General features: G+C 46.0%; 59 protein-coding genes, 2 tRNA genes, 1 rRNA gene, 1 other RNA gene and 1 other annotated feature. Of the genes, 45 read left to right on the forward strand and 18 right to left on the reverse strand.

The features are described 5' to 3' along the window. Positions 1-116 (forward strand): 23S ribosomal RNA (locus tag M3630_RS24885); the annotation flags it as partial. Between the two features lie 109 nt (positions 117-225). Here the strand turns inward: M3630_RS24885 and M3630_RS24890 are convergent. After that, positions 226-1,239 (reverse strand): YaaC family protein, encoded by a 1,014-nt coding sequence (locus M3630_RS24890; protein ID WP_251253891.1) that lies wholly within the window; start codon positions 1,237-1,239, stop codon positions 226-228. A 166-nt stretch (positions 1,240-1,405) separates the two neighbouring features. On the opposite strand from M3630_RS24890, the gene guaB reads away from it, so the two are divergent. The 20 genes from guaB (at position 1,406) to M3630_RS24990 (ending at position 22,844) form a co-directional block, all read left to right on the forward strand. Then, positions 1,406-2,866, forward strand: a complete 1,461-nt coding sequence (guaB, locus tag M3630_RS24895) for an IMP dehydrogenase (protein WP_173612165.1) — start codon at positions 1,406-1,408, stop codon at positions 2,864-2,866. 188 nt (positions 2,867-3,054) lie between these two features. Next, positions 3,055-4,371 (forward strand): D-alanyl-D-alanine carboxypeptidase family protein, encoded by a 1,317-nt coding sequence (locus M3630_RS24900; protein WP_173612164.1) that lies wholly within the window; start codon positions 3,055-3,057, stop codon positions 4,369-4,371. 106 nt (positions 4,372-4,477) lie between these two features. Then, entirely contained in the window at positions 4,478-5,362 is an 885-nt protein-coding gene (gene pdxS, locus M3630_RS24905; protein WP_012683798.1) for a pyridoxal 5'-phosphate synthase lyase subunit PdxS, read from the forward strand. Between the two features lie 10 nt (positions 5,363-5,372). After that, positions 5,373-5,948, forward strand: coding sequence for a pyridoxal 5'-phosphate synthase glutaminase subunit PdxT (pdxT, locus tag M3630_RS24910; protein ID WP_232774356.1), 576 nt, complete (start codon positions 5,373-5,375; stop codon positions 5,946-5,948). Positions 5,949-6,074: 126 nt separating this feature from the next. Then, positions 6,075-6,300, forward strand: a binding site (T-box leader). A gap of 53 nt (positions 6,301-6,353) precedes the next feature. Next, a complete protein-coding gene (gene serS / locus M3630_RS24915; protein WP_221868197.1) occupies positions 6,354-7,634 on the forward strand; it encodes a serine--tRNA ligase in 1,281 nt (426 codons plus the stop codon). A gap of 191 nt (positions 7,635-7,825) precedes the next feature. Further along, positions 7,826-7,993 carry a hypothetical protein gene (locus tag M3630_RS24920; protein WP_232774357.1) on the forward strand — a complete coding sequence of 56 codons (168 nt, stop codon included), beginning with the start codon at positions 7,826-7,828 and terminating at the stop codon, positions 7,991-7,993. Positions 7,994-8,053: 60 nt separating this feature from the next. Next, positions 8,054-9,661 (forward strand): malate synthase A, encoded by a 1,608-nt coding sequence (gene aceB / locus M3630_RS24925; protein WP_251253892.1) that lies wholly within the window; start codon positions 8,054-8,056, stop codon positions 9,659-9,661. A 27-nt stretch (positions 9,662-9,688) separates the two neighbouring features. Beyond that, positions 9,689-10,978, forward strand: a complete 1,290-nt coding sequence (gene aceA / locus M3630_RS24930) for an isocitrate lyase (protein ID WP_251253893.1) — start codon at positions 9,689-9,691, stop codon at positions 10,976-10,978. Positions 10,979-11,169: 191 nt separating this feature from the next. Further along, positions 11,170-12,267: an ABC transporter substrate-binding protein gene (locus tag M3630_RS24935; RefSeq protein WP_251253894.1), complete on the forward strand. Its 1,098-nt coding sequence runs from the start codon at positions 11,170-11,172 to the stop codon at positions 12,265-12,267. After that, positions 12,257-13,090, forward strand: coding sequence for an alkaline phosphatase family protein (locus M3630_RS24940; RefSeq protein WP_251253895.1), 834 nt, complete (start codon positions 12,257-12,259; stop codon positions 13,088-13,090). The genes M3630_RS24935 and M3630_RS24940 overlap by 11 nt, the downstream gene beginning before the upstream one ends. A 36-nt stretch (positions 13,091-13,126) precedes the next feature. Continuing rightward, entirely contained in the window at positions 13,127-13,972 is an 846-nt protein-coding gene (locus tag M3630_RS24945; protein WP_251253896.1) for an ABC transporter permease, read from the forward strand. Continuing rightward, positions 13,969-14,757 (forward strand): ABC transporter permease, encoded by a 789-nt coding sequence (locus M3630_RS24950; protein WP_251253897.1) that lies wholly within the window; start codon positions 13,969-13,971, stop codon positions 14,755-14,757. The genes M3630_RS24945 and M3630_RS24950 overlap by 4 nt, the downstream gene beginning before the upstream one ends. Continuing rightward, positions 14,757-15,776 (forward strand): ABC transporter ATP-binding protein, encoded by a 1,020-nt coding sequence (locus M3630_RS24955; RefSeq protein WP_251253898.1) that lies wholly within the window; start codon positions 14,757-14,759, stop codon positions 15,774-15,776. Before M3630_RS24950 ends, M3630_RS24955 begins: the two co-directional genes overlap by 1 nt. Next, complete coding sequence (locus M3630_RS24960) at positions 15,760-16,560, forward strand: DeoR/GlpR family DNA-binding transcription regulator (protein ID WP_251253899.1); 801 nt, start codon at positions 15,760-15,762, stop codon at positions 16,558-16,560. Before M3630_RS24955 ends, M3630_RS24960 begins: the two co-directional genes overlap by 17 nt. Beyond that, on the forward strand, positions 16,554-17,558 hold the full coding sequence (locus tag M3630_RS24965; protein ID WP_251253900.1) for a histidinol phosphate phosphatase domain-containing protein: 1,005 nt from the start codon (positions 16,554-16,556) through the stop codon (positions 17,556-17,558). The genes M3630_RS24960 and M3630_RS24965 overlap by 7 nt, the downstream gene beginning before the upstream one ends. 222 nt (positions 17,559-17,780) lie before the next feature. After that, positions 17,781-19,298 (forward strand): YcdB/YcdC domain-containing protein, encoded by a 1,518-nt coding sequence (locus M3630_RS24970; RefSeq protein WP_251253901.1) that lies wholly within the window; start codon positions 17,781-17,783, stop codon positions 19,296-19,298. A gap of 53 nt (positions 19,299-19,351) precedes the next feature. Next, a complete protein-coding gene (locus M3630_RS24975; protein WP_173612151.1) occupies positions 19,352-19,888 on the forward strand; it encodes an RNA polymerase sigma factor in 537 nt (178 codons plus the stop codon). Then, positions 19,875-21,545 carry a YcdB/YcdC domain-containing protein gene (locus M3630_RS24980; RefSeq protein WP_251253902.1) on the forward strand — a complete coding sequence of 557 codons (1,671 nt, stop codon included), beginning with the start codon at positions 19,875-19,877 and terminating at the stop codon, positions 21,543-21,545. The genes M3630_RS24975 and M3630_RS24980 overlap by 14 nt, the downstream gene beginning before the upstream one ends. A gap of 79 nt (positions 21,546-21,624) precedes the next feature. Further along, positions 21,625-21,701: transfer RNA gene (locus M3630_RS24985), tRNA-Arg, on the forward strand. Between the two features lie 441 nt (positions 21,702-22,142). After that, positions 22,143-22,844 (forward strand): hypothetical protein, encoded by a 702-nt coding sequence (locus tag M3630_RS24990; protein ID WP_251253903.1) that lies wholly within the window; start codon positions 22,143-22,145, stop codon positions 22,842-22,844. A 594-nt stretch (positions 22,845-23,438) separates the two neighbouring features. Here M3630_RS24990 and M3630_RS24995 read toward each other — a convergent pair. Beyond that, the gene (locus tag M3630_RS24995) at positions 23,439-24,716 is read right to left on the reverse strand and encodes a hypothetical protein (RefSeq protein WP_251253904.1); all 1,278 of its coding nucleotides are present in this window, start codon (positions 24,714-24,716) and stop codon (positions 23,439-23,441) included. A gap of 972 nt (positions 24,717-25,688) precedes the next feature. Here M3630_RS24995 and M3630_RS25000 point away from each other — a divergent pair. Next, positions 25,689-26,228 (forward strand): hypothetical protein, encoded by a 540-nt coding sequence (locus M3630_RS25000; protein ID WP_285862241.1) that lies wholly within the window; start codon positions 25,689-25,691, stop codon positions 26,226-26,228. Positions 26,229-26,266: 38 nt separating this feature from the next. Here the strand turns inward: M3630_RS25000 and M3630_RS25005 are convergent, their stop codons facing one another. Beyond that, the gene (locus M3630_RS25005; protein WP_173612147.1) at positions 26,267-26,692 is read right to left on the reverse strand and encodes a DUF7832 domain-containing protein; all 426 of its coding nucleotides are present in this window, start codon (positions 26,690-26,692) and stop codon (positions 26,267-26,269) included. Between the two features lie 187 nt (positions 26,693-26,879). Between M3630_RS25005 and M3630_RS25010 the strand changes: the two genes are divergently transcribed. The 3 genes from M3630_RS25010 to M3630_RS25020 all read left to right on the forward strand — a co-directional run bounded on the left by M3630_RS25010 (position 26,880) and on the right by M3630_RS25020 (position 30,268). Next, the gene (locus M3630_RS25010) at positions 26,880-28,517 is read left to right on the forward strand and encodes a hypothetical protein (RefSeq protein WP_251253905.1); all 1,638 of its coding nucleotides are present in this window, start codon (positions 26,880-26,882) and stop codon (positions 28,515-28,517) included. A 21-nt stretch (positions 28,518-28,538) separates the two neighbouring features. Beyond that, positions 28,539-28,946, forward strand: coding sequence for a RidA family protein (locus M3630_RS25015; RefSeq protein WP_251253906.1), 408 nt, complete (start codon positions 28,539-28,541; stop codon positions 28,944-28,946). 140 nt (positions 28,947-29,086) lie between these two features. Beyond that, positions 29,087-30,268 carry a NupC/NupG family nucleoside CNT transporter gene (locus tag M3630_RS25020; RefSeq protein WP_221868209.1) on the forward strand — a complete coding sequence of 394 codons (1,182 nt, stop codon included), beginning with the start codon at positions 29,087-29,089 and terminating at the stop codon, positions 30,266-30,268. Positions 30,269-30,339: 71 nt separating this feature from the next. On the opposite strand, the gene M3630_RS25025 is transcribed toward M3630_RS25020, so the two are convergent. After that, complete coding sequence (locus tag M3630_RS25025; protein ID WP_173612073.1) at positions 30,340-30,519, reverse strand: hypothetical protein; 180 nt, start codon at positions 30,517-30,519, stop codon at positions 30,340-30,342. Between the two features lie 90 nt (positions 30,520-30,609). Here M3630_RS25025 and M3630_RS25030 point away from each other — a divergent pair, with 90 nt between their 5' ends. After that, positions 30,610-31,218: a hypothetical protein gene (locus M3630_RS25030; protein ID WP_251253907.1), complete on the forward strand. Its 609-nt coding sequence runs from the start codon at positions 30,610-30,612 to the stop codon at positions 31,216-31,218. A 67-nt stretch (positions 31,219-31,285) separates the two neighbouring features. On the opposite strand, the gene M3630_RS25035 is transcribed toward M3630_RS25030, so the two are convergent. Continuing rightward, on the reverse strand, positions 31,286-31,696 hold the full coding sequence (locus tag M3630_RS25035) for a DoxX family protein (protein ID WP_173612143.1): 411 nt from the start codon (positions 31,694-31,696) through the stop codon (positions 31,286-31,288). Positions 31,697-31,892: 196 nt separating this feature from the next. Here M3630_RS25035 and M3630_RS25040 point away from each other — a divergent pair, with 196 nt between their 5' ends. Then, positions 31,893-32,240: a winged helix-turn-helix transcriptional regulator gene (locus M3630_RS25040; protein ID WP_106656985.1), complete on the forward strand. Its 348-nt coding sequence runs from the start codon at positions 31,893-31,895 to the stop codon at positions 32,238-32,240. 89 nt (positions 32,241-32,329) lie between these two features. Here M3630_RS25040 and M3630_RS25045 read toward each other — a convergent pair whose 3' ends face one another. Beyond that, positions 32,330-32,686: a helix-turn-helix domain-containing protein gene (locus tag M3630_RS25045; RefSeq protein ID WP_251253908.1), complete on the reverse strand. Its 357-nt coding sequence runs from the start codon at positions 32,684-32,686 to the stop codon at positions 32,330-32,332. A 166-nt stretch (positions 32,687-32,852) separates the two neighbouring features. Here M3630_RS25045 and M3630_RS25050 point away from each other — a divergent pair, with 166 nt between their 5' ends. Further along, entirely contained in the window at positions 32,853-33,065 is a 213-nt protein-coding gene (locus tag M3630_RS25050; protein WP_173612140.1) for a helix-turn-helix domain-containing protein, read from the forward strand. 24 nt (positions 33,066-33,089) lie between these two features. After that, positions 33,090-33,341, forward strand: a complete 252-nt coding sequence (locus M3630_RS25055) for a hypothetical protein (protein ID WP_251253909.1) — start codon at positions 33,090-33,092, stop codon at positions 33,339-33,341. 18 nt (positions 33,342-33,359) lie between these two features. Here the strand turns inward: M3630_RS25055 and nagE are convergent, their stop codons facing one another. The 6 genes from nagE to M3630_RS25085 all read right to left on the reverse strand — a co-directional run bounded on the left by nagE (position 33,360) and on the right by M3630_RS25085 (position 39,348). Further along, the gene (gene nagE / locus M3630_RS25060) at positions 33,360-34,799 is read right to left on the reverse strand and encodes an N-acetylglucosamine-specific PTS transporter subunit IIBC (protein WP_173612139.1); all 1,440 of its coding nucleotides are present in this window, start codon (positions 34,797-34,799) and stop codon (positions 33,360-33,362) included. 152 nt (positions 34,800-34,951) lie between these two features. Then, positions 34,952-36,664: a phosphoenolpyruvate--protein phosphotransferase gene (gene ptsP, locus M3630_RS25065; RefSeq protein WP_251253910.1), complete on the reverse strand. Its 1,713-nt coding sequence runs from the start codon at positions 36,662-36,664 to the stop codon at positions 34,952-34,954. A gap of 40 nt (positions 36,665-36,704) precedes the next feature. Beyond that, a complete protein-coding gene (locus M3630_RS25070; protein ID WP_251253911.1) occupies positions 36,705-36,962 on the reverse strand; it encodes an HPr family phosphocarrier protein in 258 nt (85 codons plus the stop codon). A gap of 36 nt (positions 36,963-36,998) precedes the next feature. Continuing rightward, a complete protein-coding gene (locus M3630_RS25075; RefSeq protein ID WP_237899753.1) occupies positions 36,999-37,496 on the reverse strand; it encodes a PTS sugar transporter subunit IIA in 498 nt (165 codons plus the stop codon). A gap of 129 nt (positions 37,497-37,625) precedes the next feature. Next, positions 37,626-38,483, reverse strand: coding sequence for a glucose PTS transporter transcription antiterminator GlcT (glcT, locus tag M3630_RS25080; protein WP_173612136.1), 858 nt, complete (start codon positions 38,481-38,483; stop codon positions 37,626-37,628). A 367-nt stretch (positions 38,484-38,850) separates the two neighbouring features. After that, positions 38,851-39,348, reverse strand: coding sequence for a ribonuclease H-like YkuK family protein (locus tag M3630_RS25085; protein ID WP_056496045.1), 498 nt, complete (start codon positions 39,346-39,348; stop codon positions 38,851-38,853). A 184-nt stretch (positions 39,349-39,532) separates the two neighbouring features. On the opposite strand from M3630_RS25085, the gene tadA reads away from it, so the two are divergent. After that, a complete protein-coding gene (tadA, locus tag M3630_RS25090; RefSeq protein WP_251253912.1) occupies positions 39,533-40,015 on the forward strand; it encodes a tRNA adenosine(34) deaminase TadA in 483 nt (160 codons plus the stop codon). Between the two features lie 39 nt (positions 40,016-40,054). On the opposite strand, the gene M3630_RS25095 is transcribed toward tadA, so the two are convergent. Continuing rightward, on the reverse strand, positions 40,055-40,774 hold the full coding sequence (locus M3630_RS25095; RefSeq protein ID WP_048035529.1) for a pseudouridine synthase: 720 nt from the start codon (positions 40,772-40,774) through the stop codon (positions 40,055-40,057). 159 nt (positions 40,775-40,933) lie between these two features. Between M3630_RS25095 and M3630_RS25100 the strand changes: the two genes are divergently transcribed. After that, positions 40,934-41,022 (forward strand) — tRNA-Ser (locus M3630_RS25100). 429 nt (positions 41,023-41,451) lie between these two features. Continuing rightward, a complete protein-coding gene (locus M3630_RS25105; RefSeq protein ID WP_251253913.1) occupies positions 41,452-43,200 on the forward strand; it encodes a methyl-accepting chemotaxis protein in 1,749 nt (582 codons plus the stop codon). A gap of 63 nt (positions 43,201-43,263) precedes the next feature. Here M3630_RS25105 and M3630_RS31255 read toward each other — a convergent pair whose 3' ends face one another. The 3 genes from M3630_RS31255 to M3630_RS25115 all read right to left on the reverse strand — a co-directional run bounded on the left by M3630_RS31255 (position 43,264) and on the right by M3630_RS25115 (position 44,436). Beyond that, a complete protein-coding gene (locus M3630_RS31255) occupies positions 43,264-43,551 on the reverse strand; it encodes a GNAT family N-acetyltransferase (protein ID WP_353057264.1) in 288 nt (95 codons plus the stop codon). Further along, positions 43,527-43,709: a hypothetical protein gene (locus M3630_RS31260; protein ID WP_353057265.1), complete on the reverse strand. Its 183-nt coding sequence runs from the start codon at positions 43,707-43,709 to the stop codon at positions 43,527-43,529. The genes M3630_RS31255 and M3630_RS31260 overlap by 25 nt, the downstream gene beginning before the upstream one ends. 298 nt (positions 43,710-44,007) lie before the next feature. Beyond that, the gene (locus M3630_RS25115) at positions 44,008-44,436 is read right to left on the reverse strand and encodes a DUF4275 family protein (protein WP_251253914.1); all 429 of its coding nucleotides are present in this window, start codon (positions 44,434-44,436) and stop codon (positions 44,008-44,010) included. Positions 44,437-44,612: 176 nt separating this feature from the next. Between M3630_RS25115 and M3630_RS25120 the strand changes: the two genes are divergently transcribed. From M3630_RS25120 to M3630_RS25155, 8 genes are all read left to right on the forward strand, one after another. Continuing rightward, entirely contained in the window at positions 44,613-45,194 is a 582-nt protein-coding gene (locus M3630_RS25120; protein WP_251253915.1) for a sulfurtransferase TusA family protein, read from the forward strand. Positions 45,195-45,207: 13 nt separating this feature from the next. Beyond that, positions 45,208-46,359 carry an MBL fold metallo-hydrolase gene (locus tag M3630_RS25125; RefSeq protein ID WP_251253916.1) on the forward strand — a complete coding sequence of 384 codons (1,152 nt, stop codon included), beginning with the start codon at positions 45,208-45,210 and terminating at the stop codon, positions 46,357-46,359. Positions 46,360-46,421: 62 nt separating this feature from the next. Then, positions 46,422-46,646, forward strand: a complete 225-nt coding sequence (locus tag M3630_RS25130) for a sulfurtransferase TusA family protein (protein WP_251253917.1) — start codon at positions 46,422-46,424, stop codon at positions 46,644-46,646. A 340-nt stretch (positions 46,647-46,986) separates the two neighbouring features. Next, on the forward strand, positions 46,987-47,775 hold the full coding sequence (locus M3630_RS25135) for a sulfite exporter TauE/SafE family protein (protein ID WP_251253918.1): 789 nt from the start codon (positions 46,987-46,989) through the stop codon (positions 47,773-47,775). Between the two features lie 84 nt (positions 47,776-47,859). Continuing rightward, on the forward strand, positions 47,860-48,342 hold the full coding sequence (locus tag M3630_RS25140) for a DsrE/DsrF/DrsH-like family protein (RefSeq protein WP_007719857.1): 483 nt from the start codon (positions 47,860-47,862) through the stop codon (positions 48,340-48,342). Positions 48,343-48,431: 89 nt separating this feature from the next. Next, positions 48,432-48,698: a metal-sensitive transcriptional regulator gene (locus M3630_RS25145; RefSeq protein WP_173612124.1), complete on the forward strand. Its 267-nt coding sequence runs from the start codon at positions 48,432-48,434 to the stop codon at positions 48,696-48,698. 23 nt (positions 48,699-48,721) lie between these two features. Continuing rightward, positions 48,722-49,111: a rhodanese-like domain-containing protein gene (locus tag M3630_RS25150; RefSeq protein ID WP_221868221.1), complete on the forward strand. Its 390-nt coding sequence runs from the start codon at positions 48,722-48,724 to the stop codon at positions 49,109-49,111. Between the two features lie 187 nt (positions 49,112-49,298). Further along, complete coding sequence (locus tag M3630_RS25155) at positions 49,299-49,931, forward strand: NAD(P)-dependent oxidoreductase (protein WP_251253919.1); 633 nt, start codon at positions 49,299-49,301, stop codon at positions 49,929-49,931. An 81-nt stretch (positions 49,932-50,012) separates the two neighbouring features. Here M3630_RS25155 and M3630_RS25160 read toward each other — a convergent pair whose 3' ends face one another. Then, positions 50,013-50,321: a DUF4870 domain-containing protein gene (locus M3630_RS25160; RefSeq protein WP_173612121.1), complete on the reverse strand. Its 309-nt coding sequence runs from the start codon at positions 50,319-50,321 to the stop codon at positions 50,013-50,015. Positions 50,322-50,558: 237 nt separating this feature from the next. Here M3630_RS25160 and M3630_RS25165 point away from each other — a divergent pair, with 237 nt between their 5' ends. Both M3630_RS25165 and M3630_RS25170 read left to right on the forward strand, forming a co-directional pair. Next, on the forward strand, positions 50,559-51,158 hold the full coding sequence (locus M3630_RS25165; protein WP_173612120.1) for a class I SAM-dependent methyltransferase: 600 nt from the start codon (positions 50,559-50,561) through the stop codon (positions 51,156-51,158). A 12-nt stretch (positions 51,159-51,170) separates the two neighbouring features. Continuing rightward, the gene (locus M3630_RS25170) at positions 51,171-51,830 is read left to right on the forward strand and encodes a DedA family protein (RefSeq protein WP_251253920.1); all 660 of its coding nucleotides are present in this window, start codon (positions 51,171-51,173) and stop codon (positions 51,828-51,830) included. A gap of 123 nt (positions 51,831-51,953) precedes the next feature. On the opposite strand, the gene M3630_RS25175 is transcribed toward M3630_RS25170, so the two are convergent. After that, positions 51,954-52,844 carry an EamA family transporter gene (locus M3630_RS25175; RefSeq protein WP_221868224.1) on the reverse strand — a complete coding sequence of 297 codons (891 nt, stop codon included), beginning with the start codon at positions 52,842-52,844 and terminating at the stop codon, positions 51,954-51,956. A gap of 213 nt (positions 52,845-53,057) precedes the next feature. Here M3630_RS25175 and M3630_RS25180 point away from each other — a divergent pair, with 213 nt between their 5' ends. The 3 genes from M3630_RS25180 (at position 53,058) to M3630_RS25190 (ending at position 56,813) form a co-directional block, all read left to right on the forward strand. Further along, a complete protein-coding gene (locus tag M3630_RS25180) occupies positions 53,058-54,821 on the forward strand; it encodes an HD-GYP domain-containing protein (protein WP_251253921.1) in 1,764 nt (587 codons plus the stop codon). 55 nt (positions 54,822-54,876) lie between these two features. Continuing rightward, positions 54,877-55,141: signal recognition particle sRNA large type (ffs, locus tag M3630_RS25185), an RNA gene on the forward strand. A gap of 238 nt (positions 55,142-55,379) precedes the next feature. After that, positions 55,380-56,813, forward strand: a complete 1,434-nt coding sequence (locus tag M3630_RS25190) for a PAS domain-containing sensor histidine kinase (protein ID WP_173612116.1) — start codon at positions 55,380-55,382, stop codon at positions 56,811-56,813. Positions 56,814-56,954 lie beyond the last annotated feature (141 nt).

Here is a 56,954-nt window from a genome sequence, read left to right on the forward strand (position 1 = left end):
CTTCCCACAGCGCAAGCTGGTAAGACCCCTCATAGACGATGAGGTTGATAGGTTCGGTGTGGAAGCGCGGTAACGCGTGGAGCTGACGAATACTAATCGGTCGAGGACTTATCCACACACTTAGCAACTGATCATGCAGATCCAGTTTTCAGGGAATAAAAGAGAACCTTCTTGCTGATGATGGCAGGAAGGTTTTTTGGTGTAGATAAAGCAGTGACATGAAATTTAATACGGATCGGAGGGAAAAGGGGGAAGGGGCATCCGGTGATTTCGGTAAAATTGCTTTCGAATAACCGAGGGAAAGGTATCCATATGATGTTCCAAAAAATGTTCCACCACATATCGCTCAACAAGTCCGTGAGACATCGTTAGCTCTCCCCACCACTCCGTTTCATAGCGGCAAAGCATGCCGAGTACATAAAGCAGCAAGTAATGAATCGCCCATTCAGGAAGAGGTAGAGAAGAAGCCGAACCATTCCAAAAGAACAGGACGTTCTGATGTAAACGAAATAACGGGTGTTGATCCAGTTCAGACAGGGCACACTGAGGAAGGGTCAGTTCCTTTCTGATTTTATTATTTCCCCAGGAGAGCTTTTCCAAGATGCATGAAGATGGAGCCAGCCTGTGAATGTACTGGGTGAAGGTCTCAGTTGAATAGGATAATGGCCCGTCGGTTTTTTCAGGAAAGGTAATGCGAATCAAATCATCCTGACTTATATGCTCAATCTTTGGCGTTATCCAGTTACGTGGTTGATCCGTAGCAATTCCGTAACTATCGCTCACGCTAGGGATGGATGAAAATAAATCATGGACTGAATAGCGCTCTTGTAACGGCGCAAGCTGGAACACGTGAGTTAATTGCGCAAAAAACCCCTCCTTTTGTGGACGAACCTCGTCCTCCATTAGGATATAGGCGTTTCTTTTAAGCTTTCTGGTCGTGACACCATGTTGCAGAACACGACTGTTTTGGGGATAATACGGATCACGAGTCAATAACATCGCCTTCAACAAGTGAGAGCAACCATAAAACAGCAGCAATGGCTGGATGGACAAGTCGGCAACAGCGGAAGTGGAATAAAAATGTCTGGCTTGTCTCCAGAGATAAAGGAAACGCGAGCTTTGTTGAAAGGCTAGTCGCTCGGCATGCTCAGTACCCATGTCATGATAGCAGGCAGCCAAATATTTACGTGCAGTTGGTTCGGTCTCAAAATAGCGTAATGTTTTCCAAGCGTTATCCATGTTACCCACCTTTGGTAATTTTCGTAATTTGGTTATGTTTCCCTAAATATTTTTTGATTTATCTGTCTAATCAATTCTATAACCGAACGATATACTCATTTCTTGACAGTAAATTAAGCGGTTTGTTAAACTGTCTTAAACAATTCGCCGAGAGGAGCTTTCAACTGTGCGGGAAGATAAATTTGTTAAAGAGGGCTTAACGTTTGATGATGTATTGCTCATTCCAGCAAAATCTGAAGTTTTGCCAAGGGATGTTGATCTGCGAGTACAATTGAGTGAGAATGTGAAGCTGAATATTCCTCTGATCAGTGCTGGGATGGACACCGTAACGGAGTCTGGACTTGCAATCGCCATGGCTCGCCAAGGTGGTATCGGGATTATCCATAAAAACATGTCCATCGAGCAACAAGCAAGCGAGGTAGATCGTGTAAAACGCTCTGAAAGTGGCGTTATTACCAATCCATTCTCTTTGACTCAAGAACATACCGTAGAAGAAGCGAATGCTCTCATGGGTAAATATCGTATCTCCGGTGTTCCGATTGTCGATGCGAATCAAAAACTGATCGGGATTCTTACCAACCGCGATTTGCGCTTTGTACATGACTTCTCCATCAAGATCAAAGACGTGATGACCAAAGAAAACCTGGTAACGGCTCCTGTCGGTACTACACTGCAACAGGCAGAATTGATTTTGCAACAACATAAAATCGAAAAGCTCCCGTTGGTGGATGAGAACAACATCCTGCGTGGACTCATTACGATTAAAGATATTGAAAAAGCAATCCAATACCCAAATGCAGCAAAAGATAACCAAGGCCGCTTGCTGTGTGGTGCTGCTGTTGGGGTATCGGCAGACACGTTTGAGCGTGCCGCAGCACTTGTACAAGCTGGCGTAGACGTTTTGGTAATCGATACGGCTCATGGGCATTCCAAAGGCGTAATTGAAACGGTAAAAGCAGTTCGCAAAGAATACCCAACGCTCACCATCGTCGCAGGAAACGTTGCAACTGGACAAGCTACTCGCGATCTGATCGAAGCTGGCGCATCTGTGGTGAAGGTTGGTATCGGTCCTGGATCCATTTGTACAACTCGTGTTGTAGCAGGTATCGGGGTTCCGCAAATTACAGCGATCCATGATTGTGCACAGGTAGCACGAGAGTACAATATTCCAATTATTGCCGACGGCGGCATTAAATACTCCGGTGATTTGCCAAAAGCAATTGGTGCAGGTGCTTCAGTGATCATGATCGGAAGCCTGTTCGCTGGTACAGAAGAAAGCCCGGGCGAATTCGAGATTTTCCAAGGGCGTCGTTTCAAGGTATATCGCGGAATGGGATCGATTGGCGCGATGAAAGCCGGCAGTAAGGACCGTTACTTCCAAGAGAACGCACAAAAGCTCGTTCCGGAAGGGATCGAAGGCCGTGTTCCTTACAAAGGCCCATTGGCGGATGTCACGTATCAGTTGATTGGTGGACTGCGTGCAGGTATGGGATACTGCGGAGCGAAGACTATCGAAGATTTGATTCAAAACTCCCAGTTCGTTCGCATTACCGGCGCTGGCTTGCGTGAGAGCCACCCACACGATGTACAAATTACAAAAGAATCACCTAACTACTCGATTTCTTAAGCGAAAAAGTGGTAAAGAAGACCTACGTCCCCTTTCTTTTATAAAGAGAGGGGATTTTTACTAGCCACTAACATGTGGAAATAGGAGGAATCTCGCTTCAAGCTACCCTGCAACCTATGGTACACTTACAATTGTGTGCTTGTTTCATGAAAAAAGAAATCGACAGAAATAGGAGAGTGAGAGATTACATGAAGCGAAAGACATGGACAAAGCGATTGACAGGTCTGTTCCTTTCTGTCGCTGTTTTTGCTACAGCAATGGGAGGATCGGTTTCAAAGGTGGAAGCTGCCCCTGTAGCATCTCAAGCGAATTTACAATTGGAAGCGAAGTCTGCCATTCTTGTTGAGGCATCGACGGGAAAGGTTCTCTATAGTAAAGATCCTGATGTAGCACTTCCGCCTGCGAGTATGAGTAAAATGATGAGCGAATATCTGGTTCATGATGCCATCAAGCAAAAGAAAATGAAATGGGATGATGTCGTCCCTGTAAGTGAATATGCGTTTTATATTGCTAAAATTTCTGATTCGTCTGGTGTGTATTTGAATTTAGGCGAATCCTTTACAGTTAAACAATTGTATGAAGCGATGGCAATCGTATCAGCCAATGACGCTACTGTACTTTTGGCTGAGAAGATCGCAGGCAGTGAGGCAGCCTTTGTTGAATTGATGAACAAAAAGGCAGCAGAGCTTGGTATGAAAAATACTTCGTTCGTCACTTCAACTGGATTACCAGCCAATGAGTTGGGTCCATACTCTGTTCAGACCGATCAAACAGAAAACCTGATGTCTGCTCGTGATGCAGCGATCCTTGCCCGTGCGCTGATTCACGATTTCCCGGATGCGTTGGAGACCTCCAAAAAACCAATCTTCACCTTCCGTACAGGTACACCAAAAGAGTGGAGCAAGAAAAACTATAACTGGATGCTGCCTAGCCTGATTAGCTATTACCCAGGTGTAGACGGATTAAAAACGGGGCATACAAATGCAGCAGGTTATTGTTTTACAGGTACGGCTGTTCGCGACAACATGCGTTTGATTAGCGTCGTGATGAAAACTAGCTCCGAGTCAAAGCGTTTTGCTGAGACGAGAAAACTGTTTGACTACGGTTTTGCCAATTTCAAGCTCACAAAACAAATGGACAAGAATGTACCAGTCAAAGGATTTGAAACAGCTCCTGTGAAAAACGGTGTAGAGGTAACTGTGCCAGTTGTTACAGGCAGTGAAGTAAACATGATCACCAAAACCGGTACGGAAGCAAAATACACGCCAACAGTTACCTTCCAGGAGCTAACCGCACCGATCCAGCAAGGACAAGTTGTCGGTAAGATTGTTTTGAAAGAAGAAGGTATGAAGGAATCGGATTACTTGCAGCCTGAAGACGCAGCAAAAGCAGGCGTGGATATCGTAGCAGGACAGGCAGTAGAGGAAGCCAGCTGGATTCGTCTGTTCTTCCGCAGCATCATTGAGTTTTTCAGCAATTTGTTTAGCAGTGGAACAGGAAATTAAATAACTATTGTTTTCCCCTACATCTATCGTTTACAATGACGGTAACAGGAACCATAACACCGCATAACAGTTTCGGTTCTGACTCATGATGTAGGGGGTATTTTTAATGGTACAAGTAGGAACATCCCGCGTTAAAAGAGGTATGGCTGAAATGCAAAAAGGCGGCGTCATTATGGACGTCGTGAATGCTGAACAAGCGAAAATTGCAGAAGCAGCGGGTGCTGTTGCTGTAATGGCTTTGGAGCGTGTACCGTCTGACATTCGTGCAGCAGGTGGAGTTGCTCGCATGGCGGACCTTAGCATTGTAGAGGAAGTACTGAATGCTGTTTCGATCCCTGTTATGGCAAAAGCTCGAATCGGTCATTTTGTTGAAGCGCGTGTTCTCGAGTCTCTGGGTGTAGATTATCTCGACGAGAGTGAAGTGCTCACTCCGGCAGATGACTTGTACCATATCAATAAAAAAGAGTTCACTGTACCGTTTGTATGTGGCGCCCGTGATCTGGGTGAAGCTCTCCGCCGTATCGGGGAAGGTGCATCCATGATCCGCACAAAAGGTGAGCCAGGAACCGGAAACATTGTAGAGGCTGTTCGTCACATGCGCACGATGATGTCCCAAATCCGCAAAGTGCAAGCTATGTCCTACGATGAACTGATGGCAGAAGCCAAAAACCTGGGTGCTCCATACGAACTGCTTGAAGAGGTACACAAAACAGGTAAGCTGCCAGTCGTAAACTTCGCAGCAGGCGGAGTAGCAACACCAGCGGATGCTGCCCTGATGATGCAACTCGGCTCGGATGGCGTGTTTGTTGGTTCTGGTATCTTTAAATCAGAGAATCCAGAGAAGTTTGCTCGCGCGATTGTAGAAGCGACCACCCACTACACAGATTACGAACTGATTGCTCGCGTATCCAAAGGCTTGGGAACAGCAATGCCAGGAATCGAAATCTCCAAAATTCGTGAAGCTGATCGCATGCAAGAGCGCGGCTGGTAAGGTGAGTAGCATGAAAATCGGCGTACTCGCTCTACAAGGAGCTGTAGCAGAACATCTGCGAATGCTAGAAGAGGTTGGTGCGACAGCTGTCCCGGTCAAAAAAGTAGAAGAACTGGATGACCTAGATGGACTGGTCATTCCCGGCGGAGAAAGCACCACGATTAGCAAGCTGATGCACAAGTACGGATTCATGGAGGCTGTTCAAGAATTCGGTAAGGCGAACAAGCCGATCTTCGGAACTTGTGCAGGAGCGATTCTTCTGGCGAAACGGATTCAAGGACAAGACGATTACCATTTAGGCTTGATGGATATCAAAGTTGAGCGGAATGCTTTTGGTCGCCAAAAGGAGAGCTTTGAAGTCTTGATGCCTGTTGCGGGTGTAGCGGCAGATTACCCGGCAGTGTTCATCCGGGCTCCGTATATTATGGAAGTGGGAGAGAACGGTCAAGTCTTGGCCAAGCATGAAGACAAGATTGTTGTCGCCCGAAGCGGTCATTATTTGGCAGCAGCCTTTCACCCAGAATTGACCGAAGATACAAGACTGCACAAATACTTCCTCGACATGGTCAAGGAATACAGAAGCTAGCTGTCATACCGGAAGATCGGCCGTAAAAAGGTGCCGGTCTTCTTTTTTCTGTACAGATCAGGATGGGCTGCTCTTTACATACGTATAGAACCTGTAGTACAGTTAACAATAATAGTATTCATGAATGAGAATGCGATGATGAGAACAAGTACTTCACAAGAGCCAGGCCTAGAGAGTCGGTGGTAGGTGCAAACCGATCCGGTTATGTGAGGGAATCCATCTCGGAGTGGCAAAGGAACAACAACTTTGCCCGGAACCGTCCCGTTATGACGGAAGAGTGGGCATATGCATGAAGGATTGCTGCATATGTCAACGAGGGTGGCAACGCGGGTATACAACACTCGTCCCTTACCAGGGGACGGGTGTTTTTTGTTTTTTTTCAATATGATTCGGAGGGATTTACACATGTTGGACGTAAAAGTATTACGCCAGGATTTAGAAGAAGTAAAACGCCGTTTGGCTCACCGCAATGAAGATATTTCTGCGTTGGATCAATTCGTAGAAGTAGATGAAAAGCGTCGCGAAGTCATCCAAGAGGCAGAAGCGCTGAAAAATAAGCGTAACACGGTATCCGAGCAAGTAGCTGTCATGAAACGCAATAAGGAAAATGCAGACCATCTAATCGCTGAAATGAAAGAAGTAAATGAGCGCATCAAGGGTTTGGATGAAGAACTGCGCCAACTGGATGAACAGCTCGAGTTCATTTTGCTGAGCCTGCCAAACCTTCCGCATGAGAGCACGCCGATCGGTACGACTGAAGACGATAACGTGATCGCCTGGACATGGGGAGAGCCACGTGCGTTTGACTTCGAGATTAAGCCTCACTGGGAGCTGGCTAGCCAAGCAGGCATTCTCGATTTTGAAACCGCGGCAAAAGTAACTGGAAGCCGCTTTGTTTTCTATAAAGGCTTGGGCGCACGTCTGGAGCGCGCACTGATGAACTTCATGATGGATTTGCATTCGAATGAACATGGCTATGAAGAAGTGATCCCACCGTATATCGTCAACCGTACGAGCATGACGGGAACGGGGCAATTACCTAAGTTTGAAGAGGATGCATTCAAAATCGAGGGACCAGATTACTTCCTGATTCCAACAGCAGAGGTGCCCGTCACCAATATGCATCGTGATGAGATCATGGATGGAGCGGATCTCCCTCGCTACTACACTGCTTTCAGCGCATGTTTCCGTTCGGAAGCGGGCTCTGCTGGCCGTGATACGCGTGGGTTGATTCGTCAGCATCAATTCAACAAAGTTGAGCTGGTGAAATTCGTGAAACCAGAAGAGTCTTATGACGAACTCGACAAACTGGTGAAAAACGCTGAAAAGGTGCTTCAACTGCTTGGATTGCCATACCGTGTCCTGAGCATGTGCACAGGCGATCTTGGTTTTACGGCTGCGAAGAAATTCGACCTGGAAGTTTGGATTCCAAGCGGCGGCACATACCGTGAAATCTCGTCTTGCTCGAACTTTGAAGATTTCCAAGCACGCCGTGCCAATATCCGTTTCCGTCGCGATACGAAATCGAAGCCAGAATTTGTGCATACATTGAATGGTTCCGGTTTGGCGATTGGACGTACAGTAGCAGCAATCTTGGAAAACTACCAAGAGGCAGACGGAACAATCGTAATTCCAGAAGCTCTTCGTCCGTACATGGGCGGAGTAGATAAGATCGCACCGAAGTAATAAGCGAGAGATTTGGAAAACAGCTCTTGATCCATAACGGGTCAAGGGCTGTTTTATATTGTGTACTAATACAGATATATTTTTTAAAAAACGTGTTGCACTGTACTAATCTCTGTTATATAATAAAAACAAATTTTAAGAATATTGTTTTAATACAGGAATGGAGGAATGGAGAATGGACTGCTATCGGTGTGAAGGTAACGGAGAACAAAATTGCCCAAGATGTGGAGGCGTTGGTCGTGATGCCAACGGAGCGGCTTGCCACAATTGCTTGGGAGACGGGCATGTATGTTGCAGCCATTGCAGTGGCAGCGGGTATCAGGAGTAAGGACATTTTTTTTGCTACCTCTGTTATATAATAAAAAACATTTTATCTAACTGTACCACAATAACTTTCGAGTGAGGGAGGAGGAGCTGTTTTGACTACTGTACCAACGAATCCATATCCGCTGGAGGTGCAGATTTCCGGTGAGATGCACCCTGGTTATCAAGATATCCTGACACCAGAAGCGATTCAATTCGTGATGAAGCTGGAGCAAAGGTTTGGCGACAGACGCCAACAATTATTGGCGAAACGCGTGGAGCGCCAATTGCAGATTGATGCAGGTCAACTACCCGATTTTTTAGAGGAAACAGCGGACATTCGCAAAGGAGATTGGACTGTTGCTCCATTGCCCAAAGATTTGCAGGACAGACGGGTGGAGATTACAGGACCTTCGGGTGACCGGAAAATGGTCATCAATGCACTGAACTCGGGTGCTCGGCTTTTCATGGCTGACTTCGAGGACGCGAACTCACCGACCTGGGAGAACACCATCCAAGGCCAAATCAACATGAAGGATGCGGTACGCCGCAATATCTCTTACATCAGTCCGGAGGGCAAATCATACACCCTCAATGAAAAAACAGCGGTTTTGATCGTGCGTCCTCGTGGCTGGCATCTTGAAGAAAAGCACATCCTCCTCGATCAAAAACCGATCTCCGGCAGCCTGCTTGACTTCGGACTTTACTTTTACCACAACGTAGATGCTCTTGTCGCGAATCAAACAGCACCGTATTTCTACTTACCGAAACTGGAGAGCCATTTGGAAGCTCGACTCTGGAACGACGTCTTCCTTTTCGCGCAGGATGAATTGAATATTCCACGCGGCACGATTCGCGCGACAGTATTGATCGAAACGATTCTCGCGGCTTTTGAGATGGATGAGATTTTGTATGAGCTGCGCGAGCATAGTGCAGGACTGAATTGCGGACGTTGGGATTACATTTTCAGCTATATCAAAAAGCTGCGGAATCAGCCTGATGTGATTACACCGGATCGTGCGCAAGTAACCATGACAGTTCCGTTCATGAAAGCATACACCACGCTGGCCGTGAAGACTTGCCATAAACGGATGGCACCCTGCATCGGCGGAATGGCTGCACAAATTCCGGTGAAAAATGACCCGGTACAAAACGCAGAAGCCATTGCCAAAGTGCGCGCTGACAAAGAGCGGGAAGCGTACGATGGACATGATGGGACTTGGGTTGCTCACCCGGGGCTAGTGCCGGTAGCTATGGAAGTGTTCGATCGCCTGATGAGAGAGCCGAACCAAATTTGGTACAAACGTGAAGACGTAGACGTATCTGCTAGTCACCTGCTGGCAGTCCCAGAGGGCACGATTACAGAAGCGGGTGTCCGTACGAACATAAGCGTAGGTTTGCAGTACATCGAGGCTTGGTTGCGAGGCTCTGGGGCTGTGCCGATCAACAATCTGATGGAGGATGCGGCTACAGCAGAAATTTCGCGGGCACAAGTCTGGCAATGGATGCGTCATCGTCACGGAGTCTTGCAGGATGGTAGAAAGGTGACGGAAGGCTTGGTGAAGCAGTGGCTGAGTGAGGAGCTGCAAGCGATCAAGCAAGCAATTGGCCAGGAGAGATACGACAAAAGCAAGTATCCGACTGCTGGAGATCTGTTCTTGCAATTGGTAACGACAGAAGATTTTGAAGACTTCCTAACGGTACCGGGTTATCGCTATTTGTAAAAATAAAAATGAGTGGGGGAAATGAAAATGAAAAAAGTAAACAAACAGGAAGCGATTCAACAGGTGGAGCAAAGCTGGCAGGGTGAGCGTTTTAAAGGAATTACACGTCCGTATACGGCAGAAGATGTCGTTCGTCTGCGCGGTTCCGTACAAATCGAACATACACTGGCTCGTCTGGGAGCAGAGCGTCTATGGGATCTGTTGCATACCGAGCACCATATTAAAGCGTTGGGGGCTTTGACCGGGAATCAAGCGATTCAGCAGGTAAAGGCAGGATTAAAAGCGATTTATTTGAGTGGCTGGCAGGTAGCGGCCGATGCTAATCTGTCTGGTCAGATGTATCCTGATCAAAGCCTCTACCCGGCAAACAGTGTTCCTCAAGTCGTAAAAAGAATTAATCAGGCATTGCAACGCGCTGACCAGATCGATCAATCAGAAGGTGGTACCGACACGAATTGGTTTGCTCCGATCGTGGCAGACGCAGAAGCGGGCTTTGGTGGGCCATTGAACGTCTTTGAATTGATGAAGGGCATGATTGAAGCGGGCGCAGCAGGTGTGCATTTTGAAGACCAGCTGGCTTCCGAGAAAAAATGCGGCCATATGGGCGGAAAAGTACTGATTCCGACGCAGGCGGCTGTACGTAATCTGATTTCCGCTCGATTTGCGGCAGATGTGATGGGAGTCCCAACAATTATCGTGGCACGTACCGATGCCAATGGCGCTTTCCTGATCACCAGCGACATCGACGAGCAGGATAAACCATTCCTGACGGGTGAACGAACAGCAGAAGGATTCTTCCGTCTACGCGGCGGATTGGATGCAGCGATTGCCCGGGGACTTGCGTACGCTCCTTATGCAGATTTGATCTGGTGCGAGACTTCTGAGCCGAATTTGGAGGAAGCACGCCGTTTTGCCGAAGCGATCCATGCCAAATACCCGGGCAAGCTGTTAGCGTACAATTGCTCTCCTTCTTTCAACTGGAAAAAGAAGCTGGATGAACAGACTATCGCTCGCTTCCAGGAAGAGATCGGCGAGATGGGCTACAAGTTCCAATTTGTCACGCTCGCTGGCTTCCACTCCCTGAATTACAGCATGTTTGAACTGGCGCGGGGATATCGTGACCGCGGAATGGCTGCCTATTCTGAATTGCAGCAGGCTGAGTTTGCTAGCGAAGTACATGGCTATACCGCCACTCGTCATCAGCGTGAAGTGGGTACCGGGTATTTCGATGAGGTTGCGCAAGTTATTTCTGGCGGCAATTCCTCTACGACTGCGCTCAGCGGATCGACGGAAGAGGAGCAATTCGCGCATAATTAAACAGGAAAAACGAAGGACTAGGTGGTTCTCTGGTATTCAGAGGACCACTTTTTGCGTTCACTTCTATTTTTCATAGAGTCTTAATAGCTTTTTAACAACGCATTTATATCAGTTTCATTTTGGTTGTTTACGATTGGGTTAGAAAAAAACAAAGAATCAAACACAAATAAAAACGAAAAGGGGCCTTAAAGATGAGAGGGAACCAGTTAAGTTGGAAACGAACCGTTGTTGTCATGACTTCCGTTTTTCTGCTTGCGGGATGTGCCACCGAGACGAAATCAGGCACTTCTCTGGATACGTCGCAATTGACCCTGGATCAAATCGTGGAAAAAGCAAAGCAAGAGGGAGAAGTCAACTCCGTGGGAATGCCGGACACGTGGGCAAACTGGGGGGAGACCTGGAGCAATCTTACAAAGGAATATGGCTTGAAGCATACGGACACGGACATGTCGAGTGCAGAAGAATTGGCTAAGTTTGAAGCAGAAAAAGAAGACGCAACAGCAGATATCGGCGACGTAGGCATCGCTTTTGGACCGTTAGCCAAGCAAAAAGGGCTGACACTGCCTTACAAAACCTCTTACTGGAACGACATTCCCGACTGGGCAAAAGATGATGAAGGACATTGGTTGCTGGGCTATACCGGAACGCTGGCTTTTATCACTGACAAGACAAAGGTGCAAAATCCTCCCAAGTCCTGGGCAGATTTGAAAAACGGAAGCTACAAGATCGCGATTGGCGATGTCATGAAAGCGAACCAGGCGCAGTTTGCCGTTTTGGCCGCTGCCTATGCTAATGGGGGAGATGAGAAAAATATTCAGCCCGGCATTGACTTTTTCGCTGAGTTGGCAAAAAACAAGCGGCTCAGTACGAGCGATCCGACTCTTGCCAATTTAGAAAAGGGTGAGGTCGAAGTTGCTATCTTGTGGGACTTCAACGCGCTCGGGTATCGGGACAAAATCGACAAAAACCGCTTTGATGTCCTCATCCCGGAAGAAGCATCAGTCAGCAGCGGATACGCTACGGTTATCAACAAGTACGCCAAGCACCCACACGCTGCCATGCTGGCTCGTGAATACATTCTCTCCGACGCTGGACAGTCCAATTTGGCTCGCGGCTATGCACGACCGATTCGCGCTAACGCCAAGCTGGATGAATCCGCTAAAGCCATGCTGCTCCCGGATGACATGTATAAAAACGCACGTCCTGTGGGCGATTTGACTGCTTGGGAAGAGACGGCTAAAAAGTTGCCGCAGTTATGGCAAGAGAAGGTGTTAATCCATGTGCGCTAGCAAGCTCGCGATGATTGTGCTCGACGGATTGAGATTTGATACAGCCGTCTCGCACATGGGGTACCTGCATCACCTGGTTGAGTACGGCATTGCGGCCCGCTTTCAGGTGCGATCGGAACTACCCAGTCTCTCTCGTCCTTTGTATGAGGTTCTTTTAACGGGAACCCCTGTGTGGAAGAACGGCATTTCCAGCAATCAGACGGTTCGGCTTTCGCAGCAGGAGAGTCTCTTTCACCTGACGCAGAAAAACGGACTGTCCAACGCTGCTGCCGCTTATTGCTGGGTAAGCGAACTTTATAACAAGGCTCCGTTCAATCCGTTTTACGACCGAATCCAATTGAACACCGACAAGCCGATACAAAACGGAATGTTCTACTGGGAAGATCACTATCCAGATACACACTTGTTTGCTGACGCCAACTTTTTGCTGAATGGATACAATCCGGATTTTCTATACGTCCACTCCATGAATATCGATGATGACGGACATAAGCATACGGCCGATTCCGCACGATATCGAAATCGCGTTCTGGCGGCAGATTCGATACTGGCAAATGTGCTTCCTGCGTGGATCGATGCGGGTTATCAAATCATTGTAACAGCCGATCACGGGATGACAGCCGATGGAAATCATGGGGGCACCTCTAGCGCTGACCGGGACGTTCCCTTGTTTGTCATCAGCGACCTGATATCTCCCGGTATTCGCGAGGAGGCAATTCCGCAATTGCAGGTGGCTCCGCTTGCCTGCCATTTGCTCGGCATCTCCCCCTCGAAAGAGATGCAGCCATTGAACGTAGGAGGGCTGAGTAAGACGTCTCCCTAAGGGGGCGTCTTTTCCTCTAAGAAAGGAGTTTTTGCGATGAAACGATTTGTCAGTATGCTTTGGGTCACGACGATTCCGTTCTTTGCAATGATCGCTCTGTTTCTCCTCGTCCCATTGCTTTCTATGATTGGAGGGAGCTTTCAGGCCGAGGGGGGCGGCGGTTTTACCGTTAGTCATTATCGTGAGATTTTTTCAAATCCGTATTACTTGCAGGCTTTTGAGAACAGCGTGCTCATCTCGTTCCTGTCTGCTCTCATTGGAATCGTCGTTGCTGTTTTCGCCACTTATGCGATTACCCGTTTCCCGCAATCTCTGCAACAGCGAGTGCTTGTTATTACCAATCTAACCTCCAATTTTGCGGGAATTCCGCTCGCATTTGCCTTCATTGTCCTGTTGGGAAACAGTGGATTGTTTGTTTTGCTCGCGAAGCAACTGGGGATTGATTTTGGTGAGTCCTTTACTCTGTATTCGTGGAGCGGCTTGACGCTTGTTTATATTTATTTTCAACTGCCCCTGGCGGTAATGCTTTTGTATCCCCTGTACAATGCCATTCAGAAACAATGGATGGAAGCGGCCGAGCTGCTTGGGGCAAGTCCATGGAAGTTTTGGCTGAGAATCGGTTTTCCGGTACTGCTTCCAGGCATCGTCGGCACATTCAGCATTCTGTTTGCCAATGCAATGGGTGCCTATGCTTCTGCCTATGCGCTCACCGGGAGCAACTACAATCTGGTACCCATTCGGATTGGCGCGCTAGTATCTGGCGACATTTTTGCCAGACCCGAGCTGGGTAGCGCTCTCGCTGTACTGCTCGGCCTTACGCTTGCAGGAGCCTTACTCGTGAACGAGTGGCTGACGCGGAAGATTCGGAGGGATTTGTCTTGAAGCGGATCAGTTTGCCATCCTTGTCGTTTGCGTTGGTCATGTTGTATTTGTTTTTGCCAGTAGCGGCTACCATCCTTTACTCACTGGCAACCGAGTGGAACAGTACGATTTTGCCGGAAGGACTCACAGGAAAATGGTTCGCAGAGCTGTATGCCGATCCTCGATTCTTGCAAGCATTCGGGCGTTCTTTTTTGCTCAGCTTTCTGACGACTGTCGTTGCCGTGGTCATTATTGTTCCTGCTGTATTCTCCATAATTGTCTATGCTCCCCGGATGGAGAGGCTGGTTCAGATTTTGGTGATGCTGACCTATGCCGTTCCGGGTGTCATTATGGCCGTCGGATTGATCCGTACTTATTCAGGAAACGGAATTCCCATGGTCATCATTACAGCAGGGGCGTATTTGGTCGGTTTGCTTCCGTATCTTTATCAGGGAACGCGCAATAGCCTGCTTGCGATGCAAGCACGTTCATTGATGGAGGCAGCCGAGCTATTGGGTGCGAGCCACTGGCAGGCGTTCGTACGGATTATCGTTCCGAATATCATGTCTGGAATTTTCGTGTCCTCGCTCTTGTCGTTCTCCATTTTGTTTGGTGAATTCGTTCTGATTAACATCCTGGTGGGAGGAAGATACGAAACTCTGCAGATGTATCTGTACGCCAAGCTATCGTCAAGCGGACATGTCGCCAGCGCGATTACTGTCACTTATTTTGTCCTGATGGCTATCATCACTGGCCTGGTTGTAAAATTCACGCGCCGAAGCTTCGCACGCAAGGAGGTCCCCTAATGAGCTACGTCAAAATCGAACACTTGTCCAAAACCTTTCACGGTCAACACGTGTTGCAGCAACTCGATCTTGCGATTGAAAAAGGCGAGCTAGTCACTTTACTTGGCCCTAGCGGGTGTGGAAAAAGTACGCTATTACGCATCCTCAGTGGTTTGACGGCTCCGGATACAGGCATGATCTACATCGACGGCAAAGACGTGACGGACGTGTCGCCGAAAAATAGGCAAATCGGCATGGTGTTCCAATCGTACGCACTCTTTCCCAATCTTACGGTCAGTCAAAACATTGCCTTCGGTCTGGAAATGAACAAAATCTCGAAAACGGAGATTCGGCTGCGTGTCCAAGAAATGATTGAGCTGGTGGGATTGGTGGGAAAGGAGCAGGCTTACCCGCGTGAATTGTCTGGCGGCCAGCAGCAGCGTGTGGCACTTGCCCGTTCTCTCGTTACTCGGCCAAAAGTGCTTCTGCTGGATGAGCCGCTTAGTGCACTCGATGCCCAGATTCGCAAAAATTTGCAAAAGCAGCTACGCACGATCCAACGTGAGTTAAACATGACGACTGTGCTGGTTACTCACGATCAGGAAGAAGCCATGGCTGTCAGTGACCGCATCTACATCATGAATGGTGGACGAATCGTTCAGCACGGCAGTCCCCAAGAGATTTACACGCAACCTCGCTCTGAATTTGTTGCTCGCTTCATCGGCAATTACAACGTGCTGACTGCCGAGCAGCTTAACCGAATCGCGCCTAATCTGTCTCATCCAGCAGTTGAACGATTCGCAATCCGTCCTGAGACGTTTCGCGAACAGCCTTTGGCTGGGGAGGACATCTGTTTGACCGGGAATATCGCTCAGGTAACCATGCTCGGCAACATTACCCGTTACGAGCTGAACATGCGGGATGTTCCTGTACTGGTGGACACACTTCACCTGTCCTTCGAGCAGGAGCAGATCGGCACAACAAAAACATTGTATGTAAGTCCCAAGGATGTGATTCCGCTTTATGACACTATTGCCTGAAGAACGACAGCAAGTGATTCTGGACGAATTGAACCGCCACGGTAAAATTCAGGTGATGAGTCTGGCAAAAAAACTGGCAGTAACACCGGAGACAATCCGACGTGATCTTGACCATTTGGAACAGCAACGTTTGTTAAAGCGAGTGTACGGAGGAGCAATCCCTTTTCATTTGGCGAAACGTGAGCCGCACTTTGAAAAGAAACAGGCGATCCAACAGACGGCAAAAACGAAAATCGGGCAAATCGCGGCAGAACTTTTGTCTGACGGGGATACTATCGCGCTCGATGTCGGGACGACAACACTGGAATTGGCACGTGCTATAAAGGGTCTCAACCAATTAACGATTGTCACGAATTCGCTCCCCGCCGCTTCTTTACTAAACGAGCTATTGGAAGCCAATCAATTCAACGGTCAGGTCATTATGCTGGGGGGGTTGACCCATCCGGCCCAAAAATCGGTTGCTGGGGCGTTTACCTGCGAGCTGCTCTCCCGCTTTCATTTTGATAAAGCTTTTATTTCCTGTGGAGGAATGACGGCTGATGGCTTCACCGATTATGACATGGAAGAAACGCTGTGTTCGACCATGATGGTACAGCGGTCGGAGCAAGTCTATGTATTAGGAGATACATCCAAGATTGATCAAACGCAATTTTTTCGTATTTGCGGCTGGCAGGATGTCAGCGCGGTTGTTTGTGACCAGCCGATGCCGGATGAATGGCTATCGTCTGGCATACAAACTACCTGGATAAGCGAACATCCGGGAAGGAGAGACTTCACATGCTGATCGACTATCATCTTCATCTGGAAGAAGGGCCTTTTTCATTGCGTTGGCTCGACCGTACCAATATAGCCCTCGACCACTTTTATCCGTTAACTGAACCTCGACATACCCGCGCCTGGCTGCTGGACAGTCTTGCGCGATTAAATAACCGGATGTCTTTGGGAGCATACGACCCGTCTTGGATCGATCTGTATTTACGTGAAGCGTTAAACAAAGGCTTGAAGGAAGTGGGGATTGTCGATCATTTATACCGCTTTCGTGAAGCCCGTCCCTACTTTGAACGGTATATGGACCTGGGTGACACCGATTTGGGTCGCTTGCAGCGAACGTGGCTTGATCAAGTATGCACTGAGAGCCTCAGTGACTTTTGTGTCGCCATTGAAGCAGCAAAGCAGCGTTGGTCCGCAAGCGGTGTGGAGTTGCGGCTGGGGATCGAAGCGGATTACTTTATCGGCGGGGAAGCAGAATTGGAAAGCTTGCTCGAAGGCGCTTCGTGGGATTATGTGATCGGTTCTGTTCATTTTTTACAAGGATGGGGCTTTGACAATCCCGAGACTCGCCATCTGTTTGAGCAGCACGACTTGAAACAGTTATACGGGGACTTTTTCCATACAGTTGAATCTATGATTAGGAGCAACTTGTTTGATTTTGTTGCTCATCTGGACAATCTGAAAGTGTTCTCCTATCGCCCAGAGGAATCGGAGCTTGTTCCCTATTACCATCGAATCGCAACTGCTTTGAAAGAAACGGATACAGCGACCGAAATCAATGCGGGCCTGTACTACCGCTATCCCGTTCAGGAAATGTGCCCCAGTCCTGCTTTCCTCGACGTTTTGGTGGCGCATGGCGTTCCACTGACACTCTCGTCCGACGCGCACTTTCCCGACGATATTGGGAGATACGTGGCGGAGAACCTGGAAGTCCTTCGTTCAAAAGAGGTAGCGGAGATTGCTACTTTTTCCGGTCGTCAACGGATCATGAAGCCAATCCGTTATGCTTGACTGTGAAAAACAGCATGTCTTGAGCAAAATATGATTTGAGATGCAAAAAACCTTGGAATGCCAAGGTTTTTTTAGTTCTGTCTGTTTGACAGGGGTAAGACCACCGCAGCAGGGTTTTTATGTTTTTTCTGGAAAGTGTAACCTTTTGTTCGTTTCTACGAATAAGTCAATGTACACAAATAGCAAGCAGCATCCAAGTAACCAATACAAAGGAGAGAACCTATGAGGAAAACAATATCGCAAGCTGTATGTCTGATGGGAGCCATGTGTGTCCTGGCCTCCACACCTGTAGCTTTAGCCACCCAAGGAGAGTATCAGCAAGCAACGTTATCAGCAGGAAATCAAGCAAGTGTAGCGGATGATGTCATGAAAACAGTAGACGAAGCTCTGGTCAAAGCGGGGAAACTATTGCCGTATCTCAAGGAGTTTACGTTCAAGACGGTAACGCTTGATAAAAAGAGACCGAACATTATCTTTGTTCAGCTGAGAAAAGAAAAAGACCAAAATGAGCCGAGAGTAGACATCGAATTTGAAGCGAAAACTGGGAAATTAATAAGTTTCAGGTTAGCGACAGAGGAAGTAGAAGATGAAAAGAAACCAACCTGGCAGGAGTCCAAAGAAAAGGCAACCGCTTTTCTAAAAGAGTGGTACGGTCGAGATATGGATGGTTATCAGCTTAATCAGCTCTTCACTGAAGAGGGTGGGCACGGTATTGTGTTTTCCAAATCCGTAAATGGTTTACTCTATCCGAATTTGAGTACACGCCTAGAGTTGAATGCCAAAGGTGAGGTTGTCTCCGGCGGACCAAATGGGGGCTTTCCCTATGAGATCCCTTCAATCGAAAAGACCTCTTTCCCCGATCCCAAAGAAGCATTGGCAAAGGAACAAATGACAAAAACAGTAGCATCCCACATGAAATTGTCCTATTGGGCCGATCGGGAGCTGCTTGCGTATGAGCCCATGTTTTCCGGATATTTGGATGCAACGACAGGGAAGTCCTTGTACGTGTCGGAACAGAAGTACTACCTGCCCGGAGAAATTGTGAAGGTTGCGCCGAAAACGAATAAACTGACAGCCAAAACGAAAGAGGAAGTTTCCTCATATGTGAAACAGGAATTTAACGTAGACATAAAAGCAGAGGAATGGAAGGAAGAGAGTTTTCCGAAAACGGGGATCAAGGTATTTACATGGAAAGAAGAAACTGACGATGAAACGGTAGTAACTGTTGTGGAGAAAACAGGAGAGATTCTGTCTTTTTCTAAAGAAGTGACAATCATAAAGAAAGATAGTAAGACGAGGGAAGAAGCACGCGCGCTAGCAATCAAGGAAATGGAAAAATACCTACCCATTGATACGAAAGAAATGATGGAAATCGGTAATTCAAAGCATATCAAAGGCGAAGAAGATGGGAGCTTCGAATTTGAGTTCGTCAAGGTGCATCAGGGGATACCCGTACGGGACAGAAGCTTCTATGTCTACATCGTTAACGGAAAGGTCATGAGAATAGACACGACTAGCAAAGCGAAATTCACCGAACAGTTACCTGATTTGAAGGCTGGGGTAACGGCAGAACAGGCTGCGCAGGAATTCCTCAAGCAATTTCAACTGGAGTATTTTTATCCTGAAAATAACGGGAATAAGGCACTTTTGGTATACAAACTGGCCACAGTTTATCAAACGGTAAATGAACAAATTGATGCGTTAACGGGAAAGATTGTTCAGGAGGATGAGGACCAATAAGCCGATTGATCCTGACCAAGGGATAGAAGACACACGGGGAAAGGAGGGCGCGCATGTATGACGACCTCAATGAGAAAATGGGGAGCATCTATGAACAGCACTACATGGCTGTTTACTGCTTCTTGCTGCATTTCACGGGCAATCAGAATGAAACCGAAGATTTGACACAAGAGGTGTTTACCCGTGTCGTGAAAGCATTGCCGACTTACGACGGACGAGTAGCAGTAAAGACTTGGCTATTCTCCATCGCAAAGCATATTGCTATCGACCATTATCGCAAGCAGAAGCTGTATGAGCTGGTTTCTGAAAACTGGCTAATGCGGCTAACAGCAAAGCAAGGGATACCAGAAGTAGAGCTGGATAACAAGGAAGAAATGCGGGAGATCAAGGATGCGTTGCAAAGACTGAAACCATCTTATCGTATGGTCGTCATCTTGCGCAGTGTGGAAGGGTACAGCATCAGGGAGACGGCGGAACTTCTGGCTATTTCGGAGGCCAAGGTCAAGGTGGTTTATCATCGGGCGCTGAAAAAGCTTCAGCACTTCCTGAAGGATTCGGTGAAAGGGGGGATTCCACATGAGCTGGCATGAAGAAGAGCTGGAAAAACAACTGAGACGGCTAAAGGAAACGGAATCGCCACCTCGCCCGGAATACGTCAGGGAGACTCAACGGCGTTTACAATTACGTACAAATCAACTGAAGCGTCGTTTGCATTTTCAACGTGTGGCAAATCGGGTGGCTGGCGTTGCAGCAATCGTTTTGTTGGGAGGATGGGCGTCCACAGAGAGTGGGCAGCAGAGTCTTCAAACTCTTTGGGAGCATACAATGAAGCACGAGCAACCATCTGCAACCATTGTTCCTGCCCCCACTCCAGAATCCATAAAGCCGCCGCCGCTTCCTCCTCCAGCAAACACGACCAAAGAGAATAAAGTCTTGAATCGTCCCCCCGAAACGAATCGGTCAGAGACGACTACTGTACGTACAGAGCACAAAAAACAGCCAGAAAAGGCTTTACCACCAGTAGCTACCTCCCCGCTCAAGCAGACTGATGCCGTGACCGATCCAATCCCAATCCCGCCCTTGGTGAAAAAAGCACAAACATACATGCTGGAGTTGTTGGGAGAACAGGGAAAGGATTACCGATATAATCCTGCCCAGTCTGATCTAAAACGAGGAACCATTGGGTTTAGTCGGGTTGTTCATGGCATACCTTTTTATGAAGTTAGCTACACTGTTAAAATGAATGACGATCAGGTATCCAATTTTCAAATCCTTCAGGACTCCGATCAACTTCAGTCTCTTGCGCAGATTCCCAAACCAACGGCCGTACTATCCAAAGAAAAGGCGGAAGAAGCGCTTGCTTCGACATTGCGGTTGGTTTACCGGGAAAAGGAAGGGGAAGTAGCTTCCTTACACTACGAGACTGACATTTCTGGGTTCATTGATGCCAATACAGGAGCTTTGGTCAATAGCAAAGGCGTTCCCATACAGAGAGATGAGGGAAAACGCATCGTACAAATATCGGCTGAGGGGAGAACGTTAAAAGCCGGTTCAAGTGAAGAGACGCTTTCCTTGCTCGCAAAGGAATTCGGTTTGCCAGTTGCTGTGGACAATTGGCAAGGGACGACATCTGTAGGGAGAGACGGGATACGGGAGTACCAGTGGGAAGAGAAAGAAAAAGAACTGACGGCTCGGGTACATGAAAATGGGCAATTGCTATCTTATCGGTTGAATAGCAAACAAGAGGCAAGGTCCTCTTTTAGCAAAAATCGGGAAACTTCGCCGGAAGCCTTGTTGCAGCCTGCGATTGAGCATTTGCAGCGTTACTTGGACAAGACAATCGAAGAGCTGGAGCTGACAGGCATCAGCAGAGAAGCAGCAGAGGTTCGCTTTCGATTTACCAAGCTGTATCAGGGCATTCCCGTAGTGGATCGCTCCTATGAAGTGATTGTGGATAGGAACACAGGAGAAGTTGTCGGCATGTCAGGTGCTTTTGGACAGGGGGCCACGAGCTTTCCCGATCCTGCAAAGGTGATTTCCAAGCAAGCTGCTGAGGCAACACTAAGGAGAAATCACCCTCTGGAGCTTACGTATATTTTGACGGGTAAAAAGGATACATTTGACAAGCAAGCGCTTCTTGTCTACCGTGTGTACAAAGAAAAAGGAATCGAAACATCCATTAATGCGATCACCGGAGCTGTACTGGAACGGACCAGGAAGAATCATGATCAAATGACAAATAAATAAAGGAGGACCGGGCATGGTCACCCTGGTCCTCAATTGCCAAAATCGAGCGATTTCACTATAATGGAAGTGAATGTAAAATGTCCCCGTAGCTCAGCAGGATAGAGCGTCAGTTTCCTAAACTGTAGGTCGGAGGTTCGAATCCTCTCGGGGACGCCATTGTAGGAAAAACCTTGGAGTATCAAGGTTTTTCACTTTTTTCATAGGCGCTTTAGGTAGACTATACGTGCAAGACTTCCACTTCATTGATTCAGTCTTACATCAATTACTTAGCCTCTGAGCTATTAGGACTCGTTCTTTATTCGTCTTCGAGTAGGGGAGGATAGATTCCCTACTCTTGTAGTTGAAACGGCATATATGGCAGTGAAATTGAACGTTTAATACTGCGTATCAAAATCAAGCAATAAGTGCAGTAAGTATATTAGCCACCCTTCCTAAAATTTCAGGATGGGTGCTTTTTTCATGCGATGTTCTGTCGTTACTTCTGTTAAGAACTGTATATGTGAACTAGAACCGATTAAGACCGTGTAAGTATTTACGTGGGAATATACGTTTGGTAAAGTGAACTCAAAAATTAAAACAAAGAAAGGTGATGCTGACTTGGAAATCAAGTGTTATGTAGCAATTACAGTAGTTCTCATCATTCTTGGAGGTATACTCTGGAAGACGATGAAAAGTTTAAGATGGGATTCAAAGTTCTATCGGGAAATGAATGAAAGATTACATGAAGTGAACCAAGGCTTGCGTGACAAAATTAATGAGGATGAAAAGGCAATTGAAGAATTGGAATTGTCGGTATCAAATCTACAAAATGCTTTGAATTATAAACAACAGGATGAGTTTAAAAGACATCTCTTTATTTGTAATCTTGATGAAGGGCAAAAAATCGTTATCTTATTCGATGAAGAGTTGGAGCATAACCAAGAACTCCAGCAAAAACTTAATGAAAGAAACATTAGTCCGTTGAAATATTCTAGGAAGCTAGAATGCGTTGTGTTTGTTGATGGAAAGAAAGAAATGCCACTATTAATGGATAGTATTTTTGCAGGGCAGGTAAAAGCCACAATAGGAGATATTAATTGTGGGAATTTTAAGAATCGTGGGATTGGCTCTTTTGTTGTGCAGAATCTCTGCATTATCTTAAAAGGAATGGGAATAGAGAGTGTAAATGCTTCCCTTTCTACAGTCGATTATCATAAAAAAGATAAGTTGTACAATTTTTACCTGGGTAAAAACGGATTTCATTTGGTAAGAGAATTAACAGAAGACAAATGGGGACTTGTGTCTAAGAAGTTAGAATAAATTCCAAATATTTAAGGAGAGCGAACAGAATCAATTCTAATAGGTACTACTGAACTGATAAGAAAAATCAAAAAACTAATACAAGTTAATTCATAAATAGTAATAAAAACGGGAGTAATTATGAGAACAACATGACTTTTCGTCATTTCAGCAAACAGAAAAAACGTTTCAACAATCGCTATCTAATACTCTTCGCCACATTTGGAACACTTGGCGGCTCTGATTTTGAAGTTGATGCTAATGCACAGCGTTTTATAAATCATCTCCTTTAATCAAAAGTCTAATAAAGAACAGGACATTTTTAATAGAACAAAAAACAGAGCGGCTAAGAGCCTTGGCTCGGTGCAGGCTGACGCGGACAACGCTTCGCTTTTCCAACTCGTCTGGAAGCGAGATTTGCAAGGATAGAATCTTATTAACTTAAGTTGACCCTCATAAATTGAACGGTAAGTAATACAACTGTTTTCCTGGATGGATATTTAAAGTTTTAGCCGAAAAGTTTGAAGCCCTCCATCGGAACAATCCGGGGGAGGGCATTAACTTGTGAGTCAAATTGTAAAATATGATCTACAATAACAAAGTAATTAAGGCATATTAGTAATTGTAACTAATAGAAATAGATTGGTCTGCATCTGTTTCAACGTCAATACCTGCATAAAAATTAACTTTATGGCTGATATCCAGTTTAGTGTAGCTACCTGTAGCAGCCCATGCAGTTACGAATTCATAGTCATCTGATGATTCTAATTGACTTCCAGTAACATTCCATTTTGCATAATCATTTGATTTATTCAATGTGAGATCTATGTCTGGTTCTGTGTCAATTTCATATTCGAAACCAATGCTATAAGGGTAACCTAAACTTACTTTATACGGGTTACTGGAGGTATCATTTGGTTCAGCATCATCTAATTCGTCACTATCAAATACCAGATCGTGTCTAATAGTAAACTCTTCCGCATCCCAGAGCCATTCATATGTTTCAATAGTGCTTGTATCTTTTACATAGAAATAGTCATATTCTTTATCGTCTTCATCGGTAACTTTGTACAGTTTCCATTGTGAATTAATTTGTCCGGCTTTTTTTGTTATATAGTAAGCGGAGGCAATAATATCATATTCACTATCTACAATTCGGCTTGATCTAGTAGAAATCTCGGAGTTACTCTTTTCAATAATTTTATTTTCGTGCTGCAAGATTTCTGCGAGATAAATTTCATCTTCAATTTCAATTTTACCCTCGCCATCATAGCTATTTATATCTGAAATAAAGACTTTATAAGGGGCATCTTCATCTAATGTGTAACCTATGATTTCGTGTTTCTCGGAATCCTTATTCTTATCAGTGCCATCTTTCTTCTTCTTTTCTTTTTCCTCATCCTTTTCATTAAAGAAAGAAAGCTCGATTGATTCTTGAGTTTCTCCACTTTCTATTTTTGTTTGAGTATACAAGTTGTCAATACTTAGCAGATCACAGTATTCTTTTATAGTAAGCCCGCCAAATAAATACACTTTCTTACCATTTTGAAGTTCTTCTTGTAATTCCTTCTGTAGCTTTTTGTTTTTTTCTACATCTTTATAATTATATGCAATAGAATTGTACTCTGATAAATCCACTTTATCATCTGGATTTATCGATTTTACTTGGATTTTTTTATCTTCCAGAGTTTTTTTGACACTTTTCAGAGATTCGTGTTTGAAATCCAATTGTTCTTCCGTATTTTCAGAATCCATTCCGGATGAAAACAGTAACTCTTTAGATGTTTTTGCAAATGCAGTCTGAACTGAAAAATTTGGTAACATTACAGTAGATACTAAAACACCAGCCAAAACGAGGCTAGTAATAGATGATTTAATATTTTTTTTGGACATTTTAATATACCTCCCTTTTAATGGTATAATTTACCATGAATAATAAGTATCTACAACCAAAAAATGGATAATTAACAAAAAAGTAAAGGCGTGATCATTATGTCGTTTAATAATGTGCAGTCTTGGATAATTACTGTTTGTTTCGTTGTAATAGCGTTCAGTTCAGCTTATATAGCAATTAGAATAGATAAGATCATTGAGCGCTTGGCAACTATTGCTGAATTTATTAGTATTACAGGAGGTAGTTAAGTTGACGGAAGAATTAAACTTTGACTATAAGGATAGTCAGTGGATTGACCAGAATTACCTTTTTTAACTTGAAACAATATAGATTACAGCCGCCACTTCACTTATAGAAAGGCGGGGCTTATTTGCAGTTCTGTTTGGGGCATTTGTTGGAGGAACATAAGATGTTGGGACAAAGACCAAAAAACAATAGGTATTGTTTATGACCTTGATTAGACTTCGGTAGACGGTAATGAACAAAAATGCAATTTTTGTGATTGAGAGTTCGATAGATAAATTGAGCACACAGCTATCTGTGGGAAAACTCACAAAATTTCAAACCTGATATCATAAGGTTTTTCAGGGGCGGATAGTTGGCCACGGAGAGGGTAAGGCGCATTTCGTATAATTCCTAAACTGCAGGTCGGAGGTTCGAATCCTCTCGGGGACGCCATCGAAGAAAAAGCCCTGGTGTATCAAGGTCAGAGTGTAGAGAAAGTCCCCTTTCGTAAAAAAGGGGACTTTTAGTGCCATTTTAGGGGGCAAATATGTCTCACCGCCATCGTAAAACGCCTTGGAAGCGATTCTAGAAGGTCAAATTTTTTCTGCCCAATCCGCGAAATTCAGGAAGGGGGTTTCTCGAAACCTTGGCCTTGGTGTATCAGGGTGTTTTTTTGTTGAGACGTGTAGCATGCTTGAAATAAATAACGTATATCAAATGATGAACGAAATAAGGGGGGATTTCTTTTGAAAAAAGTGATTGTAGGATGTATGGTTATGGCATTAGCTATTTTCTTCAGCGGCTGTAGCTCAGACGCGGTCGTACAAAATCCGACTGCTACGCCACCTTCAAAAGAGGTAACGAACACTGGCACAGACCAGAAACAATCCGTAGACAGCTCTTCAAGCTTTGACAAAATTGCGGACTATTTGCAAGAAGAGAGCAACAAAGCTTTCTCCCCCTACTATGAGCTGCTCGAGTTTACCCTGTCGGATTATGAAGAGAAAACCGTTGACGGAAAAGTAGAAGCGACATTCGGATATCAAGTGAAGTACAAAAACTTTGAGAAAGACCCAGACACCGTGGAATACATCAAAGCGGCAAAAGAAAAGAACGATCCCAACTACCAACAGCTGTATGATGAATATTTGCAGCCCAAGGACATGAATTTTCATTTGAAAGCGGTAATTGAAGATTCGGACTCCATATCGCTTTACACCAATGTGAGTCCAAAAGGAGTTCAATGGGAAAAGGCAGTTATGTCTGATTTCATCCTGAAGAAGTAAAATAGCGACTTGATTGCAGGCCGCGTACTCACGCGGTCTTATTCATTTTTCTCGCACCAGTACTCGTACTCATTGTCGATCCAATTTTTGATATGATCATAATTCTCCCAAGTATCTTCCACGTGATACACACTTGGCTCGCAATCAAACGCTTCTAGATAATGATACCGATACTCCCCCGTATCGAAATCGAAGTAAAACATCGCGAACTGGTTTCCTTCTTCATTCAACATGTCTTTTGCAAATACCCCACCCGTCTTCTCATAAACTTCAGGACCAGTAATCTGCCTTTGTTTAAAATCAGCGATTAGGTTTTCGAAACTCTTTTTAAAATCCTCGCTAACCATATCCTTTTCAATCAACCAGCCAATGAAAAAGCCTGTATGTACGTATGCCTGTTTTTGAGGAAGGTCCTCCTCAAAGTTTTCGTAATGATATTTCGCTTTATCGTATACCGTTGTCATTAGCAAAACCTCCCTTTCTATTTTCCTATTTCCCAAAAATTATACAGGATAGATTTTTTGGTAAAAAGCCATAAGAGGGTGAAGAAGGAAGGGTAGGAATTTTGTAGCATTTTCATGATACGAGGTGGTAGTATTTAACTGTTAGAAAGAGAGAACCATTGGATGGTTCATAGAGGGGTCATATTTCATGCGGAACTTGCTTGCCTATTTTCTTAGCGCTGTAATGATTAGTCTAGTTATCCTTCCAGTAGAACCCGCGTCATCTAGAGGCTCAAGTTCATCTAGCTCCAGTAGTTCAGGCAGAAGCTCAGGTTCGTCTAGTACCAGCTCCTATTCGTCCGGCAAAAGTTCAGGGTCATCTAGTACCAGCTCCTATTCATCGGGCAGAAGCTCGGGATCATCTAGTACAGGCTCATCCTCCTCAAGCAAAAGCTCATATTCTTCAGGAAAAAGCTCAGGCTCAACCAGTAAAGGCTCAAGCTCTACGATAAAAAGGGCCAAACCGTCAAGCGGTTTCCAATCATCCAAGCCGGTTAAAATCAAGAAGCATGACGATGATGACGATGATGAAGAGCAATTCGAGGAAGAAGAGGCTGGCCAAGGAGAGGAGACGAGCGAAGAAGTCGCTGCGGAAGAGGAAAGAATCAAACGGGACGAAATCTTAATACAAATTGATGGAGGTATTGGACCATACCATTTACGACCCAATCAATTTTATCAAACGACGATATGGGGGGAATCCACCCATGATGGTTCCCTATATTTTACCGTACATAATAACGGACAGATAGAAGAGGTAGATGAGAGTGAGATAAATGGGTCAACAGTATTTAACATCCCATACAATTTCGATCCAACACCATTTGAAAAAGAGTTTTATCTTCATAACCTACCAACTGATCAAATCTATGTGACATCCTTTCAATATCAGGATATTTACTTGTTTTTGCGCTCGGATGGTACCATTCAATGGCTCCCCAAATATGAAGCCATTGAGACAAACCTCCCCATCATAGAAGCAGAAGAGGTACTGCTGTCAGAGCAGACACTGGAAAAGCATAGCAACGAAATGGCCTTGCATCATTTCCCGAAAAACAAAGTCTATCGGAAGAATATCAATAAGATTCCGAGGTATTTTCTGTTTAACAATGAAGAAAATGTTCAGTTAATAGGAAAAAAAGAAAGTAAGAACTATGAAGTTTTGGAATATGACCAAATGATTGATCCGACTTCTGCCGATCTTCTGGATGAGATAGAAGAAAAAATCCAAAATTCAGGGGTCCCCACAGGATACATATACCAGCTCACAGTAAATAACGTTCCGCGAAATTTTATTTACGATGGAAGCCGTTCCGTTGGGTTTGTGAAGGATCTATCTTCTGTTAAAGAAGACTATAAGGTTCGCGACTTCGAACAGGTTGTCCAAAAGATACGGAAAGAAAAACAGGAGGAAGAGAAAAGGCAATCCATCTGGAAGCTGTATTTGATTACAGCCGGTGCGATCATGCTCGGTATTTTTCCTTTATCCTATTGGTATATGACCAGAAAAAGAAAGAAGAAGAAGCAAACCCCTAACAAGATCATTACGAAAAACACCAACCATACGAGAAAGAAAAAGAATGTAGAGCCTGTAAAGCCTGTAAAGCCAGAAAGAACACCAATTCAACAACCCCTACCCAAAAAGAAAGAAATAAGAATAGAAGAAAAAAAGAAGAATGACGGCGGACTTTTTCAGCAATTTGAAGCCGCAAACAAAAAAGAACAGCCAAGAAGCTCTGGAAGCGGACTATTTAATCAATTTAATTCCTCCAATAGAAATCAGTAAAAAAGCAAGGAGCGTGTCGTGATGCAAAATGATAAGCGAATCAAATTCATTAACCCTGAAACAATGCCACCTGCGTTTGGCTATACCCATGCGGTAGAGGTTCGGAACGCCCGGACGATTTACGTATCGGGTCAGGTGGCTCTCAACAAAGAAGGCCAGGTGGTCGGCACAGGTGATTTAGCGGCACAGACCAAGCAAGTTTTCGAAAATATCCAATTCGCGTTAGAAGCGGCAGGAGTCAGCTTTGATCATGTAGTGAAATTGACTTTTTTCGTGACCGACATCTCCAAGATTCACATTGTCCGAGAGATTCGAGATCAGTACGTGAATACAGAAACCCCGCCAGCGAGCTCTGCAGTTGAAGTGAGCAGACTCATCAGGGACGAGCTGCTAATTGAGATTGAGGCCATCGCCGTGGCAGATGTATAGTTGTTCCATCCCCCTTCTGTTCGATTATTCATCGTTCAGGAGGGTTTTTTTATGCTCTTTTGGGAAGATTATGGAGCAAGACAAGCAGATCGGTAATAGTACGTGTCGGCTCTAAATCTTTTGCTATTGGAGTTGGTTGCATGAATTATATCATCGCAGGAATAGGTTTGATTACCGTATTTTTGCTTGCTTGGCTGGCAAGTAGTGATAAAAAGCACATTCGGTATCGTCCTATCCTTATCATGATTCTGATTCAGATCGTGTTTGGCTTGCTGCTGTTGCGAACCAGTATTGGACTTATTTTCATATCAGGCATTGCCAGCAGTTTTTCCATACTCCTGAAGTATGCCTACGAGGGGATTAATTTTGTTTTCGGTGGCATTGCGAATCCGGGTGCGACGCCGTTTTTCTTGCAAGTTTTGCTACCGATTGTTTTCATATCTGCACTGATTGGCATTTTGCAGTACACGAGGATCCTCCCATTATTCATTCAGTATGTAGGGCTCGTATTGAGCAAAGTGAATGGCATGGGAAAATTGGAGTCGTATAATGCGATCGCCTCGGCGATTGTCGGGCAATCCGAAGTGTTTATTACGGTGAAAAAACAGCTCGGTGCCATTCCGGAAAACAGGTTGTACACGCTGTGCGCCTCTGCAATGTCCACCGTGTCTATGTCGATCGTGGGCTCCTTCATGACCATGCTCAAACCGGAGTATGTGGTAGCTGCATTGGTACTCAACTTATTTGGTGGTTTTATCATTGCATCCATTATTACGCCGTATGAAGTAAAGCCGGAAGATGATTTGCTCGATCAAGAAAAAGAAGAGAAACAGGCCTTCTTTGAAATGCTCGGAGAGTACATTCTGGATGGGTTTAAAGTAGCCGTGGTCGTTGCCGCGATGTTGCTCGGATTTATTGCACTCATTGCGATGGTGAACGGGTTATTCAGTGCAGTATTCGGTATTTCGTTCCAAGCGTTATTAGGGTACGTTTTTGCCCCGCTCGCCTTTCTTATGGGGGTTCCCTGGCACGAAGCTGTACAAGCAGGAAGTATCATGGCCACCAAAATAGTAGCGAACGAGTTTGTCGCCATTCTCGACTTTACGAAGATTCAAGGTCAGTTGAGCGAAAGAACAATTGCCATCGTGTCTGTGTTTTTGATCTCGTTCGCGAACTTTGGCTCCATCGGGACGATTGTTGGCGCGGTAAAAGGTTTGAATGAAAGACAAGGAAATGTCGTCGCCCGGTTTGGATTGAGGCTGTTATATGGGGCAACACTTGTCAGCATTTTGTCAGGAATTATCATCAGCATTGTGGTGTGAAGGGGGACCCTTTTTGGGGTCTTTTTTTGTTAGGTTCGGTCTGGTAACCAAATGATGGTAATCTGCGTCTATCAATTGAGATATTCGTCTTTGTTTCTCGGATCGTATCCTTCATTAAAGGAATGGGAATCACGATTGTTACGCTCTATGAGGATTCTCTGCTTCCGGCGCTTGGCAATCCAATCGATGATGGCTCCAATCAGCAAGAGACCTCCGAAAATAAATACGACGAGTAACCAGAGTGGCATCATACAACACCTCACTTTTTACTAAAAGATACGTCATACCCGTGATGAAGTTGCGATGAAACCATTCAAGAGGAAGAAAAGGAGCGAATTCGGATGAGAAAATGGGTGTGTATGACCGTAATGGCAGGCTTGATTGCAGGAGGCTGTTCACCTGACACGAACGTATCAACAGATACAAAACCACAGCCTGTAACCGAGCAGAAGCAAGAGGCGGGAAACAGCGGTGGCGACCAAAAGCAAGAGAAGCAAACCGCTACCGTGCGTCAAATGATTCTCAATGAGCAATTTTTGCAGCTGCTCGCCAAAAACGAAATCAGTGGATTCGATATCCACATCGGGATGAAGCGGGATGAAGTTTCTGCGCTATACGGCAAGGTAACGAAACAGGATTATTGGGATGGCGGGCGCTATGAAGTCTTTGAGAAGCTAGAGACTGCACTCATTTATTTTGATGGGCAAGATCGCGTATATGGAATTGATTTGGCCGGCCTTCATCTTAATGAAACGAATCTGGACACAATCCGTAAAAATCTGGGAGCGCCTGTCAGTGAAGAGAAGAGTATGGCCGATCAGGATTATGTCATGTTTTTTGAAGCGGGAGATAACTCCGTATTTATTAGTGCAAAGGACGAGAAATCACCAGCAGATAAAATAAGGATCATCAATAAAAAAATGATCGAGGAATCACCGCAAAAAGAATAAAAAAAGCCAAATCAGAAGGGGCTCAAATGTGACCTTCAGGCTTGGCTTTTATATGTGAAACAATGGATTATTCAACCGATCTTTTTCCAAACAGGATAGTGTCCAGTGCGAACTTGGTGCTGCCACTAATTCCAAGAGAAACCAACATCGCAAGCAAGGCCAGATCCAATTCATAACCAGCCCCACCTTCACCACCCAGGAAGCCGACAGCGAGCTTGGCTGTAAAGATTGCACCAATCATGACAACAGACAACGCACCTGCGAACACGCGAGTACCCAGACCTAGAATCAAGGCAATACCGCCTACTACCTCCAAGAAGGTTACGAGGTAAGCAATGAATGCAGGGAGTCCCATGGTCCCGAAGAAACCAGCGACATTCTCCAGCCCCATTTGGAATTTGGCCACTCCGTGAATGGCAAAAGTAAGTCCAGCTATCACACGTAGAATAAGTGCGCTCCATTCAAAACGATTAGACATGTATGAATCCCTCCGAAATTTAAATGCGTAACAAAGTTACTTTTCGTTAGTAAGTATACAATAATAAATTCCTAAGTCAAGTGATTCGATAAAATCCCAACAGTTGGCAAGTGTATTTTTCAAGGGTGATTCGCATCATTGGTTTTGATGGATTGAACAAAGAGCGGTATACTGGAAGGAGAATGAGGTGATACCTATGAAACAGTCTACCCTCTGTCCCAAGTTCGAAAAAGGTATGCAGTTGTTGGGGAAGCGATGGACAGGTCTAATCCTATACCAGTTGTTGTCGGGACCACAGCGATTTTGTGCATTGGAAGGGGCCCTGCCAGTAAGCGGAAGGCTACTTTCTGAGCGTTTGAAGGATTTGGAGAAGGAAGGACTCGTGCATCGGCAGGTGTTTACTGATTCTGCTCCTGTCCGCGTAGAGTATTCCTTAACGGAAATGGGGAAAGCTCTGACTCCAGTGCTCAAGGGAATTGAGTCTTGGTCGCAGAGCTGGATCGAGTTGAATGCAGACGAAATGGCTAACGACAGCGAAGAATAACACAGCCTATATAAAAAAAGCATCAGGAGAGTACGCCTGACGCTTGCCACGATGAAAACCCCTGGAGACAGGGGTTTTTCTGTTATTCGTTAAGAAGGGTCTTCGTTCTTTTCTTGCAAAGCCTTCCATTTTAAAAACTCAATATGGCGCTTGACCTCAATCAGATCTTTCTCTGTCAGGCCATCGACATCCAAAAAGGTCGCTGGTGTTTCCCGGACAGAACCGCGTTTCCAAGTTGGTTCTTCCGTGCGACCGTGGAGAAAATCGGTGGATACTTCAAATAAATCTGCGACTTTGGAAATCAGATGAAAATCGACGCCCTTCTTTTCGCCTGACTCGATCCGCGAAAGTACCGTATTATGTATGCCCAGCTTTTCAGCTAATTGAAGTTGTGACCATTGTTTTTGTTCGCGCAGCCATTTTATGCGTTGACCAACTATGGACATCGTGAGACCACCTTTATCGTTTTGGCAATTCCATTCTAACAATTTTCCATTACGGAAAAAACAAGATTGCTAATATGACAAAATCTGTATTGACTTTGCTAAAATTGAAAGGATATGATGTAACTATAAATATTTGCCATTTTTGCAAATCAGGAGGGGATAACTGGTGGAACGACTCAACCTCCCGTTTATCGCGCAACGACGTAATGAGTGCAAGCTGACCTTGCAAGAAATGGCGGAAGCACTCGGGTTTCGAAATGCTTCCACATACTTGAAGTACGAGAAGGGAGAATATGACTTCAAGGCCAATCATTTGCCAGTGTTGGCTAAAAAACTACGATGCAGCATGCTTGATCTTTTTATCAGAATTGTTTGCTGATTTAGCAAAAAGGGGTGGGATGGGTTGAACGCTAGGGAGGCAAATAGAAGGCAGCTGGAAATATGGAGAAAGACCGTCGCTTACGAAATTGAAATGATGGCGCCACAGAGTATGCCGGCTTGCGAGGGATTTCTCGAGCGCTTGGTCATGTTTGAAAAGGAGTTGGAAAACAACGCGCGATGCCCATATAGTACGACACATGATGGGAATGATGCCGGGTCGCGTCCGTTACCCATTCAGGAAACAGAAAAAAGCCCGGTACGGATTTCACCGTGACCGGGCTTTCGTTTTCCTTTATAGCTTGGTTATCTCTTCTTTTAGCAGCTCTGAATGGGTTCCGAAGACGACTTGCACGCTTCCTTGACCCAGTCGCATAACACCTGCTGCACCGAGGTCCTTTAAGGCTTTGTCATTGACCTTCTTGTCGTCCTTCAAGACGAGACGCAAACGAGTGATGCAGGCGTCTACGCTAACGACGTTTTCTTTTCCACCAATGTGGGTGAGCACTTGGATCGCTTTATCCTGCATCGAATTGTTCCTTCCCGTAGCTGTAGTTGTCATTTCTTCATCATCCTCACGTCCCGGTGTCTTGAGGTTCAGCTTCACAATCAGGAAACGGAACAGGACGTAGTAGACCACTGCGAATGCCAGACCAATCGGGATGATCATCCAAGCATTCGTAGAGAGGTGGTAGTTGATACCGTAGTCGATCAGACCCGCTGAAAATCCAAAGCCGTGCTTGATGCCGAGAGAGGTCACGATATACCCGGACACACCCGTCAATATCGCGTGGACAAAATACAGGAGTGGGGCAGCGAACATAAACGCAAATTCCACTACCTCAGTAATCCCGGTCAGGAACGAAGCGAGAGCTGCACCAATAAACATAGAAGCAACTACTTTGCGTTTTTCAGGACGCGCTGAGTGAATAATAGCGAATGCTGCTCCAGGAAGTGCGAACATCATGATCGGATAGAAACCAGTCATAAACATTCCTGCTGACGGGTCTCCCGCAAAGAAACGATGCAGGTCGCCGTGTACCACTTTTCCTGTCGCATCGGTAAAGTCACCGATTTGGAACCAGGCAATCGCATTGAGTACGTGGTGCAGACCAAATGGAACGAGCAATCGGTTGAAGAATCCGAACAAGAAAGAACCTGTTGCGCCGAGACCTACGATCCAAGAGCCCAATGAGTCAAGGGCAATCTGGATCGGCCCCCAAATAATCCCAAAAATCAAGCCGATGACAACCATGGAGAGAGAAGTGACAATTGGGACGAAGCGTTTTCCACCGAAGAAGCCCAGCCATTCTGGCAGCTTGATCGAATGGTAGCGGTTGTAGAAAAATGCTGCAATACCACCCGCCATAATACCGCCGATGACACCCATGTTCAGTTTTAAATCATCTGCGATGAAAGGCATGGCAGCAGGAACAGCAGCAAGTACTTTCGTCAATACGACGTAGGCAATGACAGCGGCTAAAGCAGCAACAGCATCTCCAGCCAAGCCAATGGCAACACCGACAGCAAAGATTAATGCCAGGTTGTCAAAAATAGCTGCACCGCCAGCAGCCAAAAGCGGAGCGATGTACGAGTCCATGAAGGCACCAAAGGCACCGAGATTGAGGTCCTTCTCGAATTTGAGAAGACCAAAGCTTTGCAAAATCGCTGCGGCTGGCAACGTTGCGACTGGGAGCATCAGGGCTCTCCCAATCTTTTGCAGAAAAGCGAGCATAGGATAAAACCTCCTTGGAATGGGATGAATTTATCAGGGAAGCCGCTCTCCGGATAAATGCAAAATGATGAGGGCACAAGGAATAAACCGGAGAGAGACCATTCTGATCGATATATTGGAAGCGCTTACACTACTCGGGCGACAAAACCTTTCTATAAGGCTTTGTCTTTCAGATACTGAACGACCTCGTCTACAGTAGAGAGTGTAAGGACGTGTTCAGCCAATCTTTTCGCTTCCTCTAAGCTGGTGGAGCGGATGCGTTCTTTGACTTTTGGCATGACCGAAGCGGCACCGCTGAACTCATCGAGCCCCAATCCGAGCAAGAGCTTGGTTGCCAACGGATCTCCCGCCATTTCCCCACACAGCCCGGTCCAAATACCTGCCCGATGGGAAGCTTCGATAACTTGGCAAATCAGTCGTAATACGGCTGGATGGTAGTAGCTGTACAGCTCGGCGATATTGGCATTCATCCGGTCTACTGCCAGCGTGTATTGAACGAGATCATTGGTGCCGATGCTGAAAAAGTCTACCTCTTTCGCAAACGCATCTGCTTGCAGGCAAGCGCCTGGAATCTCCATCATCATGCCTACGGCGATTTTCTCGTCAAAAGCGATCCCTTCTGCTCGCAGCTCTGCTTTTGCTTGCTCCAGCAATCGTTTGGCTTCACGCAGTTGCTCCATATGGGAAATCATCGGGAACATAATCAGCAGGCGACCGAATGCACTGGCACGCAAGAGCGCGCGTAATTGCACCAGGAACAATTCCGGTCTGGCTAAGGAGATGCGCATGGCGCGGAAGCCAAGAAACGGGTTTTCCTCCTGCGGAAGCGCGAGTGCTGGCAAATGCTTGTCGCCGCCAACATCCAAGGTACGAATGATGACCGGCTTGTCGCCAAAAGCAACGGCTACATGCTTGTATGCAGCAAATTGTTCGGCCTCATCGGGAAGGGTGGTGCGATCCATGAACAAAAACTCGGAGCGGAATAACCCGATTCCTTCTACACCAGATGCGATCAGTGCATCAGATTCTTCTGGCACAGCCATGTTTGCCATCAGGTGAACACGATGTCCATCGGTTGTTTCGGCAGGCAGTTCCTTAATGGCTTCGTACAATTGGCGTTCCTTTTCTTCCTGCGCGGCTTTTTCTTGATAGGCAGCCAGTGTATCCGCATCAGGCGAAACAATCAGCTGTCCAGAGGTTCCATCGATAATCAGCAAACTTCCGGAGTCTACTTTTTCCATCAAGGTATCGCCTGCACCCATGACAGCGGGAATTCCGAGAGAGCGTGCCAATATGGCTGCATGAGAGGTAGCGCCACCTTTTGCCGTAACAATTCCTCGTACATGCTGGAGTGGAAGCTGAAGCGTCTCGGATGGGGTGACGTCCCATGCAACCAGGATAAAAGGCTCTTCCGGGTAGGAGATGACGGTGTCACCACCCGAAATATTTCGAATCAGACGGCGGCTCACATCACGAATATCATCCGCGCGCTCTTTCATGTAGGCATCGTCCATACTCTCAAAGAGGGCAATGAATTGATCGGCTACTTGCGAGACGGCGGTAGATGCCGCCAGTTGTTGATTTTCAATGAGCGCACTCATCTCCCCGACAAATGCCGGGTCATCCAGAAAGGCAATATGAGCAGAGAGGATGGCCGCTTTTTCCGAACCTAATTGTTCCTCTGTCTGTTCCTTTAGCTTTTCCAGTTGTTCGCGTGCTTGCTCTACGCTTTTGCTAAGTAGTCCTAGCTCCTGAGCTGCATCCACTGGAGTGGTGGACTCTGCCTGCGTGATGGCAGTTTCGTGTGTGAGGCGTAAAACAGGGGCAATCGAAATGCCAGCGGAAACCGGGATTCCTTTTAACATACGTCCTTCACCTTCCTGTCCGTCGTTTACACGGTATGATTTACGAGGATTGCTTCAATAGCTGCTGAATCGCAGTGGCTACGTTTTGTTCATCCGCTCCATCGATCTGAACGGTCAGGGTGTCACCTTGGGAAACACCCAGTGTCATGATGCCGAGAATGCTTTTGCCATCTGCGTGTTTTGTCCCTTTGCTCAGCGTAATCTTTGACTGAGATTGCGACGAACAATTCACGAGTAGAGCTGCTGGCCTCGCGTGGAGCCCGCCCTCTATATTGACGGTTACTTCAAATTGAACCATGTTGTACCTCTACCTCCCTCAACCATGCGCTTCGCTTTATTTTAAGACGACAGTCATCAGTGGCTCTTGACCTGCTTGAACAGTTGCTTTTGCCACTACATTTTTTTCAGCAACCATATCACCGTTTGTAATAACGATCGGTGTTACGATCGGACAACCCGCATCCTCCAGTACACTCTTGTCGAATTGGATGAGCTTGTCGCCAGCTTTTACTTGATCGCCAACCGAGACAAATGGGGTAAAGCCTTTCCCGTTTAATTTCACGGTGTCGATTCCAATATGCATCAATATCTCAAGACCACTTTCAGACGACAGCCCGATAGCATGGTGAGTAGGGAAAAGATGCGTTACCTTTCCATCGACAGGGGAGACGAGAGTGTCTGCGCTTGGCAGAATCGCTACACCATCACCGACGACTTTACCTGCGAACACAGGATCAGGAACTTCGGACAGAGGGAGTACGGTACCTGTTAATGGTGCAAGAAAGGTTACCTCTTGTTGTTGTTTTTTCCGGGAAAAAAGACTGCGTAGCATAGTATCCTCCTTTTGCGTCTGAACCAAAAAAGGCATGAGACGGTTGAATTCATACGACGACATACTTACTATGTCCGTATGATCTCACCGCTCATGCCTAGTCGAGCTAGTAACACGCAGGATTATGATTTAATTTTGTTGTAATAAGCGATAAAGGTGCAGAGCCATGTAACCAACCTCGTCTTCCGGTACAGCAATCTCGAGACGGGTGGAGATGTATTGAGCCAGCTCTGTTGCCAATTGATAGGCTTCTGGCATGGTCGTTTTGACTCGGTCCAGAAGCGGGTTCTTGATGAATTTTTGTTGACGGATGCGCTCAACGGCAAAGCGCAAATGGGTGATGAGACGAACGTAATCAATGGTACTGCGTTCAATCGTAATGGCTGTTCGCTCTTCAATCAGGCTTACCAACTCGGTGATGATGTTGGTGAATTGGACTGCCTTTTTTACTGGGACGTAGCTAATCGCGGAATGAATGTGCAAGGCCAGAAATCCGATTTCACTATCGGGAATGTCCAGGTCGAATGCGTTTTTGATCATATCCGCTGCCCGGTTCGCCAGTGCGTACTCCTTCGTGTACAGCGTCTGGATTTCGAACAAGAACGGATTCACGATCTCCATCCCGTTATTGAGCCGATAGATGGCAAACTGGATATGGTCAGGCAAGGCAACGTGGACGTGTTCGTTCAATTCTGGCGTGATCTCACTCGCAATGAGAGCGATGATTTCTTCCGCAATTCCTACGACAGCAGGATCTACTTGGCTCAGGATGTTCTGATACTGCTTCTGATGATTTTCATTTTCGAGCCTGAAGCGCTTTTCCACTCGCAAATCATGGGCGGGGATGGTATTCCCGGTTTTTGCACCAAATCCGATTCCTTTTCCGAACAGGACAATTTCTTGTCCAGATCCGGGTTCTTCCACGAGTACGACGTTATGGTTCAACACACGCGTAATAGCGTACGTTTTTTCCTTTTCACGGGACAATCCATTCCACCACCTTTAGATAGACAAAAACGGTCCATGACCGTATTTGCTTACCGCAAGCGGTCACATCCAATTTAATGAAAAACGCCGATGAACCATGACGTTAATCAGAAAAAAGAGCCGAAAAAACCTTTTTAACAAGAAAAAGATCTTCTCGGCTCATGCCTGCATTACCAGTAACACGCCTTGTGAAAACGCTTCAATTAAAGCTTATAATAGCTCACGTCTCGTACATTGTCAATCACTCTGTGAACGGGAAAAACACGGCGGGCAGGAGAAGCAGCAGCCTGTCCCGAATTGTTTGAACCGACAGGATAAGGACAAAACAAAGCCAAGCGGACGCCTCATTAGCAATCCGCTCGCTTTGTTACTTGGTGTACTTGTCGGCAATCGTAGATGCACAGAAGGAGTTCGGTTTGATCTCGGCACGAAAGTGATTGGTTTCTGCTAAGCTCAACAAAGACTGGATAAACTTACGGGTAGGACCATTCGTGCCGATATCAAAATGCAGGCGGATGGGAGTATCTAAGTGGTGGTCCCGCAAATATTGGCGTACTTCTGTGGCAAGTCCGACTGCGTACATCGCTTCCTGAAATATACGCTGTTGCAAGGATGAGTACCGGCGTTCCTGAAATTTGTGATAAAAGAAGGTACCCCCATGCCCGGGACGGATCACTGTGATAACAAGGGCAAAAAAAGTCCCGCGGCTTTTTAATTGAGAGTCGGCCCCCACAATAATTTCAAATGGACCACCTATTGATGAGATGGTATGTTCGATGTGGGAAAACACTTCTTCTTTTGCCAGTAGACCTCTAGTCGGACTGTGAAAGCGATCAAATAACGTATTTGCAGAGGTTAAGCCCACTCACATCCCTCCAGAAAGAGGCTAACAATGATTTGCATACTTCTTCCTTACATCATTAATGTATGTAATCTCTCAGATAGTATGTGAACGGGTAGGGACAAAAACTTCTTGAATCAACTTTTTTGAGTAAAAGGGTCCGTTTGTTCGGGACGAAAGACTGTTTTTGAAGGAGTTTTAGGGAAACGTGATACAAGCAAATGAACATGATTATTATATGAAACAAGCCATGGAAGAGGCCCGGAAAGCCGCTGCGATTGGCGAGGTTCCGATCGGTGCGGTCATCGTGCGCGAAGGGGAAATCGTAGGTCGCGGCTACAACTTGCGGGAAACACAAAAAGACCCTACCTTGCACGCGGAATTGATCGCGATACGGGAGGCGAGTGAACACTTGGGTGGATGGCGCTTGATCGGGTGTACGCTGTACGTGACGTTGGAGCCGTGTCCAATGTGTGCGGGTGCAATCGTTCAAAGCCGCATCGAACAGGTCGTGTATGGCGCTCGCGATCCGAAGGCGGGCTGTGCCGGGACATTAATGAACCTGCTTGAAGAACCGCGCTTCAATCACCAGGTGCCAGTCATAGAGGGCGTTCTTGCAGAGGAATGCGGGCAGATGCTCAAGGACTTCTTTCGTGGATTGCGCAAAAAAAGACAGCCGGTACAGGAATGACCGGGCTGTCTGGACAAACCGTCTGCATGCAGGCGGTTTTTATTTGTTTACATTTTGCAGCATGTGCAGCTCTTCCTCGGTCAATTCGCGATACTCACCAGGGGCGAGTGACGGGTCAAGATGAAGCGGGCCCATACGAATCCGTTGCAGATAGGTGACCTGCAGGTCGAAGGCAGCAAACATCCGCTTTACCTGATGGAACTTTCCTTCCATGATGGTGACGCGAATCTCTGATGTTTCTCCCGAAGAGATAATTTCCAGCTTGGCCGGCAGTGTAGTGAAGTCCTCTAATTCCACGCCTTTGGCAAACTCCTGTACATGGTGCTCAGTGACCCGGCCATCGATGCGGGCAAAGTACTCCTTGTCCACTTTCTTTTTCGGGGACAAGAGGCTATGGGAGAGCTGACCATCATTGGTCAAGAGCAAGAGACCCTCTGTGTCAATATCCAGTCGGCCTACCGGATGCACCTTGATTGCCCACTCGTACGGGAGCAAGTCCACTACGGTTTCATGGACATTGTCCTCTGTAGCAGAAACGACTCCGGGCGGCTTGTTCAGCAAAACGTATACCCAGCGCTTAAAGTTTAGCGGTTCTCCATCCACAAGAATTTCTTGTTCCTCGGCAATGACATGCATCCCCGGGTCTGTTGCGACAACGCCGTCTACGACGATCAGTCGCTGTTTTACTAATGCTTTCACTTCCTTGCGCGTGCCGATTGCCATATTGGCCAGCACCTTGTCCAAACGTTCACGTTTCATATATGTTCCTCGCTTTTCTTCTGATCGGATACCAATCGTGTGTGCTGTTATTAGTTTGGCCTAATGAGCCGCGCAAATCAAGGGGCATGCAAAGGAATGAGTCTTGCATTTTTGACTGTATTTTGCTATAGTAAGTAATGTTTCTGACAAACCAAATATGGAGAGATACCCAAGTGGTCATAAGGGGACGCACTCGAAATGCGTTAGGCGTCGTGAGGCGTGCGTGGGTTCGAATCCCACTCTCTCCGCTTAGATTTTTCGGACCGAAGAGAATGAAGCATATTTTTGCCGATGAGGCGGAGATATGCTTTCATTTTTTTGGCAAGAATATACTTCAACATCAGCTCTGCCTGTATATAATGTTTCACAGAAAAAGAGGGTGTCTCTAAGTCGGAAAATCGACTTTTGGGATACCCTCTTTTTCATTCCAAAACCCTTGATCAATTCTTGAGTATACTGGTCTACATGGCTGAGCAGGAGGGTTTAACAATAATTACCCCTTACAGCCGTGTTGCAAAAGCATGAAGCAATTTTGAGTCGTACTTAAAGCCGTAGATTTTGTTAATGTATAAACAATAAAATTCGGTTTTCACTCTATACTTCATTGTGTTATATGACGATATATTAATTAGATATATTATATATTTTATTTATTTGTAGCTGGGGGAGTGGGGATTATGAGCGGAAAGTTGGGAAATGCAACAGGAAAAACAGGGCTTACACTTCGCACCAAATTACTGGCGGGGTTTCTTACAGTTGTTGCGCTCCTAGCATTTGTGAGTACATTTGCATTAAGCCAGATCAGAGATTTGACCATGATATCCGGGGATATCGATAAGTCATGGATGCCAGCGGTTACCCTGCTTGGCACGTTGAATGGAGACATTTCCGACGTGGAGCGTTTTGCGCTCAACATTATCGTCGAACAGAACGAGGAGGAGCTCACGAAGCAGAAGGAGGCTCTGGATCAACTGCTTGCCAAGATCGAGGATGAACGGAAACAACTGAAGACGCTTGTGTATGCCAGCAATGCGGAAGGCAGTGAGATTGTCAATCTGTTTGAAGAGTTTAACACCAAATACGATGCTTATTTGGAAAAAATGCCTGCGTTCGTGAAGTTGGGCAGAGAAAACAAATATGATGAGGCAAGTAAGTTACATAGCGTGGCCTACCCTTTGTGGTACACGGCCAATGATAATATTGTCAAATTAATCGATATATACAATGAGGGGGCCGGAAAGGTTAGTCAAAGCGCTTCGGAGCTTTCCCAGCAAGCGTTTGTCATCATTCTTGTGACTACTTTCGTAGCGGCGGCCATTGCGCTGCTTATCGCCTTCTTCATGGCACATATCATCTCAAAGCCAATCCAGCAAATAAATCAGGCCGCTGTCCGGATTGCGAGTGGCGATCTAACGGGCGATACGATTGTGCTGCGTAACAAGGACGAGTTGGGCACGTTGGCGGCATCCTTCAACACGATGTCGGCGAATCTGCGCGCTATGATTGAATCAGTAGCTACGACTTCTGAGCAAGTAGCAGCTTCGTCGGAAGAACTGTTAGCCAGCGCAGAGCAAAATGCGAAGGCATCCGAGCAAATTACCCTAACAGTGGAGGAATTGGCTACGGGTACCTCCGAGCAGGTGGATATTGTCAAGCGTTCCTCTCAGGCCATGGGCGAAATGGCTTTGGGTTCGGAACAGATCGCACAGTTGGCACAGAGCGTATCGATATCGGCCGTTGACGCAGCCAACCAGTCTGCGGAAGGAAATATGATCATCAAGTCAGCGGTTGAACAGATGAATACCGTCCGTAATTCTATCACATCCCTATCAGAGCTGGTTACGGGACTGGGAGAACGTTCGGCAGAGATCGGAACGATCACCGAGGTCATTAATAATTTGGCGAGTCAGACGAACCTGCTGGCACTGAATGCGGCGATTGAGGCCGCAAGAGCTGGAGAGCATGGCCGCGGCTTCGCTGTCGTTGCCGAAGAGGTTCGGAAACTGGCCGAGGAATCCTCATTGTCTGCGCAGCGCATTACTGACCTGGTGCAGCTGATTCAGAATGATACAAGGCAGGCGGTTGAGGCAGTCAAAATGAACAGCGACGAAACGCAAAGCGGCATGGAGATTGTCACAGCAGCTGGACAGGCATTTGAGAACATCTCGAATGCGGTCAACAAGGTCGCGGGCGAGATTCAGGAAGTATCCGCAGGCGCGGAACAGATGGCGGCAAGCACGGACGAGGTCGTCCATTACGTGGAGAAGATTTCAGCGATTGCGGAAGAAGCATCGGGCGGCGTGAATAACGTCTCTGCCGCTACGGAGCAGCAGTTGGCTTCCACGGAGGAGATCGCTTCGTCTGCGGCTTCCCTCTCCAAGATGGCTGAGGAGCTTCAGGAGCAGATTAACAAGTTCAAAGTATAGATTAAAACATTAGACTGCTTCTTCTGCTGCCCTGGGCGGCAGGAGAAGCGTTTTTTCATTAGCTTAGAACTTTTTTATAAAATTTTTCTGATCCTTTGTAAATCGATAGCCACGTCGTTCATAGAACCTGTGAGCATGTATGCGACTCGGGTGGGACAACAGTTTCATCCCAGAAAATCCATTCTTCTTTCCCCACTGTTCAAGATGTTCAATCAACATGCTACCTACACCTTGATTCCTATCCTTTTCTTTCACAACAAACCCTAGGACGTTTACGAAAGAGTCGGAAAAAAGCAATTCATAGGGACTTCCATGGATATATCCGATTACTTCGTTGTTTTGCTCACACACAAAGAGATGATGTCGTTTGTTTTCTTTGTGATGATTTCAATCTTCTCTTTTACTTTTTCTTCAGAAAATAGATGCAGATTCGGGTTAAAGTCTAGGTTTAACAAATAAATACCATGATAATCCGTGACCCTAATTTTTCGAATACTCTTTTCTTCCATTTTTGAACGCCTCCACTTGTTTGATAGCCAATTTCTATCGCCAAAAGGTGCTGTCCCCCGAGATAATAGCTCAAGTGGGCCGGCATTTTCTTTTTTATATAACAAAAACTGTAAGCAAATCTCAAGACCTCTGGGTAAAATTATGGGGACAAGAAATTGTTGCTCCCCCTTTCAAAGAGATCATGGTAAACAGTTTGCAGTATCTCCAAAAACGATAATCAGCTCATCCATCCAAAAAGGAAGCATAACGCATACCCCTAAAGGTATCCGAATGCTTCCTCTCTTTGTTTCCCTCATCCTATTTCCTACAAAAATAAGGCCCACACCACTTGGTTTCATGGGTCTTCACATACGTCCACGTAAAGTCCTTATCCACGACGTACACATCGTATTCCTTTTCCAAGTCCGCGACAGAAAACCTCGCAGCATTTTCCAAGATCAGCACTTCGTTAGCAAGCTGGTAAAACACATAGTACGACTCATGGGCTACCTGCTGAAAGGCCTCATCCGCTTCCTCTCGTTCAAGACAATCCCTCAGCTTATTGCTGAATAAATGCCACAGATACCCCTGGTAGCCGTCATTATTTTTGAGAAAAATCCTCTCTTTATCCTCTTCGGTCAGATGGCTCGCAAAATGCTTTTCCCATTCTTCCCGTAAGTATGGTCCCCAAATTGACAGCTCTGTTGTCTTCGTGTTCTTTTCCTTCATCCGGTCAGCTAGTTTCATTGGGCGCCTCCATGTTGGTACAAGTTCGTTTCTAAGAAGATACGTATGAAAGAGTGGGTCGGTCACGTTTCGACTATTGACAAAGAAAAACGAGGGGCATATTATAATACCCATAGGGGTATATGTATAATGTTGATCGATCACATTTCCATTCAAAAACGTAGGAGGTAGACAGCATGTCTGTACAATCGAATTTTTCTGCTGATAAAACAGTAGATTGCAAAGGGTTGGCATGTCCAATGCCTGTCGTACGCACAAAAAAAGCGATGGAAGAGATGTTACCGGGTCAAGTGATGGAGGTACAGGCGACGGATAAAGGGTCATTGGTTGACCTGAAGAGCTGGGCAAATAATACCGGGCATGAATTTTTGGGTACAGTTCAGGAAGGGAAAGTGTGGAAGCATTTCCTGCGAAAAGCGAGTACCCATGAGGTGAAAGAGGAGACGAATTTCTTGCGGACCATTTCTAATGAAGAACTGCAAAAAAAGCTGGAAGCCAACGAGAAGCTGACGCTCATTGATGTGCGAGAACCGGCGGAGTACGCTTTTCACCGCATTCCTATAGCTATTTTAATACCCCTGGGAGTATTAGAGCAGCGCTTGGATGAATTACAGCCCGATGACGACATTTACATCATCTGCCGATCTGGCAAGCGCAGCGACATGGCTTGTCAGTTGCTGGCCGAAAAAGGTTTTACCAATATCACCAATGTAGTACCGGGTATGTCTGGCTGGAATGGCCCGGCAGAAAAACAATAAGGGGGAGAGAAAGATGATGGAACAACAAACAGGTGTGAAGGCGATGACAGCACACGAGCTAACGCAGCTTCTTTTTGCGCAGGAGGAATTGTTTATTCTCGACGTTCGCAATACGAGCGATTACGAGAATTGGAGAATCGAAGGGCATCGAGTAGTGAGCATGAACATCCCTTACTTTGATTTGCTGGATGGGGTGGAGAGTGTTCTGGAGAAAATCCCTGTGAATCAAAAGGTGTTGGTCGTCTGTGCAAAAGAGGGCTCGTCCATTTTTGTCGCAGAGATGTTAGCAGAAGCGGGCATTGCAGACGTTTCTTACCTGCAAGGTGGAATGAAAGCGTGGAGTGAGCATCTGGAGCCAGTGAAGGTGGGAGACCTCCGTGATGGCGGTGCGATTTATCAGTTTGTCCGCATTGGAAAAGGCTGCTTGTCTTACATGGTCGTATCAGGAGGAGAAGCGGCTGTCGTCGATACATTGCGAATGACGGATGTGTACGAAGCATTTGCAGCCAAGCATCAATGGACGATCAAGCACACCATCGATACCCATCTGCATGCCGACCATATTTCCGGTGGAAAGAAGCTGGCAGATCAGCTCGATGCGTCGTATTGGCTTCCAGAAAAAGATGCGGAAGAAGTTACGTATTCCTATCGTAAGCTAGAGGAAGGGCAAGAAATCCAAGTGGGGGCAACCAAAATCGCGATCCTGCCAATCTATTCCCCCGGACATACCATCGGGAGTACGTCACTGATTGTCGATGATACGTTTTTTCTCACGGGAGACAGTTTGTTTGTCGCTTCGATCGGGCGCCCGGATTTGGCCGGGAAAGCAGAAGATTGGGTGGGAGACCTGCACAACACCTTGTATAATCGATATAAAGAGCTTCCCGAGCATTTAGTCGTGTTGCCTGCTCATTTTGGCAGCTACACGGAGATTGGTTCGATGGGTGTCGTATCCGCCCGTTTGGGTGATTTGTATCGCAATAATCCAGGGCTAACGATTGCGGATGAAAGTGAATTCCGGCATATCGTTACGCATCATTTGCCGCCGCAGCCGAATGCGTATCAAGAGATTCGCCAAGTGAACATGGGGAAATTAAGACCGAGCGAAGAGGAACAACAAGAGATGGAAGTTGGGCCAAATCGCTGCGCCATTCACGATAAATAACCAAGAGGTAGTTCAAAAAATCGTCTTTTGATCTCGCGCTTATATAACAGGAGGAATGAAAAATGGCGGATATTATGGTAGATACAAAAGGTCTGGCTTGCCCGATGCCAATCGTCAAAGCCAAAAAAGCAATGGACGGAATGCAATCCGGTCAAACGATGGAAGTACTCTCGACAGACAAAGGCTCTTTGAACGACTTCACCGCTTGGGTCAAGCAAACCGGGAATGAGCTGGTTTCCCATGAGGTTGAGAACGGTGTGTACAAATTTTTGGTGAAAAAGCTATAGGGAGACAGAAGCGAGCACTTTTGGATGAAGCCTCTAACGGTTCGTATAGTGCTCGCTTACTCCTGATTTTCATAAACGATACGTACGCCAAGGTGCGTATAGATTTCTTCTTTGTAGTGGCCATTTGGGCATTGCTTTTCACTGAACAAGGCATTTTTGTGTGAGCGCAAAGGTTCTTGGCAGGTGGGGCACCGATGCTGAAAAATGGATTTGAAAAAGCGGACCATTTAAATCACCTTATTCACAGTTATTTACTTGGTATTAATTTTACTTGATGATGACTCATTTGAAAAGAGGGTTGAGCATTCCGATGTGTTAGGTAGGAATGCGAGGAGGATATATGGACGTTTTGCTGCTTCTGCTCATGGTCTCTCTCGGTTTTGTCGGCTCCTTTTTTTCCGGATTGCTCGGGATTGGCGGAGCGATCATCAGCTATCCGATGCTTCTGTTTATCCCACCAGCACTAGGGGTGGCGCAGTTTTCCGCACAGGAAGTTTCGGTTATATCGATGTTTCAAGTGTTTTTCGCGTCGCTGTCTGGCGTACTGGCTTTCCGCAAAAGAAACGGGAAAAACTCGCCCCTGATTCATAAAGGACTCGTCAGAGATATGGGGGGAAGCATCTTGGGGGGCAGCCTGATTGGTGCAGCTCTCTCCCAATACTTGTCGAATGAAAGCATCAATGTGGTGTACGGGATACTTGCAATCATCGCCGTGATTTTGATGCTCGTGAAAAATAGAGGGACAGAAGGGGCAGCAGGGGAAGTTGCGTATAACCGCTTCATTGCTGCTGGTGCAGCGTTTGCCGTAGGAATCGTATCCGGGATTGTCGGTGCAGGGGGAGCGTTCATCCTCATTCCGATCATGCTGACCGTGCTGAAAATACCTACGCGGGTGACGATTGCCTCATCTTTGGCTATTGTATTCATCTCCGCAATAGGAGGTGTGATCGGGAAGCTGTCGGGTGGGCAAATTCCGCTCTTGCCCGTTTTGTATACGGTCATCGGAAGTGTTTTGGGGGCGCCGGTGGGCAGTATGGTCAGCGCCAAGAGCGATGTGAGATATTTGCGTTATGGCCTGATTGTGCTGATCTGTGGAACGGCGATCAAGATTTGGAGTGACATTCTATAAGGAAAGATGCTTTTCTTGGCGAAAGCTTCTTTCGCTTATTTTTATACCTATACAAGTATAAGTATTTCTGAGGAGTGTTCTTACATGGAAAAACAAAAAGAAAAAACGACAATTGTGTTGTTTAGCGGTGACTTGGATAAAGCGATTGCGGCCTTTATTATTGCGAACGGAGCTGCGGCTTACGATCATGATGTCACGATCTTTTTCACCTTCTGGGGACTAAATACCATGCGCAAAGATGAGATCGTGAAGGTAGAAAAGGGTTGGCTTGAAAAAGCATTCGGTTGGATGATGCCAAGAGGCGCCAAGAAGCTCGGACTGTCTAAAATGAACATGATGGGCATGGGGCCAGAGATGATCAAGCATGTCATGAAAAAGCACAATGCCCTGACGCTTCCGCAACTCATCGAGCTGGCTCAGGAGCAGGGGGTGAAGCTGGTCGCTTGTACGATGACGATGGACTTGCTCGGCCTTAAGCAGGAAGAACTGCTCGACGGAATGGAGTATGCAGGTGTAGCTGCTTATTTGGGGGATGCGACACAGGCAAAAGTAAACCTGTTTATTTAAAACAGCTCACGTAGGCGCTTCGCTTGACATTGCCTGTATTTCGCATAAGATACCTGTATGTAAAGTAGTTCCAAGCAGGAGGAATTCATATGGATTACAACTACAGTGACGATATCAAAAGACGATTAAAACGAATCGAAGGACAAGTCCGCGGTGTACTGAAAATGATGGACGACCAGAAAAACTGCAAAGACGTAGTAGCACAGCTCTCTGCCGTTCGCAACGCTTCAGACAAGGCGATTGCCCAGATTGTAGCGGAAAACCTGCAACGCTGTTTGCTAGAGGAGCAGGCTACTGGGGGAGACACGAGCAAGCTGGTGAAAGAAGCCGTAGAGCTTTTGGTCAAGAGTCGCTAAACCGATTTTGGAGGGAGCTTCCTATGAGTTTCACTACGATTCTTTTGCTGATCGCCTATGCGGTCATTATTTGGTATATCATCTCTCGCTTCGTTCCTGTGAAGGGATTGGAAAATCTCAAGTCAGATCAGTTCAAGGAACGGGTCAACCAAAAAAGCAGGGTGCTGCTCATCGACGTACGTGAGCCGCACGAATACAAAGCGGGTCACATTCCATCAGCGGTGAACATCCCTTTGTCTCAGCTCGACCAACGTGCAAAAGAAATTTCCAGCAAAAACGATATATTGCTGTACTGCAGGAGCGGGATGCGTAGCAAGCAGGCAGCAAAAATTTTAAAGAAACACGGCATTCCGCAGATGGCCCATCTGCAAGGCGGGTTCATTACCTGGAATGGTCCGACGAAAAAGAAGTAACAGCTAGCACCTGGTGGTTTGAATACCCGGGTGCTTTTTTACTGCGATGAAAAAACAGGGTTGACATTTCTTTTTGTTGTAACTAAAATGATTACAACAAGGCGGTGCGACAAACGCCTATTCTTTTTGAAAGTGTTGTAACTAATTAAGTTACATCAACAACATACAAAACGGAGGGAATATTATCATGAAAATTGCAATTGTAGCAGCAAGCGGTAAAGCAGGTAAGGTGATTTTGAAAGAGGCGTTGGATCGTGGTCATCAAGTGACAGCGATTGTGCGTGATGCATCCAAAATCGAGCAAAAAGATGTAGCTGTGATTCAGAAAGATGTGTTTGACCTGACAGCCGCAGATTTGAACGGCTTTGACGTAGTCGTGAACGCTTTTGGCGCACCAGCAGGTCAAGAGCATCTGCACGTCGAGTCAGGGAAGGTACTGATTGAAGCGTTGAAGGGTGCTCCTTCTACACGTTTGCTCGTTGTAGGTGGTGCAGGCAGTTTGTTTGTTGATGAAGCCAAAACACTGCGCCTTGTAGAAACTCCTGATTTCCCTAAGGCTTACTTGGCAACTGCACAAAAGCATGGAGAGTACTTGCGTGTATTGGAAGAGTCAAACGGCATTCAATGGACGTATATCAGTCCATCTGCCTTTTTTGACCCAGCAGGGGAGAGAACAGGCGCGTACAGACTCGGAAAAGACCATCTGTTAGTGAACGCTAGCGGACAGAGCTATGTGAGCTATGCTGACTACGCAGTGGCGATGCTCGATGAAATCGAAAATCCGAAGCATCAAAATGAGCGCTTCACAGTAGGCTCCTAATCTCAATTGGAATTAGGCTCTACCTGAATACAAAGACCAGCTTCCTACAAAAGGATAGCTGGTCTTTGTTGTGTATCGAGATTATCGGCCAATCCCACCGACGAATGGGTAGGAAAACGGGCGTCCATTTAAGGAATAAATGATACCTTTAACCGGGTAGTAGATCGCCATCAGTCCAAACACAATTAGGAACGGAATCCCAATCAACAAGAAGGCGAAGAACCAAGAAATAGCGATAAGCACCGTCATAATGATGTGGAACAACAAAGCCTGCAGCGCCATATTTTTGGCATCACGATTTTGTACGAGTAGCCAGACAAGAATGGGCACAAGGATCGGTGCAAAAAATGTGCTAGCGTGCGTGATGACTTTTACACCTCTATAATCCATAAATAAGTCCTCCTTGATTAAATGTAAAACTAGATCTACTGTCATTGTAACGTATAGAAATCACTCAAAAAACCATCATGAGCGTGATTATATACTCCGACTATAGACGGAGGAATTTTTATTTCCATTCGTTTACTGTTATAGTAGTAAGAAAATCTTTCGTTTTTGGTAGATAATTCGTAATGTTTTTTGGATATGATATTGGATAAGTAAGAACTGAGAAGGGAGTATATAGACATGATGATCGATTGCCATCATCCATCCAGCATGAAGGATCGGATGATGTTCTTCTATAATTTTTTGCGGTCACCTGGCCAAGTAGGCAGTATTACTCCTAGCTCCCGTGCGCTTTGTAAACAAATGGTTGCACCCATCGACTGGGAGCAAGCACATACAATTGTCGAATTAGGAGCGGGAACGGGGATTTTTACGAAGTGGATCGAGCAAAAGAAAAAACCGGAAGCCGTACTGGTATCCTTTGAAAAGGAAACCAAGATGCGCAAAAGGTTGGAACCACTATTTCCCGATGTACGATTCCACGAAGATGCGGTAGATTTGAATCGGGTTCTTACGGAAGCGGGGTTAGGTAAAGCCGACTGTATTTTGTCGGGATTGCCGTTTGCCAACTTCCCACAAGAGCTGCGTGATCAAATTATGGATCAGGTATATCATGCGCTAAAACCAGGCGGAGTATTTGTCGCCTTTCAATATTCGCTGCAAATGAAAAAGCAGCTTTCCTCTGTATTTGAGCAAGTATCGGTGAAAATGGTTCCATTGAATCTGCCACCTGCCTTTGTCTACATTTGCCGGAAGGATGATGGCAAGGGTGTCGGCTAGGAGGATTTTTAAATGATTGTCGATATGCTGTCCGAGTCTGTGGGTCAGTTTGGTTATTTTGCTCTTTTCTTTATGTTATGGCTAGGGATTGTTGGTATGCCGATTCCAGACGAGGTAATCGTGCTGTCTGCGGGAGTGCTGACCTCGATGGGGATTCTGCATGTTTTTCCTGCATTTATTGCGACCTATTTGGGGGTTGTGTCTGGGTTGTCATTGGGGTATGTGCTCGGGAGATGGCTAGGTGCACCTGCATTGAACTGGATTAGTCGCAAAAAAGGAATGAACAAGTACGTAGATCAAGCGCAGTCGCTGCTCGATCGTTACGGAAGCTACGCTCTCTGTATTAGCTATTTCTTTCCTGTCGTCAGGCATGTGGTTCCTTACTTGGTCGGGATCGGGAAAATGACGTTTCCACGGTACGCCCTGTTTTCGTACACAACCGGCTTTGTATGGACATTGATCTTGTTTTTGCTCGGTCATTTTATGGGAAACAAAGTGGAGATGCTTACTTCCTATGTGGCCTTATTGAATAATCGAACCGTCATTTTCTCTGTCTTAGGCGTACTGGTTCTCATTGCTGCTGCTTATTATGGATTTACTGTTTGGAGAAAACAAAAAAGCATGGCAACTGCGCCACAGCCTCTGATGATCGATCGTGATCGAAAAGAGTAACCCGAATGGAATAATGATTGAGGTTAACAACCCTCTGCGTGGAGCAGAGGTTTTTTGCTTTTTATCATAAAAAGCCCGTCCATATGTGCGGCAGAGGCACAAATGACGGGCTTTGGACAACAATTATGAGGTAACCTTGTTTCTTCGAATGTTTCGCTGGCGCAGCCATTCCGGGAAGATGATTCCGAGTAAAATGATCACGACACCGCTCACTTGGAGTATAGAGACAGATTCATTCAGAATGACATAAGAGGAGAGCACAGCCATAGGTAGCTCAGCTGCTCCTAATATAGCTCCCATCCCCGGTCCGATGTGCGGCATACCATAATTGAAAAAAACCGTCGGGATGAAAATACCGAAGAAGGCGAGCAAAAATACGTATGGAAACAACCCGTCCAACAATGCTCCGTTGAATAGAAAAACGGGTGGGTAAATCAAGCTGGCCAACAGAACAGAGCCAGTCGCCATGCTGGAACTACGAATCCACGGATTAACAGCAATGGCGGTTTTCCCGCTGAACAAAATAAACAACGTAAAAGAGACGGCAGAGAGAAGACCGAATATGACACCCATGATATGAAATTGGGCCAATCCACCGCTCTCAAAAATTCCCCCTGCAAGAAGGGTTCCTGTCAACAGCAAGAGGAGGGAAAAAATCGTCTCCTTTCCAGGCATCCTGCGAGTCATTACAGCTTCAACCAGTACGCCCATCCATGTGAACTGAAACAAAAGGACAATGGCGATCGAGGCTGGGATATATTGCAGAGCATTGTAGTACATAATTCCCGTCGAACCGACTGTCAGACCTACGACGACCAATAGTAGCAACTGGCGAAGGGGAGGCTTGGTCCGCAGGAAGAAAAGCGCGGGTATCCAGGTCAGCACAAAGCCCAAAAACATTTGCCCACCAATTACTTCTGCGGGGGAATAGCCTTGCTTGTAGGCAAGCTTTACGATGGTTGATAGTATGCCGTAACTACATGCTCCGAGAAAAACCAGGAGGATGTATCTCATCTGATGCATCTCCTCACATACGATAATAATTCTTAGCTAGAATATTACGACAGCGTCCGTTTGTCTATGGATGAAAAAGATTCCATTTTTGGTTCGAACAAAGGTTTACGTTTGATCCCAGCGGGAAATAGTGAAGGGACACTATATAATCGTACCCACTACAAATGGTGTAGCTATAGGTTTGGTGAACAGCTTAGAAAAAGGGGGAGGCTTGTGTACCTAAAGTGGAGGGATCGATTGTTTTCTACATTTTTACTATTGATTCTGGGGCCTACTATTTTTATTTGCTTCCTTTTTTATGATCAAGCCAAAGAGGCAGTATTTGAGCTATACAAGACGAACATGGATGCGGATATAGGGCTCGTCGATGAACGTCTTTTGTCTCTTTTTCAGTCTATCCAAAAGGATACCGATGAATTGGCGATTAGGCTGACTGTGCGTGTAACAGATGGACCATCTTTTGTCGAAGAAAATAAAAATGGTATCCGGCGTGAATGGCCATCGCAGGAACAAGCCGTCCAAAATCTATTTGAGCGTTTCTCCCGCAATCAAAACGTAGTAGGCAATATTGTTTTTCTCGGTGAGGATGGGAGAGTTTTCTCCTTACACGAAGATAAGAGCTGGAGTCCGGATAATCAATTCATGGAACGAGAGCATTGGGGAACCGGAGAAAGCAGAGTGGATTTTCTTACCAAAAGGGAGCGAGAGGAGTATCCAAGATCATTTTTTCTCGAGAAGCGCCTGGAGGGTTTGAATCCAAAAGCTACGGGACTTTTATTGGTGGAAATCGATCTCGATAAACTGACTGACTGGATCCGTACCTACGTCGTTCCAAAAGAGTATGGCATGATGGTCCTTTCCCCCTCCCGAACCATTATGGTTCACACCGATAAAGCTATGATTGGAAATCATGTTTCCGGGCTTCCTCATTATGAAATGGTACGCAATCAGTGGGAACAATCCAATGAAAAAGGACTCTTTTCTTTGCTCATTGAAGGCAAAGACATTTACGTATACCGTCAAGTATCTGAAAAAAGCGGTGCTGCTTATTTTGAGTGGTTGCCGAGAGAGGGGATTAATGAACGATTACAACGATTGAACCTCATCTTTTTTTTCACCATTTTTATCGTTGTTTTATTTGCCTGTTATGTGGCTCATCGTTTATCAAAATGGATTGGTGAGCCGATCTATAGCTTGGTATCCGCTACTGACTCCTTGTTGAAAGGTGATTTTTCCATACGCGTCCCGATACAGGGGATGAAAGAAATAACGCTACTGGAGAATAAGTTCAACACGATGGCAGAACAAATGCATTCGTTAATTACCCGGGAGCGGGAGTATTCGCAACAGAGCCTGGATCAAATCGTTCGCAGCTTTTACTTAGCCGTAGAGATGAAGGACCCTTATACAGCAGGACATTCAGAACGAGTTACACACTATGCCCTTATCATTTACGATTATTTACAGCAACAGGAGCAGCTTGCCGTTTCACGAGATGATTTACGTTATGCTGGATTAATGCATGATATCGGTAAAGTAGCCATTCCTGATCACGTCCTTTTAAAAACAGGAAAGCTATCGCCTGACGAGTATGAATGCATGAAAACTCATTCCATCATCAGTGGAAAAATTGTGGAGCAGATAGAAAACCTGTCTCATATCAGTTCAGGAGTAAGGCATCATCATGAGCGATGGGATGGAAAAGGTTACCCGGATCAGCTCAAAGGAGAAGAAATCCCGCTGATCGGGCGTATTCTTGCCGTTGCAGATACGTTTGATGCGATGACATCTACACGTTCCTATCGCAAAGCCATATCAGCAAATGACGCATACGAAGAAATTCTGCGATGCCAAGAAACACAGTTCGACCCATCTATTGTTTCGATTTTTAAGAAGGCTTTTGAGGATGGAGCTATTCAGATAACACAATCGGCGGATTGCAAGGGAAGAGTTAGTAAGGATAGAGAGATTTCCTAGCACTGGATAGGTTTACTCCTTGCTATCGGCTACTAACTTTGGTATTCTAGTTCTACCGTGCTAGACGGGGAGGTTGCGGTGCCCTGTAACCTGCAATCCGCAATAGCAGGGTTGAATTCCTATCCTAGGTTTTCTTATGTGAGGCTGCCTTATGGCGGCGGTGTTGAGGAGCGGGTCCTGTGCAACGCGAACCCATGAATCTGGTCAGGTCCGGAAGGAAGCAGCCATAAGTGGATCATCGCGTGTGCCGCAGGGTAGCCTGCTCTGAGCTGCTACCATAAGTAACGCTCGGATAAGAATTATCGAAGATAGGTGCACGGTACTTATCACGAATGACAGATAGCATGTTTCCGAAGGGAAGCATGCTATTTTTATTTATGTTTATTTTACGATCCAATTATTTTTTGTTGGAATTTGACGATAACTAGCGAAACATTTCCATGCTTTTCGGGTAGATAGAATGAAGGTTTTACGGGTATTTTCACGAATTTTCATAATAGGCGGAAAGGATTTCTTTCTTTCCTTTCAAAATACGTCATAGGCCAGGAGGGACAAGCTATGGGTGCACTTTCTTCGTTACATCTCGTTGGCTCGTCCGGTCGATTGCAGCGGTTCATGCATCAACTGCCTACTGCCGTTTTATTGGTGAATCAAGCGGGTAGTATCGTGGAGGTCAACGAACAACTGCTTCGTGTAACCGGATATTCACGCGATCAACTTGTCAATCAGCCTATCAGCTCTCTTCTTCCCCATCGAGGCTCCATAGAGCTCATGTATGAGGAATATTTGCGAAAGGAAGAAGAAGTGGGAACCAAAGGCGAGGTTGAACTGGAATGGTGTGATAAACAGGGAAGATGCAGGAGCACACCTGTCATGATCATGGCACAGCAAGCAGAAGAACTTCTGTACATGATTCATTTTCCCCAACTCCTAAAAGAAAGCGATCAGCTTTTGTCGCAGCGATTGCTGACCAAACTGACCTATGATACAAGCATGGGCTTGTTTATCCTCGACGAGAAATCGATCATTATCGAAGCCAGTCAAACTGCGTGCAAGCTGTTGGGTATGGAGAGACTGGACGTCATCAATAAGCACGTCGATCAAGTATTTAGCGGCATCCCCGAACCGCATCGGTTCATTAAAAAAGAACTGCTGGAAGGCGTAAAGCTGCAAAATGTCGCGACTTCCTGGACCAATGATAACCAACGCTATGAGCTGATTGTCGACGCCAATACACTCCAAGACGAGTCAGGGAAAACAGTGGGGGCGTTTATTCTTTTCAAAGACATAACAAACCTGCGATCCTTCGCCCAAAAGCTCGAGCGGAATGAACGCTTGGCGATGATCGGGCAAATTGCTGCTGGTACAGCACATGAGATTCGTAATCCACTCACCTCGATCAAAGGATTTCTGCAAATGTTCCTCAAGTCATTCGCTGACAGCGGCATGGAGCGGGAGAAAACGTACACCGAAATCATGCTCACCGAAATCAATCGCATCAATTCTTTAGTCAGTGAATTCCTACTATTGAGCAAGCCACGTAATATTCAATATTCCATGGTCGATTTAAATACCGTTTTTGAGGAAATTTTGCCGATCGTCGTGTCACAGGCGAATCTGTACGGAATTGATGTTCAGTTTGCCTCTTGCGGTAAGCTTCCAATGGTCGTCGGGGATAACGAGCTATTGAAGCAAGTGTTTATTAATATCTGCAAAAACGGAATAGAAGCAATGGGAGAGCAAGGGTCGCTTCGGATTTCCCATCATTTCGATCAGGATGGCGACAAAGTCAGTATCGATATTCACGATTCAGGTCCGGGCATCCCGCTTTACATTATTGATAAGATTTTTGATCCGTTTTTTACGACAAAAGAGGAAGGGACTGGGCTCGGATTGTCTGTCTGCCAAAAAATTATTCACGATATTGGCGGTCAAATCCGTGTCTCCTCTAAAGGGTTTGGGACCACCTTCCATATCATGCTGCCGTATTAGGAGTAGAATGCGTCCCGCACAATTGTGAACGGGGCGTTTTTTAAGTGAGACTTGCCCGTTCACTTTGTACGAACGGTGGCAATCGTGTATACTGAATAGGATATAGAAGAGGACTGTGCAGATGGGGAGTGTCACACGAAC

Source organism: Brevibacillus sp. MER 51 (assembly GCF_023714195.1).
GTDB lineage: Bacteria > Bacillota > Bacilli > Brevibacillales > Brevibacillaceae > Brevibacillus.

What these genes read in the sequence shown, in the direction of transcription:
- M3630_RS24890 (WP_251253891.1), bottom strand. Translation starts at nt 1,239, where the DNA reads ATGGATAACGCTTGGAAAACATTACGCTATTTTGAGACCGAACCAACT.
- M3630_RS24900 (WP_173612164.1), top strand. Translation starts at nt 3,055, where the DNA reads ATGAAGCGAAAGACATGGACAAAGCGATTGACAGGTCTGTTCCTTTCT.
- pdxS (WP_012683798.1), top strand. Translation starts at nt 4,478, where the DNA reads ATGGTACAAGTAGGAACATCCCGCGTTAAAAGAGGTATGGCTGAAATG.
- pdxT (WP_232774356.1), top strand. Translation starts at nt 5,373, where the DNA reads ATGAAAATCGGCGTACTCGCTCTACAAGGAGCTGTAGCAGAACATCTG.
- serS (WP_221868197.1), top strand. Translation starts at nt 6,354, where the DNA reads ATGTTGGACGTAAAAGTATTACGCCAGGATTTAGAAGAAGTAAAACGC.
- aceA (WP_251253893.1), top strand. Translation starts at nt 9,689, where the DNA reads ATGAAAAAAGTAAACAAACAGGAAGCGATTCAACAGGTGGAGCAAAGC.
- M3630_RS24935 (WP_251253894.1), top strand. Translation starts at nt 11,170, where the DNA reads ATGAGAGGGAACCAGTTAAGTTGGAAACGAACCGTTGTTGTCATGACT.
- M3630_RS24940 (WP_251253895.1), top strand. Translation starts at nt 12,257, where the DNA reads ATGTGCGCTAGCAAGCTCGCGATGATTGTGCTCGACGGATTGAGATTT.
- M3630_RS24945 (WP_251253896.1), top strand. Translation starts at nt 13,127, where the DNA reads ATGAAACGATTTGTCAGTATGCTTTGGGTCACGACGATTCCGTTCTTT.
- M3630_RS24955 (WP_251253898.1), top strand. Translation starts at nt 14,757, where the DNA reads ATGAGCTACGTCAAAATCGAACACTTGTCCAAAACCTTTCACGGTCAA.
- M3630_RS24960 (WP_251253899.1), top strand. Translation starts at nt 15,760, where the DNA reads ATGACACTATTGCCTGAAGAACGACAGCAAGTGATTCTGGACGAATTG.
- M3630_RS24965 (WP_251253900.1), top strand. Translation starts at nt 16,554, where the DNA reads ATGCTGATCGACTATCATCTTCATCTGGAAGAAGGGCCTTTTTCATTG.
- M3630_RS24970 (WP_251253901.1), top strand. Translation starts at nt 17,781, where the DNA reads ATGAGGAAAACAATATCGCAAGCTGTATGTCTGATGGGAGCCATGTGT.
- M3630_RS24975 (WP_173612151.1), top strand. Translation starts at nt 19,352, where the DNA reads ATGTATGACGACCTCAATGAGAAAATGGGGAGCATCTATGAACAGCAC.
- M3630_RS24980 (WP_251253902.1), top strand. Translation starts at nt 19,875, where the DNA reads ATGAGCTGGCATGAAGAAGAGCTGGAAAAACAACTGAGACGGCTAAAG.
- M3630_RS24995 (WP_251253904.1), bottom strand. Translation starts at nt 24,716, where the DNA reads ATGTCCAAAAAAAATATTAAATCATCTATTACTAGCCTCGTTTTGGCT.
- M3630_RS25005 (WP_173612147.1), bottom strand. Translation starts at nt 26,692, where the DNA reads ATGACAACGGTATACGATAAAGCGAAATATCATTACGAAAACTTTGAG.
- M3630_RS25010 (WP_251253905.1), top strand. Translation starts at nt 26,880, where the DNA reads ATGCGGAACTTGCTTGCCTATTTTCTTAGCGCTGTAATGATTAGTCTA.
- M3630_RS25015 (WP_251253906.1), top strand. Translation starts at nt 28,539, where the DNA reads ATGCAAAATGATAAGCGAATCAAATTCATTAACCCTGAAACAATGCCA.
- M3630_RS25020 (WP_221868209.1), top strand. Translation starts at nt 29,087, where the DNA reads ATGAATTATATCATCGCAGGAATAGGTTTGATTACCGTATTTTTGCTT.
- M3630_RS25025 (WP_173612073.1), bottom strand. Translation starts at nt 30,519, where the DNA reads ATGATGCCACTCTGGTTACTCGTCGTATTTATTTTCGGAGGTCTCTTG.
- M3630_RS25030 (WP_251253907.1), top strand. Translation starts at nt 30,610, where the DNA reads ATGAGAAAATGGGTGTGTATGACCGTAATGGCAGGCTTGATTGCAGGA.
- M3630_RS25035 (WP_173612143.1), bottom strand. Translation starts at nt 31,696, where the DNA reads ATGTCTAATCGTTTTGAATGGAGCGCACTTATTCTACGTGTGATAGCT.
- M3630_RS25040 (WP_106656985.1), top strand. Translation starts at nt 31,893, where the DNA reads ATGAAACAGTCTACCCTCTGTCCCAAGTTCGAAAAAGGTATGCAGTTG.
- M3630_RS25045 (WP_251253908.1), bottom strand. Translation starts at nt 32,686, where the DNA reads ATGTCCATAGTTGGTCAACGCATAAAATGGCTGCGCGAACAAAAACAA.
- nagE (WP_173612139.1), bottom strand. Translation starts at nt 34,799, where the DNA reads ATGCTCGCTTTTCTGCAAAAGATTGGGAGAGCCCTGATGCTCCCAGTC.
- ptsP (WP_251253910.1), bottom strand. Translation starts at nt 36,664, where the DNA reads ATGTTAAAAGGAATCCCGGTTTCCGCTGGCATTTCGATTGCCCCTGTT.
- M3630_RS25070 (WP_251253911.1), bottom strand. Translation starts at nt 36,962, where the DNA reads ATGGTTCAATTTGAAGTAACCGTCAATATAGAGGGCGGGCTCCACGCG.
- M3630_RS25075 (WP_237899753.1), bottom strand. Translation starts at nt 37,496, where the DNA reads ATGCTACGCAGTCTTTTTTCCCGGAAAAAACAACAACAAGAGGTAACC.
- M3630_RS25095 (WP_048035529.1), bottom strand. Translation starts at nt 40,774, where the DNA reads ATGAAACGTGAACGTTTGGACAAGGTGCTGGCCAATATGGCAATCGGC.
- M3630_RS25105 (WP_251253913.1), top strand. Translation starts at nt 41,452, where the DNA reads ATGAGCGGAAAGTTGGGAAATGCAACAGGAAAAACAGGGCTTACACTT.
- M3630_RS31260 (WP_353057265.1), bottom strand. Translation starts at nt 43,709, where the DNA reads ATGGAAGAAAAGAGTATTCGAAAAATTAGGGTCACGGATTATCATGGT.
- M3630_RS25115 (WP_251253914.1), bottom strand. Translation starts at nt 44,436, where the DNA reads ATGAAACTAGCTGACCGGATGAAGGAAAAGAACACGAAGACAACAGAG.
- M3630_RS25120 (WP_251253915.1), top strand. Translation starts at nt 44,613, where the DNA reads ATGTCTGTACAATCGAATTTTTCTGCTGATAAAACAGTAGATTGCAAA.
- M3630_RS25125 (WP_251253916.1), top strand. Translation starts at nt 45,208, where the DNA reads ATGATGGAACAACAAACAGGTGTGAAGGCGATGACAGCACACGAGCTA.
- M3630_RS25130 (WP_251253917.1), top strand. Translation starts at nt 46,422, where the DNA reads ATGGCGGATATTATGGTAGATACAAAAGGTCTGGCTTGCCCGATGCCA.
- M3630_RS25135 (WP_251253918.1), top strand. Translation starts at nt 46,987, where the DNA reads ATGGACGTTTTGCTGCTTCTGCTCATGGTCTCTCTCGGTTTTGTCGGC.
- M3630_RS25140 (WP_007719857.1), top strand. Translation starts at nt 47,860, where the DNA reads ATGGAAAAACAAAAAGAAAAAACGACAATTGTGTTGTTTAGCGGTGAC.
- M3630_RS25145 (WP_173612124.1), top strand. Translation starts at nt 48,432, where the DNA reads ATGGATTACAACTACAGTGACGATATCAAAAGACGATTAAAACGAATC.
- M3630_RS25150 (WP_221868221.1), top strand. Translation starts at nt 48,722, where the DNA reads ATGAGTTTCACTACGATTCTTTTGCTGATCGCCTATGCGGTCATTATT.
- M3630_RS25155 (WP_251253919.1), top strand. Translation starts at nt 49,299, where the DNA reads ATGAAAATTGCAATTGTAGCAGCAAGCGGTAAAGCAGGTAAGGTGATT.
- M3630_RS25160 (WP_173612121.1), bottom strand. Translation starts at nt 50,321, where the DNA reads ATGGATTATAGAGGTGTAAAAGTCATCACGCACGCTAGCACATTTTTT.
- M3630_RS25165 (WP_173612120.1), top strand. Translation starts at nt 50,559, where the DNA reads ATGATGATCGATTGCCATCATCCATCCAGCATGAAGGATCGGATGATG.
- M3630_RS25170 (WP_251253920.1), top strand. Translation starts at nt 51,171, where the DNA reads ATGATTGTCGATATGCTGTCCGAGTCTGTGGGTCAGTTTGGTTATTTT.
- M3630_RS25175 (WP_221868224.1), bottom strand. Translation starts at nt 52,844, where the DNA reads ATGAGATACATCCTCCTGGTTTTTCTCGGAGCATGTAGTTACGGCATA.
- M3630_RS25190 (WP_173612116.1), top strand. Translation starts at nt 55,380, where the DNA reads ATGGGTGCACTTTCTTCGTTACATCTCGTTGGCTCGTCCGGTCGATTG.